The 46,892-nt window shown below is 58.4% G+C and carries 42 protein-coding genes and 2 pseudogenes; 9 read left to right on the forward strand and 35 right to left on the reverse strand.

What is annotated here, in order from left to right:
* Nucleotides 1-146: 146 nt before the first annotated feature.
* A pseudogene (locus KBY08_RS24335) lies at nt 147-524 on the reverse strand (hypothetical protein); the annotation flags it as partial.
* Between the two features lie 513 nt (nt 525-1,037).
* Here KBY08_RS24335 and KBY08_RS24340 point away from each other — a divergent pair.
* Nucleotides 1,038-1,490 (forward strand): hypothetical protein, encoded by a 453-nt coding sequence (locus KBY08_RS24340; protein WP_003348905.1) that lies wholly within the window; start codon nt 1,038-1,040, stop codon nt 1,488-1,490.
* Between the two features lie 215 nt (nt 1,491-1,705).
* On the opposite strand, the gene KBY08_RS24345 is transcribed toward KBY08_RS24340, so the two are convergent.
* The 4 genes from KBY08_RS24345 to KBY08_RS24360 form a co-directional block, all read right to left on the reverse strand.
* Nucleotides 1,706-2,887 carry a glycoside hydrolase family 10 protein gene (locus tag KBY08_RS24345; RefSeq protein WP_024660294.1) on the reverse strand — a complete coding sequence of 394 codons (1,182 nt, stop codon included), beginning with the start codon at nt 2,885-2,887 and terminating at the stop codon, nt 1,706-1,708.
* 219 nt (nt 2,888-3,106) lie between these two features.
* A complete protein-coding gene (locus KBY08_RS24350; protein ID WP_011266606.1) occupies nt 3,107-4,402 on the reverse strand; it encodes a glycoside hydrolase family 68 protein in 1,296 nt (431 codons plus the stop codon).
* An 11-nt stretch (nt 4,403-4,413) separates the two neighbouring features.
* Nucleotides 4,414-4,599 (reverse strand): Com family DNA-binding transcriptional regulator, encoded by a 186-nt coding sequence (locus tag KBY08_RS24355; RefSeq protein WP_003403367.1) that lies wholly within the window; start codon nt 4,597-4,599, stop codon nt 4,414-4,416.
* A gap of 510 nt (nt 4,600-5,109) precedes the next feature.
* Nucleotides 5,110-5,550 (reverse strand): MEKHLA domain-containing protein, encoded by a 441-nt coding sequence (locus KBY08_RS24360; RefSeq protein ID WP_111522697.1) that lies wholly within the window; start codon nt 5,548-5,550, stop codon nt 5,110-5,112.
* A 377-nt stretch (nt 5,551-5,927) separates the two neighbouring features.
* Between KBY08_RS24360 and trpC the strand changes: the two genes are divergently transcribed.
* A complete protein-coding gene (trpC, locus tag KBY08_RS24365; protein WP_003423144.1) occupies nt 5,928-6,728 on the forward strand; it encodes an indole-3-glycerol phosphate synthase TrpC in 801 nt (266 codons plus the stop codon).
* Nucleotides 6,729-7,020: 292 nt separating this feature from the next.
* Here the strand turns inward: trpC and KBY08_RS24370 are convergent, their stop codons facing one another.
* The 6 genes from KBY08_RS24370 to KBY08_RS24395 all read right to left on the reverse strand — a co-directional run bounded on the left by KBY08_RS24370 (nt 7,021) and on the right by KBY08_RS24395 (nt 13,863).
* Nucleotides 7,021-8,013, reverse strand: a complete 993-nt coding sequence (locus KBY08_RS24370) for a LacI family DNA-binding transcriptional regulator (protein WP_011266608.1) — start codon at nt 8,011-8,013, stop codon at nt 7,021-7,023.
* An 80-nt stretch (nt 8,014-8,093) separates the two neighbouring features.
* Nucleotides 8,094-9,596 (reverse strand): glycoside hydrolase family 32 protein, encoded by a 1,503-nt coding sequence (locus KBY08_RS24375; protein WP_225651289.1) that lies wholly within the window; start codon nt 9,594-9,596, stop codon nt 8,094-8,096.
* Nucleotides 9,593-10,738 carry an ABC transporter ATP-binding protein gene (locus KBY08_RS24380; RefSeq protein WP_275086861.1) on the reverse strand — a complete coding sequence of 382 codons (1,146 nt, stop codon included), beginning with the start codon at nt 10,736-10,738 and terminating at the stop codon, nt 9,593-9,595. The genes KBY08_RS24375 and KBY08_RS24380 overlap by 4 nt, the downstream gene beginning before the upstream one ends.
* A 27-nt stretch (nt 10,739-10,765) precedes the next feature.
* Complete coding sequence (locus tag KBY08_RS24385; RefSeq protein WP_003403358.1) at nt 10,766-11,608, reverse strand: carbohydrate ABC transporter permease; 843 nt, start codon at nt 11,606-11,608, stop codon at nt 10,766-10,768.
* Nucleotides 11,605-12,567: a carbohydrate ABC transporter permease gene (locus KBY08_RS24390; protein WP_024659753.1), complete on the reverse strand. Its 963-nt coding sequence runs from the start codon at nt 12,565-12,567 to the stop codon at nt 11,605-11,607. Before KBY08_RS24390 ends, KBY08_RS24385 begins: the two co-directional genes overlap by 4 nt.
* Nucleotides 12,568-12,588: 21 nt before the next feature.
* Nucleotides 12,589-13,863: an ABC transporter substrate-binding protein gene (locus tag KBY08_RS24395; RefSeq protein ID WP_225651290.1), complete on the reverse strand. Its 1,275-nt coding sequence runs from the start codon at nt 13,861-13,863 to the stop codon at nt 12,589-12,591.
* 167 nt (nt 13,864-14,030) lie between these two features.
* Here KBY08_RS24395 and KBY08_RS24400 point away from each other — a divergent pair, with 167 nt between their 5' ends.
* Complete coding sequence (locus KBY08_RS24400; RefSeq protein WP_111522695.1) at nt 14,031-15,608, forward strand: carbohydrate porin; 1,578 nt, start codon at nt 14,031-14,033, stop codon at nt 15,606-15,608.
* A 240-nt stretch (nt 15,609-15,848) separates the two neighbouring features.
* On the opposite strand, the gene KBY08_RS24405 is transcribed toward KBY08_RS24400, so the two are convergent.
* Genes KBY08_RS24405 through KBY08_RS24415 form a run of 3 tightly spaced genes read right to left on the reverse strand, consistent with a single transcriptional unit; the run spans nt 15,849 to nt 18,006 of the window.
* On the reverse strand, nt 15,849-16,865 hold the full coding sequence (locus tag KBY08_RS24405; RefSeq protein WP_111522694.1) for an SMP-30/gluconolactonase/LRE family protein: 1,017 nt from the start codon (nt 16,863-16,865) through the stop codon (nt 15,849-15,851).
* Between the two features lie 20 nt (nt 16,866-16,885).
* Nucleotides 16,886-17,455 carry a hypothetical protein gene (locus tag KBY08_RS24410; RefSeq protein ID WP_096104054.1) on the reverse strand — a complete coding sequence of 190 codons (570 nt, stop codon included), beginning with the start codon at nt 17,453-17,455 and terminating at the stop codon, nt 16,886-16,888.
* Nucleotides 17,456-17,511: 56 nt separating this feature from the next.
* Nucleotides 17,512-18,006: a YagU family protein gene (locus tag KBY08_RS24415; RefSeq protein WP_111522693.1), complete on the reverse strand. Its 495-nt coding sequence runs from the start codon at nt 18,004-18,006 to the stop codon at nt 17,512-17,514.
* A gap of 132 nt (nt 18,007-18,138) precedes the next feature.
* On the opposite strand from KBY08_RS24415, the gene KBY08_RS24420 reads away from it, so the two are divergent.
* Together KBY08_RS24420 and KBY08_RS24425 are read left to right on the forward strand one after the other, a co-directional pair.
* The gene (locus KBY08_RS24420; protein WP_060406405.1) at nt 18,139-19,059 is read left to right on the forward strand and encodes a LysR family transcriptional regulator; all 921 of its coding nucleotides are present in this window, start codon (nt 18,139-18,141) and stop codon (nt 19,057-19,059) included.
* 168 nt (nt 19,060-19,227) lie between these two features.
* Nucleotides 19,228-19,383: a hypothetical protein gene (locus KBY08_RS24425; RefSeq protein ID WP_003317799.1), complete on the forward strand. Its 156-nt coding sequence runs from the start codon at nt 19,228-19,230 to the stop codon at nt 19,381-19,383.
* 202 nt (nt 19,384-19,585) lie between these two features.
* Here KBY08_RS24425 and KBY08_RS24430 read toward each other — a convergent pair whose 3' ends face one another.
* The 9 genes from KBY08_RS24430 to KBY08_RS24470 form a co-directional block, all read right to left on the reverse strand.
* Entirely contained in the window at nt 19,586-20,029 is a 444-nt protein-coding gene (locus tag KBY08_RS24430) for a DUF421 domain-containing protein (protein WP_003317797.1), read from the reverse strand.
* 14 nt (nt 20,030-20,043) lie between these two features.
* A complete protein-coding gene (locus KBY08_RS24435) occupies nt 20,044-20,502 on the reverse strand; it encodes a hypothetical protein (protein ID WP_080435838.1) in 459 nt (152 codons plus the stop codon).
* Between the two features lie 264 nt (nt 20,503-20,766).
* The gene (locus KBY08_RS24440; protein WP_104683667.1) at nt 20,767-21,909 is read right to left on the reverse strand and encodes a M20 family metallopeptidase; all 1,143 of its coding nucleotides are present in this window, start codon (nt 21,907-21,909) and stop codon (nt 20,767-20,769) included.
* A 12-nt stretch (nt 21,910-21,921) separates the two neighbouring features.
* Nucleotides 21,922-22,677: a glutamine amidotransferase gene (locus KBY08_RS24445; RefSeq protein ID WP_225651291.1), complete on the reverse strand. Its 756-nt coding sequence runs from the start codon at nt 22,675-22,677 to the stop codon at nt 21,922-21,924.
* Entirely contained in the window at nt 22,674-23,789 is a 1,116-nt protein-coding gene (locus KBY08_RS24450; protein WP_024661299.1) for a phosphotriesterase, read from the reverse strand. The genes KBY08_RS24445 and KBY08_RS24450 overlap by 4 nt, the downstream gene beginning before the upstream one ends.
* A complete protein-coding gene (locus tag KBY08_RS24455; protein WP_003371220.1) occupies nt 23,786-24,805 on the reverse strand; it encodes an ABC transporter permease in 1,020 nt (339 codons plus the stop codon). Before KBY08_RS24455 ends, KBY08_RS24450 begins: the two co-directional genes overlap by 4 nt.
* A 14-nt stretch (nt 24,806-24,819) precedes the next feature.
* Nucleotides 24,820-25,596 carry an ATP-binding cassette domain-containing protein gene (locus KBY08_RS24460; protein WP_011266621.1) on the reverse strand — a complete coding sequence of 259 codons (777 nt, stop codon included), beginning with the start codon at nt 25,594-25,596 and terminating at the stop codon, nt 24,820-24,822.
* A 10-nt stretch (nt 25,597-25,606) separates the two neighbouring features.
* Nucleotides 25,607-26,551 carry a substrate-binding domain-containing protein gene (locus KBY08_RS24465; protein WP_011266622.1) on the reverse strand — a complete coding sequence of 315 codons (945 nt, stop codon included), beginning with the start codon at nt 26,549-26,551 and terminating at the stop codon, nt 25,607-25,609.
* Nucleotides 26,552-26,809: 258 nt separating this feature from the next.
* A complete protein-coding gene (locus tag KBY08_RS24470) occupies nt 26,810-27,823 on the reverse strand; it encodes a LacI family DNA-binding transcriptional regulator (protein ID WP_011266623.1) in 1,014 nt (337 codons plus the stop codon).
* A 709-nt stretch (nt 27,824-28,532) separates the two neighbouring features.
* Between KBY08_RS24470 and KBY08_RS24475 the strand changes: the two genes are divergently transcribed.
* The 3 genes and pseudogenes from KBY08_RS24475 to KBY08_RS24485 all read left to right on the forward strand — a co-directional run bounded on the left by KBY08_RS24475 (nt 28,533) and on the right by KBY08_RS24485 (nt 32,983).
* A complete protein-coding gene (locus KBY08_RS24475) occupies nt 28,533-30,641 on the forward strand; it encodes an NUDIX hydrolase (RefSeq protein WP_161936306.1) in 2,109 nt (702 codons plus the stop codon).
* A 105-nt stretch (nt 30,642-30,746) separates the two neighbouring features.
* Nucleotides 30,747-32,030: a cellulase family glycosylhydrolase gene (locus KBY08_RS24480; protein WP_011266625.1), complete on the forward strand. Its 1,284-nt coding sequence runs from the start codon at nt 30,747-30,749 to the stop codon at nt 32,028-32,030.
* 164 nt (nt 32,031-32,194) lie between these two features.
* Nucleotides 32,195-32,983 (forward strand): annotated as a pseudogene (locus KBY08_RS24485) (type III effector).
* A gap of 94 nt (nt 32,984-33,077) precedes the next feature.
* Here KBY08_RS24485 and KBY08_RS24490 read toward each other — a convergent pair.
* From KBY08_RS24490 to KBY08_RS24545, 12 genes are all read right to left on the reverse strand, one after another.
* Nucleotides 33,078-34,154 (reverse strand): protein-glutamate methylesterase/protein-glutamine glutaminase, encoded by a 1,077-nt coding sequence (locus KBY08_RS24490; protein ID WP_011266626.1) that lies wholly within the window; start codon nt 34,152-34,154, stop codon nt 33,078-33,080.
* The gene (gene cheD / locus KBY08_RS24495; protein WP_003403301.1) at nt 34,117-34,650 is read right to left on the reverse strand and encodes a chemoreceptor glutamine deamidase CheD; all 534 of its coding nucleotides are present in this window, start codon (nt 34,648-34,650) and stop codon (nt 34,117-34,119) included. Before cheD ends, KBY08_RS24490 begins: the two co-directional genes overlap by 38 nt.
* Entirely contained in the window at nt 34,647-35,456 is an 810-nt protein-coding gene (locus KBY08_RS24500) for a CheR family methyltransferase (RefSeq protein ID WP_024638552.1), read from the reverse strand. The genes cheD and KBY08_RS24500 overlap by 4 nt, the downstream gene beginning before the upstream one ends.
* A 9-nt stretch (nt 35,457-35,465) precedes the next feature.
* Nucleotides 35,466-36,005, reverse strand: coding sequence for a chemotaxis protein CheW (locus KBY08_RS24505; protein WP_003403299.1), 540 nt, complete (start codon nt 36,003-36,005; stop codon nt 35,466-35,468).
* Between the two features lie 36 nt (nt 36,006-36,041).
* Nucleotides 36,042-37,697 (reverse strand): methyl-accepting chemotaxis protein, encoded by a 1,656-nt coding sequence (locus KBY08_RS24510; RefSeq protein WP_032654591.1) that lies wholly within the window; start codon nt 37,695-37,697, stop codon nt 36,042-36,044.
* Nucleotides 37,698-37,727: 30 nt separating this feature from the next.
* Complete coding sequence (locus KBY08_RS24515; RefSeq protein WP_011266629.1) at nt 37,728-39,845, reverse strand: chemotaxis protein CheA; 2,118 nt, start codon at nt 39,843-39,845, stop codon at nt 37,728-37,730.
* Between the two features lie 46 nt (nt 39,846-39,891).
* Nucleotides 39,892-40,182, reverse strand: a complete 291-nt coding sequence (locus KBY08_RS24520) for a lipid asymmetry maintenance protein MlaB (RefSeq protein ID WP_024638548.1) — start codon at nt 40,180-40,182, stop codon at nt 39,892-39,894.
* Nucleotides 40,183-40,205: 23 nt separating this feature from the next.
* A complete protein-coding gene (locus tag KBY08_RS24525; RefSeq protein ID WP_002553206.1) occupies nt 40,206-40,574 on the reverse strand; it encodes a response regulator in 369 nt (122 codons plus the stop codon).
* A gap of 9 nt (nt 40,575-40,583) precedes the next feature.
* Nucleotides 40,584-41,801 carry a methyl-accepting chemotaxis protein gene (locus KBY08_RS24530; protein WP_080374765.1) on the reverse strand — a complete coding sequence of 406 codons (1,218 nt, stop codon included), beginning with the start codon at nt 41,799-41,801 and terminating at the stop codon, nt 40,584-40,586.
* Between the two features lie 550 nt (nt 41,802-42,351).
* Nucleotides 42,352-43,650 carry an NAD(P)/FAD-dependent oxidoreductase gene (locus tag KBY08_RS24535; protein WP_003392712.1) on the reverse strand — a complete coding sequence of 433 codons (1,299 nt, stop codon included), beginning with the start codon at nt 43,648-43,650 and terminating at the stop codon, nt 42,352-42,354.
* Nucleotides 43,651-43,866: 216 nt separating this feature from the next.
* A complete protein-coding gene (locus tag KBY08_RS24540) occupies nt 43,867-44,400 on the reverse strand; it encodes an MOSC domain-containing protein (RefSeq protein ID WP_003317783.1) in 534 nt (177 codons plus the stop codon).
* Nucleotides 44,397-45,026, reverse strand: a complete 630-nt coding sequence (locus KBY08_RS24545) for a DUF1780 domain-containing protein (RefSeq protein WP_060400845.1) — start codon at nt 45,024-45,026, stop codon at nt 44,397-44,399. Before KBY08_RS24545 ends, KBY08_RS24540 begins: the two co-directional genes overlap by 4 nt.
* Before the next feature lie 188 nt (nt 45,027-45,214).
* On the opposite strand from KBY08_RS24545, the gene KBY08_RS24550 reads away from it, so the two are divergent.
* Complete coding sequence (locus KBY08_RS24550) at nt 45,215-46,618, forward strand: TolC family outer membrane protein (protein ID WP_111522691.1); 1,404 nt, start codon at nt 45,215-45,217, stop codon at nt 46,616-46,618.
* The last annotated feature ends 274 nt before the right edge of the window (nt 46,619-46,892 follow it).

Consider the following 46,892-nt stretch of genomic DNA (forward strand, 5'->3'; position numbering starts at 1 on the left):
TAACGCGATCTGTCTTGGGCTTAGTCATGTCGTATCCTTGCGGCTATTGAGGCACCTGGCAAGGGATACGTTTTTCAGGGGCAAGGTCAGAGTGCCGTCGCGACAACCCTCCTGATCAAGGCTCCACGCCGGCTAATAGGTGATCGCTAAACCGGATGACGATGAAGGCTGGCAAAGTCAGCCTCCTTGGTTGTTATAAAGAACGACAGTCTTTTTTTGAGGTTCCGCGGCCAGGCACCTATTTTTGTCGCTTTGTTCAATTTTGTTAACACGTAGATAGTTTCGGCAAGAGCCTTTTTGCTCGACGCCTCCGCCTCTGGATCAATGGGATCGCTGGCCAAAGCGCGATTGTCCATGAGCATCTGCCACAGCTGCTGGTCGACGGTGTCTTCAGCCAAGGGTTGACGCCGTGCGCCCGGTCTTGCGAATCGGTGCTGGTCGCTGCGCGTGATTTGATTGCTCTCCTCTTGTTCTGCCTGGCTGAATATCACCGGCACAGTCTGCCGCTGTTTACCCTTCAGGTTACCCCGACCATTTTCGCCCAGCTGTATCAGGGTTGAAGATCAGGACTCAAGAGCAGTCGCTTTGAGTCCAATAGAAAAGGTGTCCTTCGGCAGCGCTATACATCGGCCGATAATGGCAGATTGAGTATGTCTACAAAGCTCTAACGCAGTTGATTAGCCTGACCTGCCGACCCATCCGGCCAGTTCCAGCATTTCGGGGCGTATATGTCGCATACATTCATTCTCAGCGAAGTGAGCAATGAGGATAGGTGGGCTTTATGATGTATTGCAATTGTCATATTAAAGCGCAGCTCTATGGTAGCTCTGATGGACCACGCGGTTTCCTGATGCTACGCGATGGGCAATTGGCAGCCGCAGGCTGACTAGTTCATAAATGGTATGCAGTACATACCCGAAAATTGTAACATTGCCAACGTAGGTAACAGTCTCAGTACGTTGACGCAACGTCATCCATAGAACCAGACGAGGAAAAGTGAAGTGAAATTAATCACAACGGTAACCACAAGTCTGCTAATGCTCATGAACGGTGCTCACGCCGAGGGACTGACCACCTCGGTGGATGGTAAAGAACTGACGGTTAGCTTCGGTCAGCCCACCATTAAGCAAGTGCTGCATTACCGTAAAATGTACGACAAAAAACCGTTCCCCGATGCCGAAATTTATTATTACGATAACGGCACCTACAAACTGATTTCGCAGGGTGAAAACCACTATGGCGTTTACTCCATAGAGGGCAATGTAGATGAGGAAACTTTCACTGTGCGTTTCATTTCTCTGCCTTCTAGCGACTGGGGGAATAAAACGGCCTTTCATCAGTTAACGTTCGTTCGTGGAGACAAGCAAAACATATTCATCCAGAACGCTATTGTTGATACCGGCGAGGCCCTTGCCCAGCAGAACGGCACCTATACCCAGGAAAAAAATACCGTCACGAATCCGGTGTCTACCACGTGGAAAAATAAATAATCTTCATGGAGCGTCTAGTCGTGGAGCTACGTCTATATCCAGCCGCCCGGAAAATTCACCATGACATCCGTTGCGCATCTCTCAGAAACGGAAACTTGAGCATGATTTCAACGAACGGTTGAGCCAATATTGCCTGTATTGAGCGGGCGAAATCCATTTTAAAAAAGCCCGCTTATTACAGGGGCTTCCCCATTGCGCAGAAGCCCAACAAAAAATTAGACGTCGGCCCAGCGACGCTTCAGGTAATCAACCACCTGCTGTGTCTGCGAAGCCCGCAGAAACATATGTCGAAAAAACATGCACCCGGACACCTCAGCCAGAGAATCATTCAGGTCAAGCTGACGAGTCATTTCAGGCACGCCCCCCTCAACAGTCCAGTCTGGCTCGGCTGCTGATGCCGTTCCCACTTTATACAGAGCCATACCAATATATAGCGCTGTGCCGGTACCCCTGACGGTATCCGCCCACCACTGGGTGATGACGTCATAGCGGGCAACCTCCCGGGCAAACGGCCAGTAGACCTGCGGGGCGATATAATCAATGATGCCGTCAATGACCCATTTCCGGGTGTCTGCGTACGCGAAATCGTAATTAGGTGCACCGGCCTGCGTATCAGACCCCAGCGGGTCGTCAGATTTATTCCGCCAGACGCCTGCCGGGCTGATACCAAGCAAGACATCCGTGTTAACGGCGGCTATTTTTTTATGGCATGCATCAACCAGCGAATAAGTGTTATTCCGTCGCCAGTCGGCCTTTGTGGTAAAGGTCGTATTGTAGGTCTGGTAGGTCGCATCATCATTGAGCAGGGAATCGGCGGATTCATAATAAAAATAATCGTCGAACTGAATCGCATCCACATCGTATTGAGTGACAATCTCTTCAACGATACTACTCACCCACGCCTGAACTTCAGGTATGCCGGGATCGAGAACAAAGCGTTTCGCTGAAGTGCCTGTCCATTCAGGATGCAGTTTAAACACACTGGCCGGCGAGTCAGAGGATGAGTTATTCAGCTCTTCTATTGTGGCATCACTGATGTTCATTGATACGCGGTACGGGTTTACCCATGCGTGCAGCTCGATATGACGAGCGTGCGCCTGCTCAACAGCATAAGCCAGTGGGTCGAAGCCGGGATTTTTTCCGAGCGTCCCCGTCAGGTATTTCGACCATGGAAGCAGGTCTGATGCATAGAATGCATCTGCGCAGGGAACAACCTGGAATATAACCGCAGTCATTTTCATGGCCACAATGTCATCAAGAATGCTGGTCAACTCTTCTTTCTGTGTACTGACACGTGCAGCCTCATCAGTGATGGCCAGAGATGAGACTGACGGCCAGTCAAGATTCGTAACAGTTGCGACCCAGGTCGCCTTGAGATTTTTGTTCGCGGTCACCATTGCGGTTTCTCCTGTGTGCAGGGTTCTGAGGAAACGAAATACGCTGTCCATGCATGGGCATTTTGAAATGCCTGTTCATTAACGAGTACGACACCTTCCAGGACGCTTGTAGGTAACCATGGCCGAGCAGATCATCGCGATGAGCGAGTTGCCGGGCTGAACGCCTGAAGAACGCCTGCTTGCACAGGCGTTCCTCAGGCATCGTACGTGGACGGCGTGTCAGCTCAGTTGCACGTCTTTCATCGCAGGAATGTAACCGTAGTCATATTCTTCCTGCACGAACGAGCGATCCCCCTTCAACAGGATTCTCACCGTCGGCGCCTCGGTGCCGCCGATACGATAATCCTCACCTTCGGTGGGCACGCTGTCGATGAATGAAGTCACCAGGCCGTTCGGCATGACGCAGTGGGAATACGTCTGGAAAGGCTGCTCGGGCGGATTGCCGAGCACCAGGCCGGAAGCGTTCATTGGCCGGTACGGGCCGAACAAATGTTCGCCGACAAAACCGTAGACACCGTCTGGTCCTGTAATACCATCGGCATACGTAAACTTGTGACTGATGGTGAACAAGTAATACTTGCCGTCCTGAAAGACATAGTGCGGACGCTCGGTCTGATCGTTCACGCCGACGGCTGTCACCAAGGGCGGAAGTATTTCCCACTCTTCACCAGTGAGATCTTTTGCGACCGCCAGGCCGATACAACCTACCTGGAATCTGGCCCCGCCCACGTCTTCATGACCTGGTGGCACAGGACCCAGCTCGACACTCCCTACTGTGTGCGAGCCGCGTTCACCGGCGACGTTGCCTTCAAACACCATGTACAACTTGCCGTCACGGGGGTCAATGAACGGGCTGGGGTCGCGAAAGTTCCAGCTCGAGTTCTGCGCTTCGGTTTGATAATAGGTGCCGTCGGCCTCGAACAGCTTTTTGACCTGGGTAAAGTCTTTCAACTCCACGCCCTGATCGGACGTCACAATACGACCACGTACTTTGGCGATCGCTGCGCCGGGCGTGACGCAGGTGTAATAAAGATCGATATCGCCTTTGTCATTCAACAGTATGGGTGTGCCCGCCCACTCTCGTGTGGTGGGCGATACCCCCTCGGCCATTACACGACCACCAAAGATCCAGTCCTTGCCGGTACGCGAGTACCAGTAGCACATGCGTGCGCGGCCATGACGATCTTCCCAGTCACGCTTGATGTCATAACGGCCATTGGCGTCGAGGTATTGCGGATCATTGGGGTGGCGGTCAGCCGTCAGGGTCAGGATGACCGACCAGCCGTTGACCGAAACCACCGTGCCATCCAGCTCGCGCAGCGGCATGGTGTCCCAGATGAATACCGTATCACTCATGACCGGGAAGTCCGCACTGACCAGTGGCTGCGTGGTGGTCGGGTCATTTTCATTGACCTTCAGCGCATCGGCGCGGGACCAGACAGTGGGTGCGTAGTTGATGTGACCTGCTAGAGGACTATTTTTGAGCTGGCTTACAGCAGAGCTGCTAGTGGACATAATTGATACCTTTAAATAGCTTTGGGAGGCAGCAGCGACGCTGCTGTACCTCTTTCGCTCAAAGGCGATAACTCAAGGCTCGCGGCCTTCACATGATTCAGCGTCCCGCAGCGGGAGCACTTGATTTGGAGTTCGGTGTAGTCACCCATGCGAGCCAGCAGCTTCTTGCACTGTCCGCATCGGTAGTCTTTCAACATTTGCACGGGTCTCCTTGTATTTCGCCCAATGAAAAACCCCGCCGAGGCGGGGTTTGGGGTGGATCGCAATGTATCGGTTGGCGCTGTTAAAAAGCCCGTATCCGATGGCTGCCCTGAGGCGCAAATCGCATATCGTGGTGTCTTTTTACCCGCATCCGGAAAGTCTGGAAAGAAGCACTTTCGGGGAAGGTCGAGTCTGGCCGGAGTTCAACAAGAGTTCGACCACAGCTGCGCAATCGACCCGGATAAACGGTGCGAGACAGCGCTTTGATTGGAGGCACGGTGCTTCAGGCGTGTACAAGGTCAGTTGATTCCAGAGCACGGGCGCAGCCATGAATGAAACGACCAGCTTGAGGTTATTGGACGTTTGACGAGGGTATAAATCTGCACTGGAAAGCGGGACTTCTGCGTCATCGAATCCGCAGGATGGAGCGTAGGGCGATGCTTCTGGACAAGGTGGTTGGTCAGGTTGTCTGCTCGAGCAGGAGCAGACAACCATTCCGGAAAACCTTAATCCACAACGCCGATACGCTGTTCATCCGGCCAGAACAACGCGGCTTGCCCGCACGCCTGGCCCTGCGAATTCAATAAGGTCCACACCACACCTGCGTAGATCATGAACAGTTGATTATTCGCATCCACTCGCCAGCCGCTGTAGCCCTCAGCGATGCCATTGGCGGTGACTTGCTCCAGCAATACCTGACGCTGAGCACGGTCGAGCTCCGAGGCGCTGAAACGTGAGGGCATGCCGATGAAACTGTCGCGCGGGTACTTGAAGCATTGCAGCGCGCATTCGTTCACGTAGGTAAAGCGCGGGTCCGCGGCGCCATCGTGGGCCAACAGGCTATAGGGAGCTTGTGTATGCAGCCAGGTGAGGCGTTGTTGCGAGTCCAGTTGCCGAGGGGACGGCAGTCCGTGGCCGGTCCAATGTCGGTAGCTTTCATCGAGCATCTGTATGAACTGTTCTTGAGACACCTGTCACCTCGCAAAGAGCACGCAAAGATGCTTTTATCAGAGACTTTATTTCTGAAACAGCACGCTATATCCAGGCGGCAATGGCAAGTTGATGCTGTTTTGCCATCTTGGTCGCCTTGCTTACATAAAAGGGTGCGTTACCGAAGAGCATATGCTCTGGGTTTACATCATAAGCTATTATGATATATTTAACGCGCATGATATTTAAAGATTGATAAATTAAATTTAATTATTATTTGTCGGTCAGTGAAGGTAGTCTGGTTTGACTTTTGCTAGAGGGCAAGAATCAGCGTTCTTGCGTCAAGCACACAGGAATTAATGTAATAAACTGCCCGCTAATATGAGTGACTGTCATGAGTGATATTCTAAACAAAATAAAACATTACAAACTTCAGGAAATAGAGGCGGCGAAAGCTGACTTGCCATTCAGCCGCCTCGAACAGCGTGCCCTCGAACAGTCCAGCCCACGCGGTTTTTATAAAGCACTGAAAGCAAAAGAGCAGCAGGGTCTGATAGGCTTGATTGCAGAAATAAAAAAAGCCAGTCCATCAAAAGGTCTGATTCGCGAAGACTTCAACCCTCCTGAACTGGCGAAGGCTTATGAAACCGGTGGCGCTGCCTGTTTATCCGTTCTGACCGACACGCCAAGCTTCCAGGGCTCGCCGCAGTTTCTCATTGACGCGCGAAACGCTTGCGCCCTTCCTGTGTTACGAAAAGACTTCATGTTTGATACGTATCAGGTGTATGAGGCACGTGCCTGGGGCGCGGACTGCATATTGCTGATCATGGCTTCATTGAGTGATGACCTGGCTGCCGAACTTGAAAGTGCTGCCATGACGCTGGGGATGGACGTCCTTGTGGAAGTGCATGACGAACATGAAATGGAGCGTGCGCTGAAACTGTCTTCCCCGCTGCTCGGCGTCAATAATCGCAACCTGCATACCTTCGAAGTAGACCTCGGCACAAGCGAGCGACTGGCATCCATGGTGCCCGCAGGCAAACTGCTGGTCGGCGAAAGTGGTATCGGCAACCATAATGATTGCCTGCGACTCAAGAAGTCCGGCATCACTACCTTTCTGGTCGGCGAAAGCCTGATGCGCAAAGAAGATGTTGTGGCGGCGACAAGAACACTGCTGACCGGCAGTGCGGACTGACACGTATCAAGCTCCCGGGTCAGAGGGGCGGTTGTGCGTTCCTCTGATGCAGCCTGCGGATATTCCGGACGTAAGCAGTTGTTTGCTCTGAATGCTATGGAATCACTATCCATAGCATCCCCAACGGTCCGACATGAAGCAATAGGCAACCTTTAAAGCGACAACCTCGCCACCAGCTTGCTCATCCCTATGGCCAGCGTTTCGAAGTTGAAAATCAGAACTCAAGAGCCGACGCTTTTATTGGGCTCGTCCCGCGTGACGACTCGATGCGTGAGCTATCCCACGCAAGGCTTCATAACGATTCTCTGACCACCAGCGGGCAGTCCACAGGCTGGGAGCCCGACACTTCAATGCTGTCGATCAAGTGCCGGGCGGCGTTGCGACCGATCTCGTAATACGGCAGTTGCACCGTGGTCAGCGCAGGGATGAAAAGCTCGGCGATGCCGATCATGTTGTCATAACCCAGTACGGCGACATCGCCGGGGATTTTCAGGCCCTGGCCGAGCAGCAGCTGGTAGGCACAAAAGGCAATGCGGTCATTGCCGCAGATCAGAATGTCGAACTGTGGACGGCCATCCAGCATATGCCGGGCGAGGATGGCGGCGGTTTCCCAATAGGCGTCGTGTTCGGACAGGTTGTATTGCAAGAGTTCGTCGCGAGCCAGACCGAATGCCTCGCAGGCACGCTGCATACCCGCCTGGCGGATTTCCCAGGCCAGGCTCTGTTTTGGCAGGTTGATGAACAGCGGGCGTCGATAGCCCTTGCTGAACGCGTGGTGCAAGGCACGGTACTGACCCATTTCGTCGTCCGGCACATAACTGACAAGGCTGCTGTCATCGGCTACGCAGTTGGCGAGCACCAGCGGTTTGCTCTTCAAGCGCTGCGGGATACTCACTTTGCGCAAGCCCATGGCGCTGAAGATCAACCCGTCTGGGCGATGTGAGAGCATCAGGTCAATGTTCTGGTCGGTGGGCGGGTTACTCAGCAGGTTGAGGATAAATACGTTCCAGCCTGCCTGCTGCGCGGTCTGTTCGATGGACAGCAGCAGCTCGACCGCAAAAGGCGTCGTTGCGGTGTCCAGGGCGAATACGCCGATGGTCCGGGTCTGCAGGTTGTCGCCGCGTATCCGGCGAGCCGACAGGCTGGGTACGAATTGAAGCTCATCGATCGCGTTGCGCACTCGCTGATAAGTCTCCGGGCTCAGCTTTCCCGGATCATTGAGCGCCCGAGACACCGTCATCAGAGACACACCGGCCAGTTTTGCAACGTCTTTAACTGAGGTCATGCGGGTCGGGGCCTGTCGGGTTGACTGATGATTATCATGCTACAGAGAGCTGATTTTTTTCGCGACTTCAATGATTTACCTTACAGGTATCCGGAGGAGAGCTGCCATGCGTTGGCAATGCAGACTCGGCCTCCTGTGCCGTTGGCAACAAGCTTGACCCCCAGGCTGTCGGTCTGTGGATAAAGGCGGCTGCTGAAGCTGAAACTGCCGTTTTGCTCGAACACCTCAATGGACGAGCGATCAAGGAAGATCCGCAGTTCAAGCTGATTCTGTTGTGGATCTATCGCTACGCTGCGCTGACCGCTGACGTGGGTGCCCGACTGAGTACGGTCGAGGATCAAACGTTTTAGCGACGCATCGTAGCAAAGCAGAGTCTGCTCCTGGCCATCCTGACTGCAACGCAATGCCACGCCCAAGTGCCCTTCGATGCAGTCGAGCAGGTCCAGCTGCACGTGGATTTCCAGCATGTCGCCGTGTATGTCGGTCAGCCACTGGCAACCCGCGTCGCTCCACCAGGCAGTGCCTGGCAAGGCTGCGTTGCGCAGCGCTGTCAGTTCGCGTGCGGGCTGCACGCAAAGGCGATCGGCGCGCACTTCAAGTTCTCGCGGCAGGCCGAGCATGCCGCGCCAGTGATGCGCCTCGGTGGGTGTCGGGCTTTCCCACATGTCGATCCACGCCCACAGCAGACGTCTGCCATCTGCCGCCACCAGCGTCTGCGCCGCATAGAAGTCGTGGCCGCTGTCCAGCTCGATAAAAGGCCCGCCGGTGAACTGCCATTGACTGTCGACCTGGCCCACTCGATAGCCGGTGTGGAACCTGTTCAGTCGCTCGTAGCGCTGTGCCGGCATGCCCTGGGGGGAGTAAAGCAGTACGTCGCGTTCATTGAGGCCGAACAGGTCCGGGCATTCCCACATATAGCCGTCGCCTTCCTCGCCTGAGGACACATAGCTGACGAATTCCCACGCGTGCAGGTCCTTGGATCGATAGAGCGGCAGCAGCGGTTTGTCGCCCAGGCGTGCGCCGGCAATCAGGTACCAGTGGCCGTCCTGTCGCCAGACCTTCGGGTCACGGAAATGAATCATCCCGTCTTGCGGCGGGGTGTCGATAACGGCCCCGTGTTTGACGAAACTGATGCCATCGGTGCTGGTGGCCAGGCACTGCACCTGACGGATAAAACGCTCGTCGCCCACGTCACCCAGCCATGTGTGCCCGGTGTAGATCAGCGCCAGGGTGTCGCCACACACCACTGCACTGCCGGAAAAACAACCGTCCCGATCGAAGTCATCACCGGGTGCCAGGGCAATGGGCAGGTGTTGCCAATGGACCAGATCGGCACTCTTTGCATGGCCCCAGTACATCGGGCCCCATTTCGCGTCGAACGGGTGGTGTTGATAGAACACATGATATTCGCCACGAAAGAACACCACCCCGTTGGGGTCATTCATCCAGCCTGCCGGCGGGGCCAGGTGGTAACCGGGCCGATAATCGTGGATGAGCTGCGACAGGCCCTCTTCCAGCGCATGGTGCGCGCGTTCGAGGGCGGGGGACATCGGGTTGCTCATGGCATTCACGGAAAAACTCATAGGGTGCCTGCTTGTACGAGGTGCGGTGTGGTGCCGGGTGTCAGGTGTTGACTGGCGTCTGTGTGGCGCTTCAGGGCCAGGCCATCGGCGTCGAACAGGTGCAGGTTGCTGTCGTCGAATTGCAGCGCGACCTGGTCACCCACCTGCCAGCCAGCCTTGGCATCGCAGCGACAAATCAAGGGCTCGCTCGCCCCGGTAGCCAGGTGCACATAGACCTCGCTGCCCAGGTATTCGACACCGGATACCGTGACGCCAACGCCGTTGTTCGCAGCATTGAGGGTGATGTGCTCCGGGCGCACACCCAAGGCCAGTTGCGCATCCTCGGTCAGATTCGAGCTGTCGAAGGGCAGGGATTTCATGCCCAGTGCCGGGATATCGATCAGGCTGCTGCGACCCGGTGCCTGCAAGCTCACGGGCAGAAAATTCATTCTTGGCGAGCCCAGAAAACCGGCGACGAAGAGGCTGGCAGGACGCTCGTAGAGTTCGCGTGGTGAGCCGACCTGTTCGACCTGACCGCCGTTGAGTACGACAATCTTGTCCGCCAGGGTCATCGCCTCTACCTGATCGTGGGTGACGTAGATCATCGTCGAGCCCAGACGCTTGTGGAGGCGGGCGATTTCGTTGCGCATCTGAACCCGCAACGAGGCATCCAGGTTGGAAAGCGGTTCATCGAACAACAGGATGTCCGGTTCCCGCGCCATGGCTCGGCCCATGGCCACACGCTGGCGCTGCCCGCCGGACAGTTCCCTGGGCTTGCGCTGCAGCAGTTTGTCCAGTTGCAGGATCTGCGCGGTTTTCAGCACGCGTTCGCGCAGGCTGCTTTTTTCCGTCTTGGCCAGCTTGAGGCCGAAACTGATGTTGTCGTAGACGCTCATGTGCGGGTACAGGGCGTAGGACTGAAAGACCATACCGACACCACGCTCGCGTGGTTCCAGGTCATTGACCCGTCGTCCGTCGATCAGCAGGTCGCCAGCACAGATCGAATCCAGGCCGGCGATCAAGCGCAGCAGCGTCGACTTTCCGCAGCCCGACGGGCCGACGAACACAACGAACTCACCGGCAGCGATCTCCAGGCTGACGTCGCGCAGAATACGCGTGCCGCCCAATTGCTTGTTGATGTTGGCTAGCTTCAATTTCATCACGATGCTGTTCCTTGTCAGTTGTGTGCATCAACCTTTCAACGCGCCGGCAGTGAGGCCGGAAACGATGCGGCGCTGGAAGATCAGCACCAGAATCACCAGTGGCACGGTCACCAGCACCGACGCCGCCATCAACAGGCCCCAGGGCAGTTCGTGGGAGCTGCCACCCGAGATCAGGGCGATGGCGACCGGGACCGTTCGTTGCGCGTCTGTCAGGGTGAAGGTCAGGGCAAACAGGAATTCGTTCCACGCGGCAATGAACGCCAGCAGGCCGGTCGTGACCAGGGCGGGCCACAGCAACGGCAACAACACGCGGGTCAGCGTGACCCAGGGCGATGCGCCATCCATGATTGCCGCTTCTTCCAGTTCATGCGGCAGTTGCCCCATGAACGTGGTCAGCACCCAGACGGTGAAGGGCAGGGTGAAAATCGTGTAGCTCAGGATCAGCGCCCATGAGGTGTTGTACAGACCCAGTGCGCGGATCACTTCAAACAGCCCCGACAGCACCGCGACCTGAGGAAACATGGAGACCCCGAGCACCATCATCAGTACCGTGCCGCGGCCTCGGAACTTGACCCTGCCCAAGGCATAGGACGCCGTCAGGCCGAGGAACAGCGCCAGCATCACCACACTCAGCGCAACCACCAGCGAGTTGGCGATGGCCTGCAGGAATGAAGCCTGGCTGAGGACCGCTGCGTAATTGGAGAAGTCGGCTTCGGTGATCCAGTAGCTCACTTCAAACAAGGCGCTGGACGGTTTCAGCGAGGTCAGGACGGCGTAATAGAAAGGGAAGATCGCGTACAGCAGCACGACCCCGACCAGGCCCCAGAAGGCCAGGCGCAGCAGCGCTTTCTTCAGCGGGCGCAGGTTCATGAGCGCACCTCCAGCTGGCGACGTCCGAGGTACAGATAAAGCATGGCAATCACGGCCACGACCAGAAACAGCAGGGTGGAGGCGGCGCTGCCGTACCCGACGTCCTGGAACTCCACCAGGTGCTGGCGGGCATAGACCGACATGCTCATGGTGCTCGAAGAGTTGGAGGTCAGGACGTAGATGACGTCGAAGACCCGCAACGAGTCGAGGATGCGAAAGATTGCGGCGACCAACAACGCGGGCATCAGCAACGGCAATGTGACACGCCAGAACACCCGCACCGGATGAATGCCATCGACCCTGGCGGCTTCGTAGCAATCGCTTGGCAGCATCTGCAGTGCCGCGAGCATCAGCAGGGTGACAAAGGGCACGGTCTTCCAGACATCGACGATGATTACTGCCCACATCGACAGATCCGCATCTGCCGTCCAGGCCAGTGGCGCGTCAATCAGGCCCAGGCTCAGCATCATGTGGTTGATAATGCCGAACTGGTCATTGAGCATCCACGACCAGATCTTCGCCGAGACGATGGTCGGAATCGCCCAAGGGATCAGAATCAACGCACGCACCAGCGCGCGGCCGGTGAACTTGACGTTCAACAGCAACGCCACCATCAGTCCGAGGACCATTTCCAGCCCGACCGACACCACGGTGAAATGCAGGGTGTTACGCACCGCGTTCCACCATTGCGGATCGACCAGCACGCCAGACCAGATGACGCCGTCGTAGAGCAGATAATTGCTCAGGCCCACGAATGAGCCACTGCCGGTATCCGACAGATCGGCGTCGGTCAGGCTGAACCAGAATGTGCGCAGCAATGGCCAGGCCGCCACCAGCACCAGGCACACCAGCATCGGCGTCAGAAACAGCCAGGCGGCGCGTAGCCTGCGACGTTGTACAGGCGTTTCCCGGGTGACGAGTTCGTCGTCTCCGGGGTAGTCGGTAGAAGAGACAGGCATGTTGATTTCCTTACGTGTGGCTTACCAGTTCCGGCGTTTGATGCGGGTCAGTTCGAGTTCCAGTTCGACCAGTGCCTGATCGACCGGAATATCGCCCGCCAGCACGCTATGCACCCGATCGAAGAAGGCGTTGGAGACGCGTGGGTAGCCGTTGGCCGTGATGGCGGCGGGGCGCATGACCCCATTGCTGAGGATGCTGTGCAACTGGGGGTAGTAAGGCATCGCCGCGAGCAACTCGGGGTCGGCATACAGCGACTCGATGACCGGGTTGTAGGCACCTGCCAGGGCACGCTGTTTTTGCTGTTGGGCGCTGGTCAGGTAGGCAACCAGTTCTGCCGCCAGCTTGGGGTTGCGGCTGTAGCGCGAAACCGCCAGCCCCCAGCCTCCGAGCGTTGAAGCATGGGTGCCGTTCGCGCCGCCGCTGGGGAGGGGCGCTACGCCAACCTTGTCTTTTATCGCGCTGTCCTTGCTTTGCACCAAGGCCCACACGTAAGGCCAGTTGCGCATGAACAGCGCATTTCCCGACTGGAACACGCCACGGCCTTCTTCCTCGGTGTAATTGAGGACGCCGGGCGGGGAGATGTCGCCGACCCAGCTCTTGGCCAGGGTCAGCGCGACTCGTGAGGCCTGGCTGTTGACCACGATGTCTCCGCGCGGGTTGACCAGTCCGCCGTCCGGCTGGCTGCTGATCCATTCCAGGGCGTTGCATGTCAGGCCTTCATAAGCGCGCCCCTGGAACACATAGCCCCACATCGTGGCGTTCCCGGCATCGCGCTCGGCTTTTTGCACTTTTTTGGCGGTAGCGGTCATGTCTTCCCAGGTCTGGGGGACCGGCTGTTGGTACTTGTCGAGCAGATCCTTGCGGTAATACAGCAGCCCCGAGTCGGTAAACCAGGGCATCGACACCAGCCGGCCGTCGACGGTGGCGTTGTCCACCTGGGCCTGGAAATAGCCTTGTGTTGCATTTGCCGGAAGCAGTTCGCGCAGGTCCGTCAGGTGTTTGGCGAGCATCCCCGGCCACACCATGTCGATTTGAATGATATCGATGTCGGTGGACTGGGCACTGAGGATCTGCTGGTAGAACGACAGGCGCTCGGTCGCAGAGTTAGGCGTGGAAACCACCTGGACGTTGTTGCCGGTCTGTTTTGACCAGCTATCGACTGCCTCCTTGCACAGTTGCAACTCAGCACCGACGGCCCCACACGAGATCGTCAGATTGGCGGCGTTCGACAGCGCAGGAAACCCTGCAGACAGGGTGAGCAGCGCGGCGGGAAGAAGAGATTTCAGCTGTTTCATAGAGCCCTCTTTATTTTTGTTTTTATAAAAGTTAACGTTAACATCGTCAATGTAGCAGCGTATTTTCGATGTGGCACCCTTTTTTCTTCGATTTGCACAATTTTGTGTTGAGGGAAAAAGGCCCGGCCAACGTCACGAAAACAATAAAAACAAAACAGGAAGTCCACATGCAGAACGCATCAAGATGGCTACTCGCAGGGGTACTCGGCACCTCGACAACCGTCTCTCAGGCCGCGACTCTGGAAGAACGGATGGCCGCTTTTGAAGCCCGTGCCAGCGCTGCGGAAAAACGTGCAGCCGCAGCCGAACAGCAAACCCAGGCGCTCGCCAGGGAACTGCAGCAACTCAAACTCGCCACCCCCGCTGCGCAGCCTGCCGCGCCTATTTCCGCGCCGACTGTGGCAGCCAGTCCACAGCCCGCTCTGGATGATCGCGTAGCAAAACTCGAAGCCCGCCAGCAAAGCATGGAGAAGCCAGGCGGTGTCGGACACCTCACCGACGGGTTCAGCTTCAAGGGCTATGCTCGCTCCGGCCTGTTGATCAACGACGGATTGGGCGGCGGTCGCGGCGGGCCTTATACAACACCCGCGGGTTCAGTCGGTGGGGCGGTCGGACGGCTGGGTAACGAAGACGACACCTACATGCGCTTCGATCTGTCGAAAGAGATCTACGCGCAGAACGGCACGCGCTCCAAGTTCACGGTCTCCATCGCCGATGGCGTTGAAAGCTATAACGACTGGACACCCACCGAAAGCAGCCTGAACGTGCGTCAGGTATTTACCGAACTCGACCACATCGCCGCCTTCAAGGGTAATTCAGTGTTCGAGAACTCCACCCTGTGGGCCGGCAAGCGCTTCGACAGGGATAATTTCGATATCCACTGGCTGGACTCGGACGTGGTCTTTCTGGCCGGGACCGGTGGCGGTATCTACGATGTGCAGATGACCAGGGACTGGCGCTCGAACTACTCCCTGATCGGACGTAACTACGGAGATTTCAGTGAGGGCGGCGTCGATGCCGATGTGGAAAGCTACATCCTGACCTCCAACCAATTCTTCGACAATGGTCAGTGGCAGTGGATGTTCAACGCTATTGGCGCAAGGAAAAACGACGTCGGTACGCGCACCAATCAAGCCGGTTTTGCACCCGCAGATTCAGGCCTGCACACCATGTTGGCCAATCACCAGAAAGACTTTTTCGGCCGCGAAGGCTTCTTCAAGACGGCGTTGCTCTATGGGCAGGGCCTGGGTGCACAGGTCAAGGACATTGGTTCGGATGGCGAACTGCTCGACGACGCCCGCGCGTTGCGTCTGGCCATGTATGGCGAGACGCCTATCGCGCCGGGATGGCGTATCGGCCCGAGCCTGCTGGCCGAGCAGAGCAAAGACCGCTATGTCAAAGGCGACGATTACCGCTGGCTCACGCTGAACATGCGCCTGGCCAACGAGATCAACAGCAACTTTGAGATGGCCTACGAGCTGAGTTGGCAAACCATGGACCTCGACCCCAAAGGCTACCTGCAACGCAATGCGGTCGACGGTAACTTCTGGAAGTTTACGGTTGCGCCGACCTTCAAGCCGGACATGGGTGACCTGCTTACGCGTCCCGAACTGCGAGTGTTCGCAAGCCTCATGAACTGGTCTTCGGACCTGGACCGCTACAGCACGACCGGCAACTTCGGCAAAAGCGACTTCAATTCCGGTGGTGTTTGGCAGTTCGGTATCCAGATGGAGACCTGGTTCTAGACTCTGTACGAAAAGTGGCTGCGCTCGGTGATGCTTCGTTAAAAACAGGCTCGGATGCGAGTCCAATCGGAATGCTCATTTACAACACGTAGACTCCGCTTCCTCGCCTGTTTTTGCCTCGCCTGACCTTCGCTCGCCGACTTTTCGTACAGAGCCTAGGCATCGTATTCAAAGCCCGGCGCCGTGTGCCGGGCTTTGAATCGGTCTACTGCTACCCAATGAGCATCGGGACAGTCCGTCCTACTGACCAGCTACGCTCTTCGTCACCTGCACCCTGAGCACCTTGTTGGCAGCGGTAATGTACGCCCAGCTTGCCTGCTCGCTGGAGCAGAATGTCAGGTTGCTGGTATCGGCCGCCGCGACCAGCAGTTTGCCCAGTGGCTTGCCTGCTGCGGAAAACACCTGAATACCTTCCTTGCTGCTGCTCCACAGGTTGCCAAGCGCGTCGACTTTGATCCCGTCAGGGATGCCGGGCTCGATGTCAGCGAACACTTTGCCGTTGATCAAGCGACCGTCGCGCACCTGATAGACCATGATGCGATGTGCCAGCTTCTTGTTGGTGAAGTCGTGGGCCATTTGTGAGTCGGCCACATAAAGCAGCTGCTGATCCGGCGAGAAGGCCAGGCCGTTGGGCGAGTGGACTTCGGGCGTGTCGAGACGGGTGATCTGCCCGGTGTCGGGTACGTAACGATAGATGAACTCACCGCCTTGCTCGGGCTTGCCGCCATAGCCTTCGCTTTTGCTCAGCACACCGAAAGTGGGATCGGAAAACCAGAGAGCGCCGCTTTTATCTGCCACGACATCGTTCGGGCTGTTCAGCCGTTTGCCCTGGTAGGTGTCGACCACTGTACGCCACTCACCATTGGACTCCTGCCGCACGATGCCACGCTTGCCATGCGAGGCCGCCACCACACGGCCCTGGCCGTCGAGCGTATGCCCGTTTTGAAAGTCGGCCTTTTCCAGCCAGGTGGACACGCCATCCTTTGCCTGCCAGCTGCTGACCTTGTTGGCCTTGATGTCACTCCAGATCAAACGGCCATCGGCCAGGCACAGCGGGCCTTCTGCCCACTTCGCCTGATCGGTGAGCAGCTCGACGCGGGCCTGGGGGGCAACCAGTTGACTGAAGGCCGGATCGATAACGACTTGCCGGACAGGGGCGACGGCGTCGGTTGCGCCTGCTGAACCTGCAGCCAGGAGCGCACCGCCCAATAACCATGAGGAGGGGCGCAGGACGCGTTTTTTACAGGTCGGTTTCATGTGTTCAGGTCCGTATGCGATCAGTAGGCACAACTGCCATTGGTACGTTTGTCAGCCGCACCTGGTTTAAGTTTGATGATCAGTTGAACATTGGGTTGATCACCCACGGTGCGCGTCAGGTGGCCTACACGCTCGTCATCCGGACGCGGCCGGGACCGGGTGTCGGCATTGAACTGCATCTCTCCCGGTCCTTGCACCAGCACACTGCCATCGGTGGTTTCCACCGACCATTGCCCCTGCAGGGTGATCACCCATTGTGGCCCCGGCGCGTGGTGCCAGTTGCCGACGTATCCCACTGGCAGCACCGCGTAGGCGATGCTTTCAATATCGTCAGGGGAGACGCCGACCCATTGCGGCGCGGCTGGCGGGGCATAGCTTTTGAACTCCAAGCCTTCCAGCCGGCAGTGGCCCACATGCGTGGCACCTTTTTCGTCAGCCCACAGCGTGGCATATGAAACAGGCGGTTGCAGTTGACCGTTGCTGTGAGTCAGTTGCGTAGACTCTTTCGGCACCGATTGCACGTCGGCATTGGCACTCGCCATGCCCGCGCAGGCGGCGCAGGCCAGAGCCAGGGTGTATAGAGATTTCATCGGGTCACTCCGTTTACAGGGAAATTCCAGGTGCCGGTCGCAAGGCAGCGCGCTACTCAGGCCGATTGGCTGTGAGGCAGCCAGCGCTGCTGCAAATCCCGCCGTATGACTTCGATCACCCACATCCACAGCAAGTGCCCGAACGTTTCCGATAACAACTCCGAGGCAGGCAACTCCCACAGCGGCGGTGCCCAATGGAACGCCGGCAGGATGACGCCGTGAAACCCCAGGGTCACCAACAGGCCGAAACCCAGACCCTGCCACAGGGCGGCGCGCGGATACCTGAGTACAAGCAGGCAATAGAACATGGCGAAGAAGATGGAAAAGCCATGGTGGACCAGGGCACTGCCGTAATTCACCACATGCTCTGAATACACATAAGTCAGTTGCTGAGCGTTGATGCCCAGCGAATCAAGCATCTCCATAGGCGGGACCGGGCGGTCCGGCGTGCGAGGCGGGAAGGGGATCTCTGTACCCCATTTGATGAAACTGGAAACATTGCCCCCGACAAAGCCGGCCAGTGCGGCGACACCGTACGCTCGCGTGTTCAAATCAGCGCCCCTTCTTCATAGACCAGGCTGTGAGCGATCTCGCCCCTAGCCGTTGAACCATGAAGTATGTGCAACGCTCATTTATTTGTAACATACTAATTTGATAGCTCATTGATACTAAAAAAATATCAGATGATTGATTTGAAATTGATGCGTCAGTACGTGGTGGTCGCTGAAACCTTGAATTTTCGCAAGGCCGCGCAGCGCTTGAACATGTCACAGCCGCCCCTGAGCGTTGCGATTCGTCGTCTGGAAGAATGCTTGGGTGTGCAGTTGTTGCAGCGCAGTACGCGCTCCACGCAACTGACCGGCGCGGGCGTGGTGTTTCTGGCCGAGGCTCGGCAGACACTGCTGCAGGCCGAACGGGCCTGTGAAATGGCACGTCGCTCTGCGGCAGGCATGCTCGGCACGATTCGCCTGGGCTTTGTCGACAGCGTGGTCGATGGTTTGCTGCCGGCGCTGCTGCGTCGCTATCAGGCAGCCAACCCGAACGTCGACATTCAACTGCAGGAGGCCACCCCTCCCGAGCAGCTTGAAGGCCTGCGCAATGAGCGGCTGGACGTCGGCATTCTGGTATTGCCGGTCATCGACCCGGGCACTATTCATATCGAGCCGCTGTTCGAGGACCGCATGGTCGCGGTGCTGCCGCAGGACCATCCCTTGGCCGAGCAGACGTCCATCGGTCTTGCGGAGCTGGCAGACCAACCGTGGATTCTGTTCGCCCCGCATCATGGCCCGGGCATGCACTCGCACATTCTGCTGGCCTGCGCCAGTGCAGGCTTTACCCCTCGGGTCGTGCAACAGCCTCGCCAGATGCAGACCACGGCCGCGCTGGTCGCCGGAGGAATGGGCGTGGCGCTCATGCCGCAGCGCTATGCCCGACGTCAGCCTGGGCGGCTGGCGTGTCGGGAGATAACTGGGCCAGGCACACCTGTTGCCTATGTGCTGGCGCTGGCGTATCGCGAGCTGTCTCCGTGTGCGCAGTCTTTGCGCGAAGTGGTCATGGAGCTGGTTCAGTCGCCGGCGTTCAGGCTGTCGTCCGCTGAGTCATGACGCCGTCGCCTCAACTCGGGCCGGAACCCGCAACTCGCCCCTCCCGGCAGGTGCCGGTTCAAATGCACTGAACGCCTTGCAACGGCCTGACTCCAAATCTTGCCCCGGCGCTCAAACAATGCAGCACGTCGATGGGTGTTCGAATCCTCTGCCAATCAAGGAATTCCCATGACCGATCCACGTAACGTTGCCCACGACAAAAAAGTCCAGCAAGAGAAAAAGAACCACGGCGAAGAAATCGCGCCGAATGCCGAGCACGCGCCTCAGCCAGGGATGAAGCCGGCACTCAAGCACGATGATGACGAGCAGGAAGAGCAGGCGTAAGCCAGTGATCTGATCGTGACCTTTTGGCGGTGCTGGCTGATGTCAGCACCGCCAGGTGGCGCATTCGATGCCATCACTTCAGGCACCCAGCCTGACTTGATCGGTAAAGATGTTCAGGATGTCGCCATGAAACTCTGCGCAGGTAAGTTTTAGCGCTGATTCGCGGGTCGCCTTGCAGCCGTCCCTGACCACTTGCAGACCTTCATTTGAACGGTATGACCGATATCTCGCCGTTCCTTTCAATGATCGCGTACCTGATGTCCTTCATCTCCACGATCCCTTGCGTGGTTCGTGCGGCCTCCATCACATCGGATTCACTGATGCGCGCCTCTCTCATTCGTTTGGTCAGTGGCTTGCCGTCTTCGACGATAACCGTGGGGCCGCCATCCAGAAATTTGGCCAGCCGCTTCGATCGGCGTTTGGCCAGGGAAAAGCCGACGTCTATGGCGATAAGGGTGGAGATGATCAGTATCGCGTTGGTCACCGAAAAATCATCGCCCAGCAGCGCTTGCTGAGTGGCCTCGCCAATGATCAGCAACAAGACGAAATCGAAGGTAGTGAGGTCGGTAAGGGAGCGGCGTCCGGCAACACGAAACAAGACCATCAAGACAAAATAAATCGCTGCTGCTCTGAGCACTGCATCCATAAATCGCTTTCTCTCTACGGGTAGATAAACCTGGGCATCGGCAGCGTTTCGCCACCCAGCATATGCATTTGCCCTCGGTACAGTCCCACCCCGTTACTGCGAACAGTCAGGTACAAAGTGGCTAAACCGTCCTTGTCAGCCTGCATCGGAATGACCAGATCACGGCCTTCGCTGTGAAGGGGCGCGGGCTGGGGGTTGAGGTTCTCGATCGATACGCCTTCGAGCAGTCCACTGCCGACGACCAGATAACGCATTTCGGAGGGGGCGCCTCTGGACGTGACAATCATATCGTCCTGACTGCCGTTGCGGCTGAAACGCTCGTAGCTCACCTGCAGTTTGCCATCTGCCGTTTGAGGCTCGACCTGGCTCAACGGCCCTTTGGAAAACAAACCGGCAAGGGTCAGCACTATCAGTACAATCAGGCCTGCCCAGCCGATGCGCTCAAAGCGCCAGACTCGACGCTGCTGCGCCATATCTTCCTGGACGGGATATGACCGGCTGCGGAACTCATGGTCGTCCGCCTCATCACCGCGTAGTGCCATTAACGTGCTGTCCATTAGGGAAATTTTCTAGGCACCTTATTACGCGTTCAACCCGTCCGCTGTCCAGAACGGTTTACATCCTTGTCATGGCTATGCACGTTCCAGGTGAGTGGCTGCCTTGCGCAGCCGGTTTGAATGTGAGCCGAGCGAATGCCGACGAGGAGGGCTATGAAGGGCTGGTGAGAGTATCTTGCGTCAGTCGTTCATCGGCGCGTGCATGACTGTCCAGTCTTCGATCAATCCGGCATACAGTTCGACGCATTGCTGAAGTTTGTCGACTTCACAATACTCATCGACCTTGTGCGCCATGCCGGGCTCTCCCGGGCCGAGAATAAGGGTAGGCGGATAGCCGATGGCGGGGAGCAGCACCGCGGCATCGGTAAAGTAGGGCACCGCCTTTTCCTCCAGGGGGGCGTCATGCAAGGCCTGACAGCGTGCAAAAACCTGTTGCACCCAAGGCTCGTCGGGGCTGGCACAAATACCAGGCAGATCAATCAGGGTGCTCAGTTCCGCGCTGCTGCCCAGATGGGCCGCCAGTCGTCCGCGAATCTCGTCGTGGTCCAGATTCGGTGCAGTGCGCAGGTCCAGGGTGAACGCTGCGTAGTCCGGTACCGAGTTGATGTTAAGGCCGCCGCTGATAGTGCCGACGTTCAGCGTCGGCTTGCGCATGAGCGGATGGGCAGGGCCTACTTCAAAGGTCTGCGCGCGGCCAATGTGTTCGGCGGCCAGATAGATAGCGTTCACGCCTTCTTCCGGCATGGCGCCGTGGGCCGTCAGGCCATGGCTGGCGCAGCGCAGCCATAGCGCGCCTTTGTGTCCGAGTATCGGGTAGTTGGCCGTCGGCTCTCCGATCAGCAGTGCGCCCAGTTCGCCCAGCAAATGGGGCGCGTCACTGCACAGGGCCTTGGCGCCGTCACAGCCGGTTTCCTCTCCGCCGGTGAGTATCAGCCGAACGCCGGGCCCGCGCCGAATGGAATCACGGCTGCGCTGGCAGGCCACGATGAAGGCGGCAATGCCCGCTTTCATGTCGCTGGACCCTCGCCCGTACAGCCGGCCATCGACGATCTCACCGGCAAACGGCGAGTGACTCCAGGTGGCACTGCCGAGCGGCACGGTATCCAGGTGGCCGGTGAACCCCAGCGGTTTGCCGGGGCCGTCGCCCTCAAGCCAGGCGACCAGATTGAAACGGCGCTCACCGAAACGCTGCAGCTCGCAGACAAATCCGTGGCGGGTCAGCTGCTCGGCAAGAAAAGCCGCACACGCTTCTTCATCGCCCGGCGGGTTGAGGGTCTGGAACGCCAGCAGGGCTCGGGTCAGGGCTATAGGGTCATCGAGCATCGGAGCCTCCGGTCAGGTACGGCGGGTCAGCCAGTCGAGGCTGTTGATCCAGAAGCGGCGATAGCCTTCCCAGTCGAGAAAAGCTTCCGGCAGCCAGTGTTCGGAAAGGTCGCTGGTCCACGCCAGAGTGCGTCCGGCACCGACCTCGCGCGCGGCAAACAACGGGTGCCGAGAGCCTTCGACGGTGGCCAGCAATTGAGCTTCGGGATGCAATTCAACTTCGTTGTAGCCAAGCAGGTAAGGCCATTCGCCGCCCAGGCCTCGCAGTATCGGGTGATCGCTGTGGATCTGCGGCAGAAAGCCTTCCGGCACTTCGACACGGTCGTCGTAAGGCAGGCAGCGTACGGGCAAGACTTCCTCGACAGGCGTTCCGCGGTAGCGCGCGCCGCCGTTGATGCCTTGAAAGCTGAAGTAGCCGCCGACCATCATCAATGCACCGCCCTGCAAGACGTATTCGCGAAGGGCTTTGAGGCGGTTGGGCGTGCGCTTGCCACGCAGCCAGGTGTCGGGGTGCAGCAGCAGGGTATTGGCACCGATGTCGGAGAGGATCACCGCCTGATACTGACTGAGTGCTTCAACCGTGGCCGGAAAGTCGGTCTGGGCCTGATCGGCGCACATCTGCGTGATCTGATAGTCGCTGTCTGCCATCGCCGCGAGCAAGCGCCGCGCGCCATTGTGCGCAGTGACGCTGTCGAACTGATCGAAGCCTTTGATGTGGGTTGACGTGCTGACCCATGATTCGCCAGCCAGCAATACGGACTGTTTCATGACGTTGCATTCCTCTGCGATGAAAAAGGAGCCTGGAAGCCGCGCTGGAAGACCCGGCGCGGGTTGTCGATCAAAAGGTTTTCGAGTTGTTCACCGGTAACGCCATGACGGCGCAGGCGCGGGACAAAGTGTTTCAGCAGGTAGCCATAACCATGACCGCCATAGCGAGTCAGCATGGTTTTCAGAAAGACGTCCTGAGACAACAGCACCTGCGAGCCGAAGCCGTGCTCGATCAGGGCGACGATGGCCCGTGCGTTTTCCTCATCGCTGGGCGACTGCGCGTGCTCGTCGGCGAAGTAGTAACCCATGCCGATCATGTCGTATTCCAGAAACGCGCCGCGTGCCGCCAGCGCATGCTGATACACCGGATCGCTGTGGCTCGGGTTCATGTGGCACAGCACCGTGTGGCGCAGGTCGGCGCCTTCTGCCTCAACGATGTCCAGTACCCGGTGGCCGAGGCGCTCCCAGCCTGGCAAGTGCACTGAAAGCGGCACGCCGGTCGCGGCACTTGCACGGGCTGCGGCGCGCAGTGATTTCTCTTCGTCAGCCGTGAACGCGGCGGAAACACCAATCTCGCCGATCAGGCCGGCAATCACCTCGGGCTTCTCTTCACCACCACCCACGTCATGAATGATCTGCTCCGCCAGCTGTTCCACCGAGCGTTCATGCACGTAATGCGGGTGCGAGGGTTCCAGATAGAAACCGGCACCCATGATGATATTCAGGCCGGTCAGACGGGAAATTCGCTGCAAGGCCTGCGGGTCGCGGCCGATGCCCAGATTGGTCGGATCGACCACCGTTTCCCCGCCCAGCGCCCGGTACTTCAGCAGCTCCTCACAGGCCAGGTCGACATCGAACAGCTGACAGTTGTCGCGGCTGACCAACGGGTTCATGTGCAGTTCGCCAAGCAGCTCAATGCTCACCGGGCGCTCGGCCAGGTGTCGCTCGCCGCAGCAACTGGGTGCCACCCACTTGCCCGAAGCGTCGAGCAGAATGTGTTCGTGCATCAGGGTGACGCCAAGGCGCTCGACCGGCACCGGCCCCAGCACCGTCATGGCATGGCCGCTGTCGACCCCGAGGGGCAGGGGTGAAGGATGACGAAACAGGCTCATGCTCCAGCCCTCCCGAGTGGACGGCCGGTACGTAGAATGCGTGTGTTCAGCCAGATCGCCAGCAGTACGATCAGGCCCGTGGCGATTTGCGTGTAAAACGGTGAGACGTGGGCCAGAATCAGCCCGTTCTTGATCGCGGCCATGGTCAGTACCCCTAACAGTGTGCCGACAATCGTGCCGAAGCCACCGAACAGGCTGGTACTGCCGAGGACCACGGCAGCAATCACTTCCAGTTCGAAACCTTCGCCCTGATTCGAGGAACCACTGCCCAGCCTGGCGGTGACGATCATGCCGGCCAGCGCGGCCGCCATGCCACTGAGCATGTAGACCCGCAGCAGCACACCGCGATGATTCACCCCGGCGCGGCGCACGCTTTCAGCGTTGGCACCGATGCCCGTGAGGTAGCGGCCAAAACGCATTTTGCCGAGCACCAGCACCCCGCCCAGCGTGACCAGCAAGGCCAGCCAGGCGGTCAGCGGCACGCCGAGAAACCAGCCGCGACCGAGGGCCAGAAACGCCGCTTCTTCGCGTGGGACGGGGATCGAATAGCCTTGCGTCAGCAGCATCGCCAGGCCACGAATAATGGTCAGGGTGGCGAGGGTGACGATAAAGGCCGGGATGCCCGCGTAGGCGATGAAGTAGCCGTTCAGCGCCCCGATCATCGCGCCGACCGCAAGCCCGCCGAGCAGAACCAGCGGCCAGGGCAGGTGCCAGGCATTGAGCGCCATGGCCGCCAGCGCACCGACCAGCGCCAGGGTCGAGCCGACCGACAGGTCGATGCCGCCGGTGGTGACCACCAGCGTCATCGCCACCGCGACAATCAATAACGGCGCGTTTTGCCGGATAACGTTGAGCAGGTTGGCACCGCTTAAAAAGTTATCGGTCACCAGTGCGAACAGCACAAAGCACAGGGCGAAAAACAGGCCGATGCTGACCACGCCGGGAAAATCATGCAGCAGGCGCTTGAACAGCGACTGCGGCAGAATGCGTTGGCGCGTGAGATCGAGCGTTTTCATGGCGTCACATCCTTTCAGGCGCTAGCGGAGCGGGCAGTGAATTTATGCCCGACAATGAGTTCGACGACCTCGTTGAGGTCGGTGTCGGCAATCCTTCGCTCGGCCAGATTGGCGCCGTCATACATCACCATGAGGCGGTCGCAGACCAGAAACAGGTCCTGCAACCTGTGGGTGATCAGAATCACGCTGACGCCCTGGCGGCTGATGGTGCGAATCAACTCCAGCACCGCTTCGACTTCGGCTACCGCGAGGGCCGCGGTGGGCTCGTCCATGATCAGAACCTTAGGGCCGAAGGCGGCCGCGCGGGCAATCGCAACGGCCTGGCGCTGGCCGCCGGAAAGGTGTCGTACCTGCGCGCGGGTATCCGGAATGGTGATGCCCAATGCTTCAAGAATCTGCCGTGCTTCGCGGTGCATGCGCGTCTCATCGAGCAACGGCACGCCGAGCACGCGGCGCATCGGTTCGCGGCCCATGAAGAGGTTTCCGGCCACATCGACGGTGTCACACAGCGACAGGTCCTGGTACACCATCTGGATATGGCAGCGCTGCGCATCTGCCGGGCCGCTGAAACTGACTTCCTCGCCATCGATGGCGATTCGTCCGCTGGTCGGTATCACGGCACCTGACAGAATCTTGGTCAGCGTGGATTTGCCCGCGCCGTTGTCGCCCACCAGCCCCAGCACTTCACCGGGCTGCAACAGCAGATCGACACCGCGTAACGAGGCTATCGAGCCGTAGTGTTTAGTGATGGCACTCATCTGTACCCGAGGCACTTCGCCAGGCGTCTGCATGCTGAGCCCCTTATTTGAATTCGGCGCGATAGGCTGCCAGGTTGGCTTTGGTCACCAGCGTGACGGGAATGCTCTGTTCGCGAGCCACGGTCTTTCCGGACAACAGCGCCAGCGCCGACTCCACCGCCGTCTTGCCCATGGCTTGGGTATTCTGTTGCACCACCACCGCGACAGAGCCGTCATCCAGACCCTGCACTGCCTGAGAGGACAGGTCCCACCCGAAAATCCTGACCCGCTCGCCCGCACCTTGCGACACGCTCGCGGCAACCGAGCCAATCAGGGCGGGTTCGCCAGTGGCATAAATGATCTGCAGATCAGGGTTGGCGGTCAGCAGGTTTTCCGCCGCAGCCTGGGCGGTGTCCTGCACATTGTTACCGTCGACGGTATTGACGATCTTCGCCTGGCTGGCGGTCTTCGCCAGACCCTCGCGGAAGCCGTCCAGACGCAGATTCTGCACATAAGAGCCGAGGGCTCCGACAACGCCGATGCTGGCTTTGCCCGCCAGTTCGCGGTTGATGTATTCGCCGGTGTACTGGCCGATCTGTCGGGCTGCCTCGCGGTTATCCACGCCGACCTGCACGGCATTGTCGCCATTGATCACAGCATCGATTGCCACCACCGGGATTCCCGCCTGCGCGGCTGCGGTGACTGCCGGCTTGATACCGTTGACGTCGATGGCGCAGAGCAGAATGGCGTCGACTTTGTCCTGAATATAGGCCTCGATGGCGTCGTTCTGGGCTGACGGATTGTCGTTGGCGTTGAACACCACCAGCTCTGCTCCGGCAGCTTTCGCCGCCGCCTGTGCGCCTTGGGTAATCTGGGTGAAATACAGCGCCTGTTGGTTGACCTGTACCAGAGCCAGACGTTTGCCGGTCTGGGCCTGAATGATGGGTGACAACGCCAAGGCCAAAACAACGCCGAGGGTCAGGGTGAAACGCTTGCTCAAACGCAGCATTGCCATCCTCCTAGCCTGATCGCCGGTGTGGCAAATCAGATCGGTAAACCGGTTTACCATTTGTCTCAAAAAAAAGACAAATGAGTTTTGTCTTCAGGTTTGAAAACTAGAGAAAGCAGATTGTGTGCCATTTTTTTCGCAATGCCTGCCAGTGACCGTACAGCCTTGATGCGCCACAGTTTTCCGCAATCATCGGCTTTTCAGGAGGCAAACGGCAGTGCACTGATTTAAGGCCGGGTGTTACTTGTTGCCCCGCAATCAGTCACTGCGCGTTGCTACCGTGCCCCGACAGACCAGCTCTACGGGTACGCGCACGATGTCCTGCGCACAGTCGCCGCCCGTCATCCTCTGCAGCAGTTGCGCCACGCCGAGACGGCCAAGCTCTCTGGAGGATTGGCGGATGGTACACAGCGGCGGGGTCAGCAGGCTGGCGTAGACGGCGTCGTCGAAACCCACCAGCGACATGGCACCGGGCACGCTGATAGTGCGCTCACGCAGGACATCGAGCACGCCCAGGGCGATGAAGTCACTGGCGGCGAAAATCGCCTCCGGAGGGTCGGGCAGGGTGAGTAGCTGTGCGGTCGCGATACGCCCGAACTCACGGCTGTAATCCCCAAAGCACAGGTATTCCGGCACCTCTGCGATGCTCGCCAGCGCGAGCGCTTCCCGGTAGCCGGCATAGCGCTCGCGAGCACTCATCAAGGCCGACGGCCCGGACACATGAGCGATGCGTCGATGGCCATGGCGGATCAGATAGTCAGTCGCCAGGCGACCGCCCTGATGGTTGTCGGCGAAGACTTTGGGCTGCGACGTGCCGGGAACGTCTTCGTCGAGCAGAATGATATTGCGGTAGCTCATCAGCTGGCTGGCCAGCGTGCCGTCATCCGGGCGGTTGCTGACCAGTAGCAAGCCATCGACGTTACGTGAATCCAGCCAACGCACAAACGTGCTTTCGCGCTCAAGCAGGTTGCGGGTGACACACAGCACCAGGTTATAACCGTGTGCGGACGCCTCTTCCTCGGCCGCGTCTGCCAGCTCGGCGAAAAACGGGTTGGCGATGTCCGGCAGCACCAGGCCGATGGTCTCACTGCCGCCTTTGCTCAGGCGCCGGGCCAGACTGTTGCCCCGGTAGTCCAGCGCCTTGATCGCCAGGTCGATACGTTGCGCGGTTTCCGGCGGCAGGCTGATGCTTCGGTTCAGATAGCGCGACACCGCAGCCTTGGAAAGACCTGCATGGTTGGCAACATCCTTGAGCGTTACGGGTCTGGTCATGGCGGTCGGCTTTGTGGCCTGAAAAACGAAGTATTGAAGTGAGGTGCCGGTATCTTCTCATGCGTGCCCGAACAGCCCGACGATTTTCTCTGCGGGTGACGTCGAAAAAATCCAGGCCGGGTATTGGCCGGCCAGCTATCGTTGACCTTCTGCACGTTTGCGACACGCTCTGCTTGAGCGAATGTGTGCCGTCTTGAGCTATTGGTACGTAACTAAATATGGCGCATTATTTATATGTTGTCGTATGACTTATGTCTGATCACTTCATCACACACCACGATCATGCAAGTAGTCCAGATATTCCTTGCATTGGCTCTAAGACATTCGCCACGAATGTCGATCACTTACAGTGATAATTGTCCATTAAAGAAGCCTCTCTTGTTTGCTTAATGGAACCGCACAGCACACTGCGACACTCATTTACTCCATTTTCCAGTAAATGCAGGCGATGGGTGTTTGCGATGAATGCCATTCAGCCAATTATAAGCTCGGCTTATTTTCAATACTCTCTCGGTGATAGCAATTGGCTGCTTTCTTGGGGCTCTTCATTATCAACAGGCGTTATCCATGATTGGATCAATCCGAAAAGTGGCTATTTGCCTTGCGAGTATCGGCTGATCGCGTTCGAGTCTGATAAAGGTCCTGATGCCTGTAATTTCAAGGACGAATGTTCATCGCGAGCCCCAAGACGAACGTTCAGGAGTGCTTAATGATAAATCCCGTAAAACACAATTTTAGTCACCTTGGGTTTTCAAACGCTCAAAGTACCTCGGCACTGGGGCCTGCCAGTAATAAAGTGCCCAACTTTGTTTCGCGAGGGCGAGGCAAGGGAGTTCCAGTGGAGCAATTCAATACTGCCGAAGAGTGTCGTTTGGCGGGTCGGCAGGACAGCGTACTGGATTCGATAGACGGCAAAGAGTTCATGCGACTGCTGCAGAAGTACACGGCCTCTGAAACAACCGAAGAAGAATTTGCGGACCTGAGAGCCTCCATACCGCGCTACTCCATTGAGTTGGCCAAGTCGGATCAGCCTAAAGTGCTTTATCGGGGGATATCTCTGGATGATGAGGCGGCGTCGCTGTTACTGAATACCTCCAAGGGTTACCGCAGTCGCGAAATAGCCCATGGTCTTATTCACGGCCTGCGCGTGGTTAAAGGCGTTTACACCGCGACCGGGGTGGCCAGTGCCTCGACAGTGTCAGACGTTTCGCAAGGCTTTGCGCTGGTGAACGCGAAGAGGAAAAAAGAAACACCGGTTCTTTTTGTACTGAAAGCGATGCCTGCCGTTCCTGCGCTCAACCACAGTGGTGCAAAGGGTGTGACACTCAGTGAGAGCCGGTTGCCGTTATCGGTGGCCAGCAAGAGTGAACATGAAGTCATTCTGGATATCACCAACCGGTACGAAATTACGCAGGCTCGCCGGAGCGGTGAGTTTATTGTCGTCGACATGACGGTTTTAGGGCGGTCCAAGAGGGGAGGTGAATTCGCCCTCGTCGAGACTGACAAATGGAAACAACTCTCTGGCGCCAAGGGCTCTAATCCAGGTGGATTGTTTCAAGCGCCCAATGGCGTTAAGTGGTATGTGAAAACCAACCCGTCTGCCAATAGACTTCGAAACGAGGTGCTTGCCTCCAGACTGTACCGTGCCGCAGGAATCGATGTTCCTGACATAGAACTGGCGTCCCGCAAAGGCAAGCCCGCACTGATTTCAAAACTGATAGTAGGGAACCCCAAAGACCTCGATACGCTGGCAAAAAATAGTCAGTTGAAGTGCGGCTTTGCTGTGGATGCCTGGCTGGCGAACTGGGATGTCATCGGTCTGACGGGGGACAATGTCATCTTCAATCACCGTAACAAACCTGTGCGCATCGACCTTGGCGGTGCGCTGGTCTTCCGCGCCCAAGGGGAGCACAAGGGTAATCAGTTCGGTACCACGCCCATGGAGCTGGTCACGATGCTGTCTCGTGAAGACAATTCGTCCAGTCGTGCCTTCCGGAAAATCGAGCGTAATGACATCCGCGAGGGTATTGCAGCGATAGAAAAAATACCGGATGCGCGTATTGCCGCACTTTGCGCAGAACACGGCCCTGGCAATCACAGCGAACGCATTGAGCTCGGCAAGAGACTGATCAGTCGGAAGAAGTGGCTTGTCGATATGAAGCAGACGCTTCCTTATATTCATCGCCGAAAGAACGAGCGCGGCGATGTTGTCACTGTTAAAAACCCCACGTCACCCAGTGCGGCGGATACGTGGCGTGATCGATACGCAACCGCCGTTTTTGTACCTCACAGCGCTGTCCGTGGCAGCATGAACAACCTGCCGTTCAGATCATTTACACCCCCAGACACGATGGATGGCTGGCGCCGATTTACAACCCGGGCGGTCAACTTCACAGAGCCGGAATTCAAGCGTTCTCAGCACCTTGCTCCCGCCAGTGGAGCGATCATTTTTGAGCCCGACGGCAGGGTATGGATCACCGAGCCGACCAATCACCCGTTCGGCGCAACGCACGCTTTTCCCAAGGGAAAGCAGGAAGCCGGTCTGAACTTGAGGACCAATGCACTCAAGGAAGTCTACGAAGAGACGGGGCTTCTGGTGGAATTCCACGGCTTTATCGGTGACTACGACCGAACAACATCCCGTACTCGTTATTACCTTGCCAAACGCATAGATGGCATACCGTCCGATATGGGTTTTGAATCTCAAAGCGTCAAGCTGGCAAACATTACCGAGGCCAAAAGACTGCTACCCAACGCCGTGGATATTGCCATCTTGCGAGACGCAGAACGGGCTTATCTAAAGGGCCCTTTCAAATGAATTTCATCTGCTTGAACGCGTAAAGACGATAAAGAGGATTTCTGAAACCCTGTACAAAAAACCGTTCACCCAAACGCGTTACCTCCACAAAAAAGGAGTAATGAAATGAGTATGAATACCTCTGTAAACAACAACAGCCCGGGGTGGTCGCCTGTCTCGTCGGGCAACCTGGCTCCGAGTCCGGACTATTCAGGTAAGTCGTCGAGCAATGCCGTGCACTTTCTTCCTCCGGAAAGTACCCAGCGCTCGCCGAACACGGTGAGTTGGGGGAATGGCGCGCCGACAACCGCCACCGCCGGGAATGGACAAGCACGAGGGGGCGATCAAAGTGACTTGATCGAGGCGTTGACGACGCTGATTCAGGCGCTGCTGAAACGCTTGCTCGGTGATTCTTCCGCAAGTAACTCTTCTGCAAATAACCCTTCCGAGAACCCGTCACCTGCTTCGTCCGGGCCAGGTCGGGCTTCTGCTTCTCCCGGCGGTGCTGCCAGTTCGACGCCAGACTCAGGACTGTCTGAGCAGTCAAATCAAGCCCAACCGTTCAATAACACTGGCTTGGGTTCTCATGGCGGCGCGAATACGGTTCCTGACCGGATTGCGTCTCCTGAGGCAGCGCAAAAAATGGTCGAAGACGTGAAAAATGCCGGAGGGGGAACACTTCGCATCCAGATGACCCATGACCAGATCAATGACCCGGCGCAAATGGCCAAACTCAAGGCGATGGTCGATGCCGGCGACAAACAAGGGGTCAAGATTCAGTTTACGTTTCGTGACAACGCCAATGGCGGCGGTGGCAATGTCTTGTCCGGCGACAAGCTCCAACAAGCCGCCGACGATGTCAAAAACGTGGTTTCTGCCCTTGGAAACCATCCGAGTTTTGTACTCGATACGTTCAATGAGGGCGGCAAGAGTGCCACTCAGGGTTGGGCCGATATGCAGAGCACGTTGATCAAGTCAGCCCGCGACGCTGGTTACAAAGGCGACATCGTGGTGGAGGACAGCAATTGGGGTGGTGGTCTGACGGCCGGCGGGGAAAGCGGGCTGGTCAAATACGCTGATCAGCTGAAAGCCGCCAACGGCAGCAACAACCCTGGCCTGATCGGCAGCATCCATGAGTACGCCAGCGGTGCTGATGCCTCTTCGCGTTTGTCATCGGAGATCAAGGCGCTTACGAGCGCGGGCTTCAAGCCGCAAATCGGTGAAGTCGGTAACGCCAACTGGACCGGGGGCGGTAACTTCGAACAGCGCGACGGCGCCAACCAGGCCGTGAAAGACAACATGGGCGCCCTGAAAGCGGCCGGGGCCGATGTGCTGCCATGGATGGACCAGTTCGAGAACGGCAAGATCAAACACGATGTCGGGTTCTCGAAAGGCGATCAGTTTTCCTGATCCTGCTTCATGGAACCTGTTTTACCTGTCGACCGCTCAGCGGGCAGCTATCTGCGAGGTCGTCAACGAGCAGTGCAGAGCGGCGAGTTGAAGAGGTTGCGCAGATGCTGCGCTATCTGCGCAACCCCCTTTTTCATGACCGATAAGTAGCAGGTATAAAAGCTATGCCTATCAACAGACCCGCCTTCAATTTAAAACTCAATACGGCAATTGCCCAGCGGACTTGAAGAAGGATGCAGGTGCGCAATTGCGCCGTTTGAATCAGAGCGAAGTGCGTGCCAATACACCGACACGTTTCGCCGTTCACCATCGTGCCCCCACTTATGACGTCGCACAAAGCGCGTTGGGTGAAAATCACGGTGGCTGGACTGCCGCCAATCATTTCAAGATGACGGGGTCTGAGGTCTTCATCCATATGGATCGCCTGGAGCCGAACTGCAAGGGGGAGTTTGCCGGAGACAAGATCCACCTCAGCGTTGCACCTGAGGATGTACCGCATGCATTCAATACTGCAGGCGAGCGACAGTCCGGTTGACTCGTGGAAAGTGACTGACATGAAATGCCTGCAAGCAGAGATGCCGGCGGCAAAGCAGCGCGTGGCGCTGGGCGCTCAGTTCACGATCTACGCCAAGCCCGACCGTGCAGACAACACCTACAGCCCAGAGTACATGGGCAAAATGAGGGGGATGATCAGCAGTATCGAACAGGAGTTGAGCGCCGCCGGTGTAAGGCAGAGCAGCCATCGCCCGGACTCCGATGTCTCTCCGGGGCACTGGAGCTATGCGTCTTATCGCAATGAGCATAAAAGCAACAGATCAGGGACTTCCAATCAGCACAGGAACCTGGAGGCCGAGCCTTTTTTCCAGTTGGTCTCATTCTCTGATGGGGCTTCAGGGTCATCGAGGTCCAGCGCTGACCATCAGGCCTTGCTGCCGCCGCCGTGGGCCCGGTAAGGCTGTTTTTCTGAGCATTGCCGTGCGACCGGGGTTTGTGTCTTGAAACGTGGGTGTCGAAAGAAACGCTGGCTGCACGGCGACAGCTTCGGGTTCACCGGTGCAGGATCGCCTGATGAATCTCCTGCAGCGGAATGATCCGCTGCGCCGCGTTCAGTTTGATCGCTTCCTTGGGCATGCCGAACACCACGCAACTGGCCTCGTCCTGAGCCACTGTCGCGCTGCCGGCGTCGAGCATTTCCTTGAGCCCGCGTGCGCCGTCGTCGCCCATGCCGGTCATGATGATGCCGGTGGCGTTCTTGCCGGCGAATTTGGCCACCGAACGGAACAGCACGTCCACCGAAGGACGATGGCGGTTGACCAGCGGGCCGTCGATGACCTGGACGTGATAATAGGCGCCGCTGCGCGTGACCATCATGTGTTTACCGCCGGGGGCGATCAGCGCGAGGCCGGGCAGGATGCGGTCGTTGTTTCTGGCCTCGCGCACCTCAATCTGACTCAGGCTGTTCAGGCGTTCGGCGAACGATGCGGTGAATTTCTCCGGCATGTGCTGGACGATGACCATGCCGGGACAGACGCGGGGCAGGGCAGTCAGCACCGCTTCGAGTGCCTGTGTACCGCCTGTCGAGGTGCCGATGGCGACGATGCGTTCAGTGGTCTGCGCCATGGCATGGCCGCTGGCAGCTGGCAAAATGGCATCGGCGGTCAGTTTGCTGGCTGGGTTCAGCACTGGGGCGGCGGTGCGCTTGCCGAGGTTTCTGACGTTGGAGTTGGCTGCTGCGCGTACTGCTGCAACCAGCTCGGCGGCCGAATCGATGAGGAAGTTCTTCAGCCCGGTGGTGGGCTTGGTGATGATTTCCACCGCCCCGGCAGACAGCGCCTGCAATGAGGTTTCGGCGCCTTTCTGGGTCAGCGACGAGCAGATCACCACCGGCGTCGGCCGCTCGCTCATGATCTTCTTGAGAAAGGTGATGCCGTCCATGCGCGGCATCTCCACGTCCAGCACAATGACGTCCGGCCATTCCTGAGCGAGCTTGCTCATGGCAAATATCGGGTCTGACGCCGCGCCCATCACATGAATATCGGGGGTGTCGTTGAGAATGGCCACCAGTACCTGACGAACTACAGCCGAATCATCGACCAGCAGTACGCTGATTTTTTTGTTTGGCATCTTTTTCCATTGCTTCCATTGGTTGGTGCCTGACCCATACGTTTCCGTCCCACAGGTCGAAGATGATGCTGCGATGGCCGGTGCTGCCCAGGTCCTGAGCCATCAGTTTCAGGCGGTTCTGTTCGGCCAGTGCAAGCGCCGCGTGAACGTTGCTGTCAGCGACGTTACGCATGTGCGGGTCATGGCGATGAGCAGGAAACATTTCGCCGCCGCCAAACAGCTTGACCTGATATTCCTCCGGCAGCGTGCCATTGGCCAGTGCATGACGAATGAGTATTTCCATCGCTTCGTCAGCGTACCTGCCGTCCAGTGGCTGATGCCGGCGTATGCGCCCGGGTAGCATGAAGTGGCACATGCCGCCAATACGCCGCCACGGGTGCCAGAAGGTAATCGCCACGCATGAACCCAGCAACGTGCGCAGGCGAGTCGGCCGGGTCTGAAAGACCACTTCGCCAGGCCCCAGCACTATTTCGGCTACACCGACAGGCGTGTTCATGGTTTGCGGTAAATCGAAGGGGAGACCATTTTCAACATGTCATTCACACCGTTCAGGCTTTCCGAGTGGCTGATGATGAAATAGCCTCCTGGCTTGAGACGGGGGATCAACCGCGCCACCACTTTGCTTTTGGTTTCCTGATCGAAATAAATCATCACGTTGCGCAGGAAAATGACGTCGAACTCGCCCAGATCCGGCAGGGTGTCATTGAGATTGACCTGTACGAAACTGACCCGGCTGCGCAACGACTTGTCGATCAGGAAGGTCCCTTCCTGGCGACCTGTGCCTTTCAGACAATATTTGAACAGCAAAGGTTGCGGCAACGTCTCGGTGCGTTCCATAGGGTAGTGACCGCTGCGCGCCTTGCTCAGCACGCGGGTGCTGATGTCCGAGCCGACCACTTCCCAAGGCGTGGTGCCCAGTTGCTCGGCCAGAGTCATGGCCAGGCTGTAGGGCTCTTCGCCAGACGAACTGGCGGCGCTCCAGATGCGGAACATTTTGCCGTGTGTGACCTTGGGCAGCACCTGCTGACGCAGAAAGTCGAAGTGCTTGGGTTCGCGGAAGAAATACGTTTCGTTGGTGGTCAGCAGGTCCAGCGCCACTTGCAGCTCGCCGTTGCGCTGATCGTTCATGATCAGCTTGAAATACTCGCCATAGCTGTCCAGCTCGTAATGTTTGAGACGCTTGAACAGGCGGCCGGCCACCAGCGCTTTCTTGGCCAGCGTCAGTTTGATGCCCGCAGCGTTGTACAGCCAGTTCTGGAACTGGCCGAATTCGCGATCGGTGAGCGACGCTGTATCAGGCATGTGCAGACCTCACGTCGCGTCGACGTCGGGCGGCAGCGACTGGCCTGCTTCGGCAAGGCTGGACATTTCATCGATGGACAACACGCGGTCGACCTCGAGAACGATCACGAACTTGCCGTCGACCTTGGCCATGCCGCTGATGAAGTCGGCGCGAATTCGCGCACCGAAGTTCGGCGGCGGCTCGATCTGCGACGCCGGAATCTCCAGCACCGCCGAGACATTGTCGACCAGCAGGCCGATGTCCTGCGGCTGGCCGTCCTCACTGTTGGCCTCGATGATGATCACGCACGAGCGCCGGGTGATGGCCGAGTTCTGTCGCCCGAAGCGCGCCGACAGATCAACCACAGGCACCACAGCGCCGCGCAGATTGATCACCCCGCGCACGAAGGCGGGCATCATCGGCACCACCGTCAGGCTGCCGTACTCGATGATTTCCTTGATGCCCAGAATGCCGATGGCGAACATCTCGCCACCGAGCATGAAAGTCAGGTACTGCGCCTCTTCTTCGACCGTCGCTGCGGTCTGCCGAGTCGTGACCAATGAGCCCATGTCGTTCTCCCCTGGAGTCTCTATCGAAGCCGGCAATCAGAAACGGGTAAATTCCGATTCGTCCGGGGCGCCCGCCATGCTTTGCGCAAATGCCTTGCGCGGAGCCTGTTGCGGTGGCCGCGGAGGCTGACGGTTCGGGCTGTTGCGGCTGTCGAAAGTAGCGCTCTGTGCGACGGCCCTTGGCGATGCGTCGAGGGTGAAGAAACTCATGGCCTGTTGCAGTTGTTCGGCCTGGCTGCTCATTTCTTCAGCCGTAGCTGCCAGTTCTTCGCTGCTCGATGCGTTTTGCTGGGTGACCTGGTTGAGCTGGGTCATGGCGGTGTTGATCTGCGCTACACCGGCTGCCTGCTCTTCCGACGCTGCACTGATTTCCTGCACAAGGTCGGAGGTTTTGTTGATCGAGGGCACCATTTCGTCCAGCAGCTTGCCGGCCTTCTCGGCCATTTCCACGCTGCTCGACGACAGCTCGCCGATTTCCTGCGCGGCCACCTGGCTGCGCTCGGCCAGCTTGCGCACCTCGGCGGCCACTACCGCGAAACCCTTGCCATGTTCGCCGGCGCGCGCGGCTTCGATGGCGGCGTTGAGGGCGAGCAGGTTGGTCTGGTAAGCGATGTCGTCGATGATGCTGATGCGCTGGGCGATTTTCTTCATCGCCACGACGGTCTGCTGCACCGATTCGCCGCCATCGGTGGCTTCCTTGGCGGCCTTGCTGGCCATGCCATCGGTGACTTTGGCGTTCTCGGTGTTCTGGTTGATGCTGGCGCTCATCTGCTCGACCGATGCGCTGGTCTCTTCGACGCTGGCGGCCTGCTCGCTGGTGGCCTGGCTCATCGACTGTGCAGTGGCGCTGACTTCTTCCGAAGCGCTGGCCAGGTTGTCGGCGGCATTACGCACATCGCCGATGATGTGCGACAGCTTGCCGACCATGTTGCGCATGGCGTTGAGCACCATGCCAGTCTCGTCCCTGGAACCGTGGCCGATGTGGGCGTTGAGATTGCCCTCTGCCAGTTGCTCGGCGGCCGTTGCGGCCTCCTTCAGCGGGCGGGAAATGATCCGGGCGATGAACAGCGCCAGACCCAGGCCGATCATCAAGGCTGCAATCAGTACCACGATGATCGAGATACGGGAGGTTTCGTACAGGCTGGTGCCTTTGTTGCCAGCGATAGTCGCGCCAGCTTCATTCAGCTCGACCATTTTTTGCAGCTGAGTGGTCACTTCATCGAAATGCGTCTTGGATTCGCCCTTGAGCAATGCCCGCGCCTGAGCCTCCAGGTTTTGGCGTGACTGATCGAACAGGTCGTTGCTGACCTTCAGGTAGGCGGCCCATGACGCGCTCACGCTATTGAACAACTGACGATCGTCATCACTGGAAATCAACTTGTCGTAAATGGCCAGGCGGGTTTCGAACTGTTTGCGAGAGTCCGCTGCTTCCAGCTCCATCTGCGCCTTTTCCTGGGCGGTGTCGGCTGCAATATGGCGGTTTTCCTTCAGGCGGTAATTGGCGGCGAAGAAGCGCATGCCCGCGGCCGCCCGCATGGACGGCATCCAGTTTTCCTTGATGTCCTGAGCGGCCTGGTTGACCTGCCCGAGCTGGATGATGGCAAAGACTCCCATGGCCGCGGTCAACGCCAGAACCACCAGGAACGAGGTAATCAGCTTGGTGGAAATCTTCAGATCGTAGAACCATTTCATTGAAGTAACTCCTTGGGAATTGCGAATCCGTCAGCGAGAAGTGGGCAGCAGGAATTGAGGCGCCTGGGTCGAGCGGGCCTCCATGTGTACGATCTGGTTGAGCAGGGCGGGGATGTCGAGAATCAACGCCACCGCGCCACTGCCCAGGATCGTCGAGCCGCTGATGCCGCGCAGCGCGCCGAACAGCTTGCCCAGAGGTTTGATAACGGTTTGGAACTCGCCCAGCAGGTCATCGACCACCAGCCCGGCCTTGTGCTCGGCGTAACGCACCACCACCACGTTCTGGCGCCTGGCGGCCGGGCCTTCATGATTGAAGTGGTCGCGCAGGTAGACCAGCGGCAGCACTTCGCCACGCAGGTCCAGGTAGCCGCTGTCGCGGGTCAACTGCCGGTTGTGTTCGTCCAGCTCGATGCATTCCTGCACCATGTCCAGCGGGATCACGTAAGTCGACTGATCGATACCAACCAGAAAACCGTTGATGATCGCCAGCGTCAGCGGCAGACGGATGCGCACGATGGTGCCCTGACCGGGCTGACTGTCCAGATCCACCGTGCCGCGCAGCAAGGTAATGTTGCGCTTGACCACGTCCATGCCGACACCACGGCCCGAAAGATTGGTGACGGCCTCGGCAGTGGAAAAGCCGGGCTCGAAAATCAGGTTGTAGATTTCCTGATCGGTGAGGCTTGCGCCGGCCGCCACCAGTCCGCGTTGCTGGGCCTTGTCGAGGATGCGCTCGCGGTTGAGTCCGGCCCCGTCGTCGGCGATTTCAATGACGATGCTGCCCGAGTCGTGGTACGCGTTGAGGCTCAAATGACCTTTGGCCGGCTTGCCTGCCGCGCGACGTGCTTCGGCGCTCTCGATGCCGTGGTCCATGGAGTTACGCAGCAGGTGCATGAGCGGGTCGCCGATCTTTTCGACGACGGTCTTGTCCAGTTCGGTCTCCGCACCATTGATAATCAGGTCGATGTCCTTGCCCAGTTCCTGACTGACATCGCGCACCACACGGCGGAAGCGATTGAAGGTGTCGCCGATGGGGATCATGCGCAGGTGCAGCGCGCCATCCAGAATCTGCTCGACCAGCCCCGACACCGTCGAGCTGGCTTCCTGAAGCGGGTCGTTGTCGCACGACTTGGCCAGCAGGCTGGCGCCGGCGCTGGCAATGACCAGCTCGCCGACCAGATTGATCAGCTCGTCGAGCTTGTCGGCGTTGACGCGCACATAGCGGCCATCCTTGTTTTTCTGCTCGCTGCCCGAAGAAGGGCGCTCTACAGCGGTTGCCGTTGCCGTTGCCGTTGCGGGCGTACGTGGCACTGCGCGCTGATCGCCCAGCAGTTCGCCGCTGGCCACCACAGGGCTGTGTTCGGGCTGCGAGACCAGTTCGGTGCCGGTGGGCTCGACGTGGTCTGGCGTTTCGTCCAGCGGCGTGATTTCCACCGCGCAGTCTTCACGCACGAAATCGAAGACTTCGTTGATCGCGGCGTGCCCGGCAGCAGAGCGGAAATCGATCTCGAAGCCCAGGTGGCAGGATTCCGGGTCCCACGCTTCAACTGTTGGAATGCTGTCGGTCAGCGTCGTGACCTGGACCATCTGCCCCAGGGTATTGAGGTAGCGCAGGAACGACAGCGGGTCCATGCCGTTGCGAAACACATCCACGCCAAACCGCAGCGAGATATGCCAGAGCACGTCGGCTGACTGTTCATCATCGCTGACGACCTGCGCACTTGCGATGTCAGCGGCGCTGGCGCTGGCCGGTGCCTGGAAGACCTGCAACGCCTGACGCAGCGCTGCCTCGCGCTCCAGTGCAGGTTGCTGCAGTTGCTCGCCACGGCTGGCGACCACGTCGATCAACTCAAGCATGTGATCGCCGGATTTGAGCAGCACGGCGATCAGCTCGGCGTTTACCGAAACACTGCCTTCACGCAGACGATCCAGCACGTCTTCGACGATGTGAGTAAAACTGACGATAGGCGTCAGCCCGAACAGTCCGGCCGAGCCTTTGATGGTGTGCGCTGCGCGGAAGACCGCGCCGATCGCGTCCAGGTCGCCGGGCTCGCTTTCGAGTTGCAGGAGGGATTCCTCCATGGCCTGCAAAAGCTCTCGCGCTTCAACGATGAACGTCTGCTGTGCCTGATCGAGATTAATACTCACGATGACTTCCTTGATCGATCACTGGGCAGTACTGCAAATGGACGCGCTACAGCACGACACCCGGATTACATAACTCGAAGGTTTCGCTGACTGCCTTGCTTTGCCCGGTCAGGTGCAGCGAAGTCCCGGTCTTGCCGGCTTCACGCTGGATCACTGCCAGCAGTTGCAGGCCGGCGCCGTCCATCTCGGTGACCTGTGAAAGATCAACCTCCAGGCGTGCCGCAGCGCCGATCTGTGGCAATAGCTTGGCGGCCAGTTCAGTCACGGTGTAGATCGTCAACTCGCCGTCTATCTGCACGCGTGCAGTGTCGTTGGTGCTCTCGTCTGGCGTGGGCATGCTGGCCTCCAGGGGCCTGGGTCTCAGGGCAGGATGAGCTTGGAAACCGCTGCGAGCATTTGTGCCGGCTGAAACGGTTTGACGACCCACGCCTTGGCGCCTGCGGCCTGACCTTCGGCCTTTTTCGATTCCTGGGATTCGGTGGTCAGCATGATGATGGGCGTGAACTTGTAGCTGGCCAGCTTCTTCACTTCCTTGACGAAAGTGATGCCGTCCATGTTCGGCATGTTCACGTCGCTGATGATCAGGTGCACCTTCTGCCCGGTGAGCTTGCCCAGTGCATCCTTCCCGTCACAGGCTTCGATAACGTCGTATCCGGCACTCTTCAGCGCGATACCGACGACTTGCCGGACGCTGCTTGAATCGTCGACCACCAATACACTCTTAGCCATGATTTACTCCTAGAAAAACGTGATTTCCTGCGAATCCTGCTGTGCTGCCGATTCACCTCGGTGAGTGCGACGTTGCTCGTCGGTCGCGTAGGTAGACTCCATGCGCGCCAGCCATTGCCGGGCGTCGATGGCGACGGCCTCGTCGGGGGACTGGCTAGCCTGCAGAAGGTGCGCGTGCAGCGAGTCGATGTTGTCGCGTACGTGGGCGAGAATCTGGCTGACCCGGTCCTGAAACTGCAGGTTCACCAGGACCTCGGTCATTTCGTCGCGAATCCCGTAGCTCTCCTGCTTGAGCAGGTCGGCGGACTCGGCCAGGCGACCGGTGATGCTCTGGAAGCGCTCCAGTACGTTCTGAATGCTTTGTTCGGAAGCGGCCACCGAATGGCTGTCCTGATCGGCACCGCTCGATGCGGCCTGCACCAACTGGGTGATGGCGTTGTTGATGATGTCGACCTTGGCGGACATCTGCTGACCGGTTTCGCTGGATTTGCTCGACAGGCTGCGCACCGCATCGGCCACCACGGCAAAGCCACGGCCCGCCTCACCGGCACGCGCTGCCTCGATGGCCGCGTTGAGGGCCAGCAGGTTGGTCTGTGCGGCAATCGCCGCAACGTCGGCGGCCATGGTGCGCAATTCGCCGGTATAGGCGGTGAGGCTGCGCACCTGGGAGAGCGTCTGGTCGCGGCTGGCCTGAGTGGATTTGAGCGAGTCGATTACCCGGCTTAGTTCGCTGTCGCTTTGCGACAACACTTTCAGCGCACCATCGGCATTCTGACCGTCCAGCTCACCGGCAGCGTGCTGCGACGCCTGCACGGTTTCCTGCAGGCGCTCGGAGATGCCCATGAAACGCGTGCTCAATTCGACAATCGCGGTTTCGGTCTGCTGGCGCGAGCTTTCGACCTGCTTGGCCCAGATCGGCATGGCACCGAGGAGGATTTCATTGAACTGGGCGTTGGACGCCATGGCGCTGCTTTGAGCGCTATGCGCCTGGTGGTGATCCATCGCCTGAGCCACGGCGCGGCGCACTTGGGTCTGTTGGGAGCGGGCGGCCAAGGCACAGGCGCCGAGACCAATCGCCAGCAGTGCAGCACACGCCACCAGATTGGCCGTACCCGTGCCGAACTGCGTGAGAATCCAGGCAATGGCGGGTATGACGGGAATGAGTGAGAACCAGATGAAACGCGGATGATTTTCTGCAGGAGCACTACTGTATTGATTCGACATCATGGGTTCGATCCCTGAACAGTGCAGCGTTGTACACGACTCAATGGTTATCTGCGCGCCGCAGACAAACTTGATCCCCGTACGGGAGCCTTCCGTCCGGTCGCTTGGCGCACAACCCGATCCTGTTAAAAATAGCGGGTATTCGGGGCATCGCAAGTCGGCGCAGCGAACGCGTTGGCAGAACAGCCGGATTCACTAGGGAGAGGACGCAGAGCGTCCGGAAAGGCATGCGACGCAGAGCGCCGCACGATAGTGAGATGATCGTTCCGCACGCTCCAGCGTGGGAATACGGTTCACGACGCTCCGCGTCGCAAGAGGACGCAGAGCGTCCGGAATGGCATACGACGCAGAGCGCCGCACGATAGTGGGGTGATCGTTCCTCACGCTCCAGCGTGGGAATGCAGTTCACGACGCTCTGCGTCGTTAAGAGGACGCGGAGCGTCCGGAATGGCATGCGACGCAGAGCGCCGCACGATAGTCGAGATGATCGTTCCTCACGCTACGGAGCATGGGCACGATAGTGTTTTCCCGTACGCCTCTCGTCTGGTGTGGCTTAGTGCAGCTTCATCCGCGGCTCGGTGCCTTTACCGATCTTGCTGCCCAGCATCAGCATCAGGGTACGGAAGGTGCCGTACAGCGCCATCTGGTGCATGCGGTACAGCGACACGTAGAACATCCGCGCCAGCCAGCCTTCAAGCATCACGCTGCCCATCAGGTTACCCATCAGATTGCCGACGGCCGAGAAGCTCGACAGCGAGATCAGCGAGCCGTAGTCCTTGTAGGTGTACTCCGGCAATGTCTTGCCTTCAATCCGCAGGCGCAGCGATTTGACCAGCAAGGATGCCTGCTGGTGGGCGGCCTGAGCGCGCGGCGGGACGTTGCGGTCGGTGCCTTTTTGCGGGCAGGCAGCGCAGTCACCGAAGGCGAAGATATTTTCGTCACGGGTGGTTTGCAGCGTCGGCAGCACTTGCAACTGATTGATCCGGTTGCTTTCCAGACCATCCAGTTCATGCAGGAAGGCCGGGGCACGAATACCTGCCGCCCAGACCTTCAGGCTGGCCGGGATGACCTGCCCGGTAGCGGTGATCAAGCCATCAGCCGTCACTTCACTGACTGCTGCATTGGTCAGTACCGTCACGCCGAGCTTTTCCAGCGTCTTGTGCACCGGCGCGCCGATGCGCTCGGGCAGCGCGGGCAACACCCGTGGCCCGGCTTCGATCACCGTGATGCGCAGGTTTTCCGGCTTGATCTGACCCAGCCCGTAAGCCGCCAGCTCATGTGCCGCGTTGTGCAGCTCTGCCGCCAGCTCGACACCGGTTGCACCGGCACCCACGATGGCCACGGTAATTTCCTGCGCGCTGTCGGCCTGGCCGGCGTGGGCGCGCAGGTAGTGGTTGAGCAGTTGCTGGTGAAAGCGCTCGGCCTGTTTGCGGCTGTCAAGAAACAGGCAGTGCTCTGCCGCGCCCTTGGTGCCGAAGTCGTTGGTGGTGCTGCCCACGGCGATGACCAGCGAGTCGTAACCCAGGCTGCGTGCCGGAACCAGTTCTGCGCCGTTTTCATCCAGCGTCTCGGCCAGATGAATCTGGCGGCTGGCGCGGTCCAGACCGGTCATGCGCCCGAGCTGAAACTGAAAGTTGTTCCACTTGGCCTGAGCCACGTAGTTCAGCTCGTCCTCATACGAGTTGAGCGAACCGGCAGCCACTTCGTGCAACAGCGGTTTCCAGATATGCGTCAAGTTGGCATCAACCAGCGTGACACTGGCCGTGCCTTTCTTGCCAAGGGTCTTGCCCAGACTGGTAGCCAGCTCCAGACCGCCAGCGCCTCCGCCAACGATAACAATACGATGCGTCATAAGGATTACTCGGAAGGTTTAAGGAATTCGGGGGGAGCTCGATCTTCGCGAGCGCAAGGCAGCTCATAGCGTCAGAAGGCTCAATAAAGGGTTCATCACCACACTGCCCGGGTCAGGAGCGGCCTGCGCTCGACTGGATGCCGGTGTGCCTGAAGGTACTCTTCGACACACCTTTGCGGTTCCGGGTTCAGGTGTCTGCTCAATTTATCCCTTGTCTCAGGCGTGCTGTCGGGCAGGGGGCCAGGGATCGGTGATTTCCAGCGGCTCGACCTGCAGCGTATCGTCCAGGCGGATGATTCCGCTTTGTAACACTCGCGCAGTGATTCCACCATGCCCGCGCACCGCCTGGAACGTCCCGTGACCAAGACGCTGCTCAAGTCGCGCACACGGCTGACACCAGCCGGTGGTTTCGAAAATCGCCTGACCGATCCGGAAACGTCGATTCTTCAGGCTGAACAGGTTGATGCCGCTGATCACCAGATTGCGCCGCAAATCCTGCGGCACGATAGGGTTATCCGCCGCGCGGTTCAGCAACGAGCCAACCACCGCCAGATGCTCCCACTGAATCAACGTCACCTGCCGTGCATTGCGCGGGCCGGGCCGCGAGTGATCGCCGGTCAGACCTGCTTCACGACGCGCTTCCACGGCGTCCAGCTCGATCATCTCGACCCGCGATTGCGGACGCACGCCGATCCAGCGCACACGACCTTGTTGAGGCACATCGGCCAGCAGTTCCTGCAAGGGGCTCATAAACTGATTCCAACATCGAAAACGACACTGCGCCCCAGATTGGTACGCAGAAAATCCGGAGCGCCCGGATGCGCGAACAATACCCGAGCGAAGGTCGGCCCCACCAGCGACAACGAGCGCCAGCCCTGACGCAAGTACTCGGTCGGTGGTGGAAAGTGACTGTTGAGGTCCAGCACCTCGCGCTTGAGGCTGGCGAAGGCGATGATATCCAGCCCGCCCAGATCAATGCCGCGTTCGCGATAGTTGGTGGATTTCTTGCGCAGGGTAGGGGCGAGTCGGTGCAGCAGGTCAGAGGCCGGAATCCGCTTGGGCTTGGCCTCCCGACGTACCAGTTGGCTCAACGAGAACGCGCTTCGTCGTCGCGCCAACTCCTCGCGCCACTCGTCATTAAGACGCCGCCCCTCATCCAGCACGAAAAACACCTCGAAGCGCCCGTCACGAAACAGCACATCCGGCGGCTCCTGAGTGGCAGGCGTGAAGTCCTCATTGCGATGGGCAATGTTCAGCCCCTGCAACAGGCGCTGACAAACCCAGCGCTCACGCTCCCACTTCCGCGCATTGGACAGAAAGGCGTTGGCTTGTTCGGCCTGGATCGTCAACAGGCGCAGGTAGTCTGAGTCATCCATAGGGGGCTAGCTTACCGCTCAAATGTGAAGGTGATAAACAAAGACTGACGTGTTTTAGAGAGTTTTTTCATGAGGTCTGAGCGTACGTAAAAAAAACCTTTCAGCAGGCTAAAGCTTTCCTTTATTACGCCGAACTCATGACAGGTCAATTTAATGGCACTCAGGAATTCTTTTCGCATGGAATGTAGATGAATCCCTCCCTTCCACTCGGCATCGTCATCCTGGCTTGCACCTGTGCATGCAGCGAAGCTGTTTCTCGCGAGCAAACGGAGCAGCATGCTGACCTGCTGGGCGTTTACCAGGCCGCAGCGCTTAACGATGCGCAGCTTTCTGCTGCACGTCATGCCTACAGCGCGCAACGCGAAGCAGTACCTCAGGCGCGGGCAGGCCTCCTGCCGAATCTGACCGCAGGGGCGACAACTGAGGCGACCAGCCTGAAGCGAGATGAGCCTTCGTTAAGCCGTGAGCGCAGCGGTACAACATTTCGCGCGAATGTCAGTCAGCCGTTAGTTCGCATTGATCGCTGGTTCCAATTGAAGGCTGCGCAGTCAAGTGTGAGCCAAGCGGAGCTTGAGCTTTCTGCCAAGGAACAGAATCTGCTCTTGACCGCAGCTCAAGCTTATTTTGAAACCCTGCGTCAGATGGATGCCTATGCCGCAGCTCAGGCAGAAGAGGCTGCATTATTGCGCCAGCGGGATCAGGCTCAAGGTCGTTTGGAGGATGGCGCCTCAAGCATCACTGACGTGTATGACGCTCAAGCCGCCTATGACAATGCTCGCGCCAATCGTCAACTGGCCCAGCGGAAAGTTGATGATGCCTATGAAGCTCTGGAGCGTCTGACCAAGCGCACTTACACGTCAATTGCCGGGATGGGACATCAATTGCCTGTGGAGGCGCCAATACCCAACGACGCTCGTGCCTGGGTTGACGCAGCGATGCGGCAGAACCTTCAATTGCAAGCCAGCGAATATGCAGTTAGTGCCGCAGAACAGACGCTCAGCCAGCGCAAAGCTGGGCATGCTCCCACTATCGACGCGGTTGCTTCCTATCGAAAGGGCGACAACGACAGCTTTGGCTACAGCAATCCGACGGACTTCGGCAGTAACGGCTATCGCGACCAGGTCGCGCAAAGCAGCATCGGTATTGAACTTAATATCCCTCTTTACTCAGGCGGAATGACAAGCTCTCAGATCAGAGAGTCCACCGAGCGTCTTTATCAGAGTCAGGACGAACAGGAAGACCGTCGCCGCGAGGTCGTTTTGAATGCCCGTAACGCTTTTCGCGGTATCAATGCAGACATAGAGCAAATTGCGGCCCGACGCCAAGGTATTGTTTCTGGACAGAAGTCTGTGGAGGCCAACCAGGTGGGGGTGGACGTTGGCTCTCGCAATATAGCTGACGTCCTCAATGCCCAGCGCCAGCTTTACGCAGCCGTTCGCGATTATAACAATGCCCGTTATGACTACATTCTTGACAACCTCAAGCTGAAACAGGCTGCCGGAACCCTCAGTCCTGATGACCTAAAGGCACTGGCGTTACATCTAAAACAGAACTACGACCCCTCCCGCGATTTTCTTCCCCCGGGTCTCTGAGTTCTATTGCTGGGGGGGGCGTAACTGAAAAGTTAAGATCCAGATACATTTTGTTTTAAAAATGTGATCCACTTCACAATGGCATATTGCTATTAGATGATGGGTTGATCAGATTTGCCTACCGGTGGCATGTCAGCAGGGACGCGCTATGAATGATTCGGAAATGGGCACTCAGATGCCTGATAATGCCCCTCGCCTGGACACCGGCCTTGCCTCGCTGGTCATGCTTGCGCGCTTTCATCAGGTGGCGGCTTCGCCAGAGCAACTTGCCCAT

It is taken from the genome of Pseudomonas sp. P135 (assembly GCF_020312125.1).
In the GTDB taxonomy this organism is placed as follows: Bacteria; Pseudomonadota; Gammaproteobacteria; order Pseudomonadales; family Pseudomonadaceae; genus Aquipseudomonas; species Aquipseudomonas fragariae.

What these genes read in the sequence shown, in the direction of transcription:
- KBY08_RS24350 (WP_011266606.1), bottom strand. Translation starts at nt 4,402, where the DNA reads ATGTCCACTAGCAGCTCTGCTGTAAGCCAGCTCAAAAATAGTCCTCTA.
- KBY08_RS24450 (WP_024661299.1), bottom strand. Translation starts at nt 23,789, where the DNA reads ATGAGCCTGTTTCGTCATCCTTCACCCCTGCCCCTCGGGGTCGACAGC.
- KBY08_RS24480 (WP_011266625.1), top strand. Translation starts at nt 30,747, where the DNA reads ATGAGTATGAATACCTCTGTAAACAACAACAGCCCGGGGTGGTCGCCT.
- cheD (WP_003403301.1), bottom strand. Translation starts at nt 34,650, where the DNA reads ATGAACACGCCTGTCGGTGTAGCCGAAATAGTGCTGGGGCCTGGCGAA.
- KBY08_RS24525 (WP_002553206.1), bottom strand. Translation starts at nt 40,574, where the DNA reads ATGGCTAAGAGTGTATTGGTGGTCGACGATTCAAGCAGCGTCCGGCAA.
- KBY08_RS24400 (WP_111522695.1), top strand. Translation starts at nt 14,031, where the DNA reads ATGCAGAACGCATCAAGATGGCTACTCGCAGGGGTACTCGGCACCTCG.
- KBY08_RS24530 (WP_080374765.1), bottom strand. Translation starts at nt 41,801, where the DNA reads ATGATGTCGAATCAATACAGTAGTGCTCCTGCAGAAAATCATCCGCGT.
- KBY08_RS24390 (WP_024659753.1), bottom strand. Translation starts at nt 12,567, where the DNA reads ATGCCTGTCTCTTCTACCGACTACCCCGGAGACGACGAACTCGTCACC.
- KBY08_RS24355 (WP_003403367.1), bottom strand. Translation starts at nt 4,599, where the DNA reads ATGTTGAAAGACTACCGATGCGGACAGTGCAAGAAGCTGCTGGCTCGC.
- KBY08_RS24540 (WP_003317783.1), bottom strand. Translation starts at nt 44,400, where the DNA reads ATGAGCCCCTTGCAGGAACTGCTGGCCGATGTGCCTCAACAAGGTCGT.
- KBY08_RS24505 (WP_003403299.1), bottom strand. Translation starts at nt 36,005, where the DNA reads ATGGGCTCATTGGTCACGACTCGGCAGACCGCAGCGACGGTCGAAGAA.
- trpC (WP_003423144.1), top strand. Translation starts at nt 5,928, where the DNA reads ATGAGTGATATTCTAAACAAAATAAAACATTACAAACTTCAGGAAATA.
- KBY08_RS24430 (WP_003317797.1), bottom strand. Translation starts at nt 20,029, where the DNA reads ATGGATGCAGTGCTCAGAGCAGCAGCGATTTATTTTGTCTTGATGGTC.
- KBY08_RS24385 (WP_003403358.1), bottom strand. Translation starts at nt 11,608, where the DNA reads ATGAACCTGCGCCCGCTGAAGAAAGCGCTGCTGCGCCTGGCCTTCTGG.
- KBY08_RS24440 (WP_104683667.1), bottom strand. Translation starts at nt 21,909, where the DNA reads ATGCTCGATGACCCTATAGCCCTGACCCGAGCCCTGCTGGCGTTCCAG.
- KBY08_RS24375 (WP_225651289.1), bottom strand. Translation starts at nt 9,596, where the DNA reads ATGAGTTTTTCCGTGAATGCCATGAGCAACCCGATGTCCCCCGCCCTC.
- KBY08_RS24455 (WP_003371220.1), bottom strand. Translation starts at nt 24,805, where the DNA reads ATGAAAACGCTCGATCTCACGCGCCAACGCATTCTGCCGCAGTCGCTG.
- KBY08_RS24460 (WP_011266621.1), bottom strand. Translation starts at nt 25,596, where the DNA reads ATGCAGACGCCTGGCGAAGTGCCTCGGGTACAGATGAGTGCCATCACT.
- KBY08_RS24490 (WP_011266626.1), bottom strand. Translation starts at nt 34,154, where the DNA reads ATGCCAAACAAAAAAATCAGCGTACTGCTGGTCGATGATTCGGCTGTA.
- KBY08_RS24500 (WP_024638552.1), bottom strand. Translation starts at nt 35,456, where the DNA reads ATGCCTGATACAGCGTCGCTCACCGATCGCGAATTCGGCCAGTTCCAG.
- KBY08_RS24425 (WP_003317799.1), top strand. Translation starts at nt 19,228, where the DNA reads ATGACCGATCCACGTAACGTTGCCCACGACAAAAAAGTCCAGCAAGAG.
- KBY08_RS24340 (WP_003348905.1), top strand. Translation starts at nt 1,038, where the DNA reads ATGCTCATGAACGGTGCTCACGCCGAGGGACTGACCACCTCGGTGGAT.
- KBY08_RS24395 (WP_225651290.1), bottom strand. Translation starts at nt 13,863, where the DNA reads ATGAAACAGCTGAAATCTCTTCTTCCCGCCGCGCTGCTCACCCTGTCT.
- KBY08_RS24520 (WP_024638548.1), bottom strand. Translation starts at nt 40,182, where the DNA reads ATGCCCACGCCAGACGAGAGCACCAACGACACTGCACGCGTGCAGATA.
- KBY08_RS24435 (WP_080435838.1), bottom strand. Translation starts at nt 20,502, where the DNA reads ATGGCGCAGCAGCGTCGAGTCTGGCGCTTTGAGCGCATCGGCTGGGCA.
- KBY08_RS24510 (WP_032654591.1), bottom strand. Translation starts at nt 37,697, where the DNA reads ATGAAATGGTTCTACGATCTGAAGATTTCCACCAAGCTGATTACCTCG.
- KBY08_RS24410 (WP_096104054.1), bottom strand. Translation starts at nt 17,455, where the DNA reads ATGAAATCTCTATACACCCTGGCTCTGGCCTGCGCCGCCTGCGCGGGC.
- KBY08_RS24360 (WP_111522697.1), bottom strand. Translation starts at nt 5,550, where the DNA reads ATGCTCGATGAAAGCTACCGACATTGGACCGGCCACGGACTGCCGTCC.
- KBY08_RS24470 (WP_011266623.1), bottom strand. Translation starts at nt 27,823, where the DNA reads ATGACCAGACCCGTAACGCTCAAGGATGTTGCCAACCATGCAGGTCTT.
- KBY08_RS24545 (WP_060400845.1), bottom strand. Translation starts at nt 45,026, where the DNA reads ATGGATGACTCAGACTACCTGCGCCTGTTGACGATCCAGGCCGAACAA.
- KBY08_RS24535 (WP_003392712.1), bottom strand. Translation starts at nt 43,650, where the DNA reads ATGACGCATCGTATTGTTATCGTTGGCGGAGGCGCTGGCGGTCTGGAG.
- KBY08_RS24405 (WP_111522694.1), bottom strand. Translation starts at nt 16,865, where the DNA reads ATGAAACCGACCTGTAAAAAACGCGTCCTGCGCCCCTCCTCATGGTTA.
- KBY08_RS24445 (WP_225651291.1), bottom strand. Translation starts at nt 22,677, where the DNA reads ATGAAACAGTCCGTATTGCTGGCTGGCGAATCATGGGTCAGCACGTCA.
- KBY08_RS24475 (WP_161936306.1), top strand. Translation starts at nt 28,533, where the DNA reads ATGATAAATCCCGTAAAACACAATTTTAGTCACCTTGGGTTTTCAAAC.
- KBY08_RS24550 (WP_111522691.1), top strand. Translation starts at nt 45,215, where the DNA reads ATGAATCCCTCCCTTCCACTCGGCATCGTCATCCTGGCTTGCACCTGT.
- KBY08_RS24465 (WP_011266622.1), bottom strand. Translation starts at nt 26,551, where the DNA reads ATGCTGCGTTTGAGCAAGCGTTTCACCCTGACCCTCGGCGTTGTTTTG.
- KBY08_RS24420 (WP_060406405.1), top strand. Translation starts at nt 18,139, where the DNA reads ATGATTGATTTGAAATTGATGCGTCAGTACGTGGTGGTCGCTGAAACC.
- KBY08_RS24345 (WP_024660294.1), bottom strand. Translation starts at nt 2,887, where the DNA reads ATGGTGACCGCGAACAAAAATCTCAAGGCGACCTGGGTCGCAACTGTT.
- KBY08_RS24370 (WP_011266608.1), bottom strand. Translation starts at nt 8,013, where the DNA reads ATGACCTCAGTTAAAGACGTTGCAAAACTGGCCGGTGTGTCTCTGATG.